At 74.0% G+C, this 55,314-nt stretch carries 54 protein-coding genes and 1 pseudogene (1 of these 55 running past the window's edge); 28 read left to right on the forward strand and 27 right to left on the reverse strand.

Annotated features, from left to right (window positions below):
* The 4 genes and pseudogenes from ACFY23_RS28105 to ACFY23_RS28120 all read right to left on the reverse strand — a co-directional run.
* Window positions 1-416 (reverse strand): annotated as a pseudogene (locus ACFY23_RS28105) (hypothetical protein); the annotation flags it as partial.
* A 960-nt stretch (window positions 417-1,376) separates the two neighbouring features.
* Entirely contained in the window at window positions 1,377-1,760 is a 384-nt protein-coding gene (locus tag ACFY23_RS28110) for a hypothetical protein (RefSeq protein ID WP_350678210.1), read from the reverse strand.
* Between the two features lie 205 nt (window positions 1,761-1,965).
* The gene (locus ACFY23_RS28115) at window positions 1,966-3,018 is read right to left on the reverse strand and encodes a hypothetical protein (protein ID WP_387039033.1); all 1,053 of its coding nucleotides are present in this window, start codon (window positions 3,016-3,018) and stop codon (window positions 1,966-1,968) included.
* 10 nt (window positions 3,019-3,028) lie between these two features.
* Complete coding sequence (locus ACFY23_RS28120) at window positions 3,029-3,622, reverse strand: hypothetical protein (RefSeq protein WP_350678212.1); 594 nt, start codon at window positions 3,620-3,622, stop codon at window positions 3,029-3,031.
* 290 nt (window positions 3,623-3,912) lie between these two features.
* On the opposite strand from ACFY23_RS28120, the gene ACFY23_RS28125 reads away from it, so the two are divergent.
* The 8 genes from ACFY23_RS28125 (at window position 3,913) to ACFY23_RS28160 (ending at window position 14,592) form a co-directional block, all read left to right on the forward strand.
* Window positions 3,913-5,415 carry a catalase gene (locus tag ACFY23_RS28125; RefSeq protein WP_350678214.1) on the forward strand — a complete coding sequence of 501 codons (1,503 nt, stop codon included), beginning with the start codon at window positions 3,913-3,915 and terminating at the stop codon, window positions 5,413-5,415.
* Window positions 5,416-5,644: 229 nt separating this feature from the next.
* Complete coding sequence (locus ACFY23_RS28130) at window positions 5,645-8,446, forward strand: nitrate- and nitrite sensing domain-containing protein (RefSeq protein WP_387039036.1); 2,802 nt, start codon at window positions 5,645-5,647, stop codon at window positions 8,444-8,446.
* Window positions 8,443-8,868 (forward strand): roadblock/LC7 domain-containing protein, encoded by a 426-nt coding sequence (locus ACFY23_RS28135; protein WP_350678303.1) that lies wholly within the window; start codon window positions 8,443-8,445, stop codon window positions 8,866-8,868. The genes ACFY23_RS28130 and ACFY23_RS28135 overlap by 4 nt, the downstream gene beginning before the upstream one ends.
* A complete protein-coding gene (locus ACFY23_RS28140; RefSeq protein WP_350678217.1) occupies window positions 8,858-9,247 on the forward strand; it encodes a DUF742 domain-containing protein in 390 nt (129 codons plus the stop codon). The genes ACFY23_RS28135 and ACFY23_RS28140 overlap by 11 nt, the downstream gene beginning before the upstream one ends.
* Entirely contained in the window at window positions 9,228-9,830 is a 603-nt protein-coding gene (locus ACFY23_RS28145; protein ID WP_350678219.1) for an ATP/GTP-binding protein, read from the forward strand. Before ACFY23_RS28140 ends, ACFY23_RS28145 begins: the two co-directional genes overlap by 20 nt.
* A 123-nt stretch (window positions 9,831-9,953) precedes the next feature.
* Entirely contained in the window at window positions 9,954-10,991 is a 1,038-nt protein-coding gene (locus tag ACFY23_RS28150; protein WP_350678222.1) for a lactonase family protein, read from the forward strand.
* A 132-nt stretch (window positions 10,992-11,123) separates the two neighbouring features.
* Window positions 11,124-12,893: a substrate-binding domain-containing protein gene (locus ACFY23_RS28155; protein ID WP_350678224.1), complete on the forward strand. Its 1,770-nt coding sequence runs from the start codon at window positions 11,124-11,126 to the stop codon at window positions 12,891-12,893.
* Window positions 12,894-13,107: 214 nt separating this feature from the next.
* Entirely contained in the window at window positions 13,108-14,592 is a 1,485-nt protein-coding gene (locus ACFY23_RS28160; protein ID WP_350678227.1) for a sugar transferase, read from the forward strand.
* Window positions 14,593-14,606: 14 nt separating this feature from the next.
* Here ACFY23_RS28160 and ACFY23_RS28165 read toward each other — a convergent pair whose 3' ends face one another.
* Window positions 14,607-15,737, reverse strand: a complete 1,131-nt coding sequence (locus ACFY23_RS28165; protein WP_350678229.1) for a PP2C family protein-serine/threonine phosphatase — start codon at window positions 15,735-15,737, stop codon at window positions 14,607-14,609.
* Window positions 15,738-15,834: 97 nt separating this feature from the next.
* Between ACFY23_RS28165 and ACFY23_RS28170 the strand changes: the two genes are divergently transcribed.
* Complete coding sequence (locus tag ACFY23_RS28170; protein ID WP_350678231.1) at window positions 15,835-16,374, forward strand: MarR family transcriptional regulator; 540 nt, start codon at window positions 15,835-15,837, stop codon at window positions 16,372-16,374.
* 56 nt (window positions 16,375-16,430) lie between these two features.
* Here the strand turns inward: ACFY23_RS28170 and ACFY23_RS28175 are convergent, their stop codons facing one another.
* The 3 genes from ACFY23_RS28175 to ACFY23_RS28185 all read right to left on the reverse strand — a co-directional run bounded on the left by ACFY23_RS28175 (window position 16,431) and on the right by ACFY23_RS28185 (window position 19,554).
* Window positions 16,431-17,024: a PP2C family protein-serine/threonine phosphatase gene (locus tag ACFY23_RS28175; RefSeq protein WP_350678233.1), complete on the reverse strand. Its 594-nt coding sequence runs from the start codon at window positions 17,022-17,024 to the stop codon at window positions 16,431-16,433.
* On the reverse strand, window positions 16,973-18,106 hold the full coding sequence (locus ACFY23_RS28180) for a GAF domain-containing protein (RefSeq protein ID WP_350678235.1): 1,134 nt from the start codon (window positions 18,104-18,106) through the stop codon (window positions 16,973-16,975). Before ACFY23_RS28180 ends, ACFY23_RS28175 begins: the two co-directional genes overlap by 52 nt.
* Before the next feature lie 131 nt (window positions 18,107-18,237).
* Window positions 18,238-19,554, reverse strand: coding sequence for an ROK family protein (locus ACFY23_RS28185; RefSeq protein WP_387039044.1), 1,317 nt, complete (start codon window positions 19,552-19,554; stop codon window positions 18,238-18,240).
* Here ACFY23_RS28185 and xylA point away from each other — a divergent pair.
* From xylA to ACFY23_RS28205, 4 genes are all read left to right on the forward strand, one after another.
* The gene (xylA, locus tag ACFY23_RS28190; protein WP_350678239.1) at window positions 19,553-20,740 is read left to right on the forward strand and encodes a xylose isomerase; all 1,188 of its coding nucleotides are present in this window, start codon (window positions 19,553-19,555) and stop codon (window positions 20,738-20,740) included. The genes ACFY23_RS28185 and xylA overlap by 2 nt on opposite strands.
* Window positions 20,741-20,751: 11 nt before the next feature.
* On the forward strand, window positions 20,752-22,245 hold the full coding sequence (xylB, locus tag ACFY23_RS28195; RefSeq protein WP_350678241.1) for a xylulokinase: 1,494 nt from the start codon (window positions 20,752-20,754) through the stop codon (window positions 22,243-22,245).
* 40 nt (window positions 22,246-22,285) lie between these two features.
* Window positions 22,286-23,398 (forward strand): DUF5925 domain-containing protein, encoded by a 1,113-nt coding sequence (locus ACFY23_RS28200; protein WP_350678243.1) that lies wholly within the window; start codon window positions 22,286-22,288, stop codon window positions 23,396-23,398.
* Between the two features lie 62 nt (window positions 23,399-23,460).
* Complete coding sequence (locus tag ACFY23_RS28205; RefSeq protein ID WP_350678246.1) at window positions 23,461-24,885, forward strand: MFS transporter; 1,425 nt, start codon at window positions 23,461-23,463, stop codon at window positions 24,883-24,885.
* Between the two features lie 52 nt (window positions 24,886-24,937).
* Here ACFY23_RS28205 and ACFY23_RS28210 read toward each other — a convergent pair whose 3' ends face one another.
* The 5 genes from ACFY23_RS28210 to ACFY23_RS28230 all read right to left on the reverse strand — a co-directional run bounded on the left by ACFY23_RS28210 (window position 24,938) and on the right by ACFY23_RS28230 (window position 31,244).
* Window positions 24,938-26,614, reverse strand: a complete 1,677-nt coding sequence (locus ACFY23_RS28210; protein WP_350678305.1) for an alpha-amylase family glycosyl hydrolase — start codon at window positions 26,612-26,614, stop codon at window positions 24,938-24,940.
* A 63-nt stretch (window positions 26,615-26,677) separates the two neighbouring features.
* Window positions 26,678-27,757, reverse strand: a complete 1,080-nt coding sequence (locus ACFY23_RS28215; protein WP_350678249.1) for a LacI family DNA-binding transcriptional regulator — start codon at window positions 27,755-27,757, stop codon at window positions 26,678-26,680.
* A gap of 60 nt (window positions 27,758-27,817) precedes the next feature.
* Window positions 27,818-28,786: a carbohydrate ABC transporter permease gene (locus tag ACFY23_RS28220; RefSeq protein WP_350678252.1), complete on the reverse strand. Its 969-nt coding sequence runs from the start codon at window positions 28,784-28,786 to the stop codon at window positions 27,818-27,820.
* A 1-nt stretch (window position 28,787) separates the two neighbouring features.
* On the reverse strand, window positions 28,788-29,837 hold the full coding sequence (locus tag ACFY23_RS28225; RefSeq protein WP_350678255.1) for a sugar ABC transporter permease: 1,050 nt from the start codon (window positions 29,835-29,837) through the stop codon (window positions 28,788-28,790).
* 66 nt (window positions 29,838-29,903) lie between these two features.
* On the reverse strand, window positions 29,904-31,244 hold the full coding sequence (locus tag ACFY23_RS28230; RefSeq protein ID WP_350678257.1) for an ABC transporter substrate-binding protein: 1,341 nt from the start codon (window positions 31,242-31,244) through the stop codon (window positions 29,904-29,906).
* A gap of 248 nt (window positions 31,245-31,492) precedes the next feature.
* On the opposite strand from ACFY23_RS28230, the gene ACFY23_RS28235 reads away from it, so the two are divergent.
* The gene (locus ACFY23_RS28235) at window positions 31,493-32,266 is read left to right on the forward strand and encodes a peptidoglycan DD-metalloendopeptidase family protein (RefSeq protein WP_350678260.1); all 774 of its coding nucleotides are present in this window, start codon (window positions 31,493-31,495) and stop codon (window positions 32,264-32,266) included.
* A gap of 66 nt (window positions 32,267-32,332) precedes the next feature.
* Here ACFY23_RS28235 and ACFY23_RS28240 read toward each other — a convergent pair whose 3' ends face one another.
* The 5 genes from ACFY23_RS28240 to ACFY23_RS28260 all read right to left on the reverse strand — a co-directional run bounded on the left by ACFY23_RS28240 (window position 32,333) and on the right by ACFY23_RS28260 (window position 34,831).
* Window positions 32,333-32,821, reverse strand: coding sequence for a TspO/MBR family protein (locus ACFY23_RS28240; protein ID WP_350678308.1), 489 nt, complete (start codon window positions 32,819-32,821; stop codon window positions 32,333-32,335).
* Window positions 32,822-33,000: 179 nt separating this feature from the next.
* Entirely contained in the window at window positions 33,001-33,144 is a 144-nt protein-coding gene (locus ACFY23_RS28245) for a GPGG-motif small membrane protein (protein WP_018786997.1), read from the reverse strand.
* Entirely contained in the window at window positions 33,135-33,911 is a 777-nt protein-coding gene (locus ACFY23_RS28250; protein ID WP_350678263.1) for a metallophosphoesterase, read from the reverse strand. The genes ACFY23_RS28245 and ACFY23_RS28250 overlap by 10 nt, the downstream gene beginning before the upstream one ends.
* A 9-nt stretch (window positions 33,912-33,920) precedes the next feature.
* Complete coding sequence (locus tag ACFY23_RS28255) at window positions 33,921-34,196, reverse strand: hypothetical protein (RefSeq protein WP_350678265.1); 276 nt, start codon at window positions 34,194-34,196, stop codon at window positions 33,921-33,923.
* Complete coding sequence (locus tag ACFY23_RS28260) at window positions 34,193-34,831, reverse strand: nucleotidyltransferase (protein WP_350678267.1); 639 nt, start codon at window positions 34,829-34,831, stop codon at window positions 34,193-34,195. The genes ACFY23_RS28255 and ACFY23_RS28260 overlap by 4 nt, the downstream gene beginning before the upstream one ends.
* A gap of 92 nt (window positions 34,832-34,923) precedes the next feature.
* On the opposite strand from ACFY23_RS28260, the gene ACFY23_RS28265 reads away from it, so the two are divergent.
* Window positions 34,924-35,664, forward strand: a complete 741-nt coding sequence (locus tag ACFY23_RS28265; RefSeq protein WP_387038837.1) for a dTMP kinase — start codon at window positions 34,924-34,926, stop codon at window positions 35,662-35,664.
* A gap of 201 nt (window positions 35,665-35,865) precedes the next feature.
* Here the strand turns inward: ACFY23_RS28265 and ACFY23_RS28270 are convergent, their stop codons facing one another.
* Complete coding sequence (locus ACFY23_RS28270) at window positions 35,866-36,558, reverse strand: SDR family oxidoreductase (RefSeq protein WP_350678272.1); 693 nt, start codon at window positions 36,556-36,558, stop codon at window positions 35,866-35,868.
* Window positions 36,559-36,863: 305 nt separating this feature from the next.
* Here ACFY23_RS28270 and ACFY23_RS28275 point away from each other — a divergent pair, with 305 nt between their 5' ends.
* The 3 genes from ACFY23_RS28275 to ACFY23_RS28285 all read left to right on the forward strand — a co-directional run bounded on the left by ACFY23_RS28275 (window position 36,864) and on the right by ACFY23_RS28285 (window position 40,418).
* Window positions 36,864-37,778 (forward strand): MurR/RpiR family transcriptional regulator, encoded by a 915-nt coding sequence (locus ACFY23_RS28275; protein WP_350678274.1) that lies wholly within the window; start codon window positions 36,864-36,866, stop codon window positions 37,776-37,778.
* Window positions 37,775-38,731, forward strand: coding sequence for an N-acetylmuramic acid 6-phosphate etherase (gene murQ / locus ACFY23_RS28280; protein WP_350678276.1), 957 nt, complete (start codon window positions 37,775-37,777; stop codon window positions 38,729-38,731). The genes ACFY23_RS28275 and murQ overlap by 4 nt, the downstream gene beginning before the upstream one ends.
* Window positions 38,732-39,428: 697 nt before the next feature.
* The gene (locus tag ACFY23_RS28285) at window positions 39,429-40,418 is read left to right on the forward strand and encodes an RNA polymerase sigma factor RpoD/SigA (protein WP_176737563.1); all 990 of its coding nucleotides are present in this window, start codon (window positions 39,429-39,431) and stop codon (window positions 40,416-40,418) included.
* A gap of 72 nt (window positions 40,419-40,490) precedes the next feature.
* On the opposite strand, the gene ACFY23_RS28290 is transcribed toward ACFY23_RS28285, so the two are convergent.
* Window positions 40,491-41,465 (reverse strand): NlpC/P60 family protein, encoded by a 975-nt coding sequence (locus ACFY23_RS28290; RefSeq protein WP_350678278.1) that lies wholly within the window; start codon window positions 41,463-41,465, stop codon window positions 40,491-40,493.
* 593 nt (window positions 41,466-42,058) lie between these two features.
* Between ACFY23_RS28290 and ACFY23_RS28295 the strand changes: the two genes are divergently transcribed.
* Window positions 42,059-42,493 carry a DUF6232 family protein gene (locus ACFY23_RS28295; RefSeq protein ID WP_350678279.1) on the forward strand — a complete coding sequence of 145 codons (435 nt, stop codon included), beginning with the start codon at window positions 42,059-42,061 and terminating at the stop codon, window positions 42,491-42,493.
* 6 nt (window positions 42,494-42,499) lie between these two features.
* Here ACFY23_RS28295 and ACFY23_RS28300 read toward each other — a convergent pair whose 3' ends face one another.
* Entirely contained in the window at window positions 42,500-42,829 is a 330-nt protein-coding gene (locus tag ACFY23_RS28300; protein WP_350678281.1) for a DUF3817 domain-containing protein, read from the reverse strand.
* 26 nt (window positions 42,830-42,855) lie between these two features.
* Window positions 42,856-43,272 carry a hypothetical protein gene (locus tag ACFY23_RS28305; protein WP_350678282.1) on the reverse strand — a complete coding sequence of 139 codons (417 nt, stop codon included), beginning with the start codon at window positions 43,270-43,272 and terminating at the stop codon, window positions 42,856-42,858.
* A gap of 121 nt (window positions 43,273-43,393) precedes the next feature.
* Between ACFY23_RS28305 and ACFY23_RS28310 the strand changes: the two genes are divergently transcribed.
* From ACFY23_RS28310 to ACFY23_RS28320, 3 genes are read left to right on the forward strand one after another with little or no spacing between them, the layout of a single operon-like run.
* Complete coding sequence (locus ACFY23_RS28310; protein WP_350678283.1) at window positions 43,394-43,717, forward strand: DUF6158 family protein; 324 nt, start codon at window positions 43,394-43,396, stop codon at window positions 43,715-43,717.
* The gene (locus ACFY23_RS28315) at window positions 43,717-44,037 is read left to right on the forward strand and encodes a hypothetical protein (RefSeq protein ID WP_350678286.1); all 321 of its coding nucleotides are present in this window, start codon (window positions 43,717-43,719) and stop codon (window positions 44,035-44,037) included. Before ACFY23_RS28310 ends, ACFY23_RS28315 begins: the two co-directional genes overlap by 1 nt.
* Before the next feature lie 24 nt (window positions 44,038-44,061).
* Complete coding sequence (locus ACFY23_RS28320) at window positions 44,062-44,598, forward strand: DUF1360 domain-containing protein (RefSeq protein ID WP_350678289.1); 537 nt, start codon at window positions 44,062-44,064, stop codon at window positions 44,596-44,598.
* 101 nt (window positions 44,599-44,699) lie between these two features.
* Here the strand turns inward: ACFY23_RS28320 and ACFY23_RS28325 are convergent, their stop codons facing one another.
* From ACFY23_RS28325 to ACFY23_RS28340, 4 genes are all read right to left on the reverse strand, one after another.
* A complete protein-coding gene (locus tag ACFY23_RS28325) occupies window positions 44,700-44,909 on the reverse strand; it encodes a hypothetical protein (protein ID WP_350678291.1) in 210 nt (69 codons plus the stop codon).
* A gap of 95 nt (window positions 44,910-45,004) precedes the next feature.
* Entirely contained in the window at window positions 45,005-45,253 is a 249-nt protein-coding gene (locus tag ACFY23_RS28330) for a hypothetical protein (RefSeq protein ID WP_350678293.1), read from the reverse strand.
* A gap of 495 nt (window positions 45,254-45,748) precedes the next feature.
* A complete protein-coding gene (locus ACFY23_RS28335; RefSeq protein WP_350678295.1) occupies window positions 45,749-46,846 on the reverse strand; it encodes a 3-deoxy-7-phosphoheptulonate synthase in 1,098 nt (365 codons plus the stop codon).
* Window positions 46,847-47,208: 362 nt separating this feature from the next.
* Complete coding sequence (locus tag ACFY23_RS28340) at window positions 47,209-48,177, reverse strand: hypothetical protein (protein ID WP_350819609.1); 969 nt, start codon at window positions 48,175-48,177, stop codon at window positions 47,209-47,211.
* A 91-nt stretch (window positions 48,178-48,268) separates the two neighbouring features.
* On the opposite strand from ACFY23_RS28340, the gene ACFY23_RS28345 reads away from it, so the two are divergent.
* The 4 genes from ACFY23_RS28345 to ACFY23_RS28360 all read left to right on the forward strand — a co-directional run bounded on the left by ACFY23_RS28345 (window position 48,269) and on the right by ACFY23_RS28360 (window position 52,863).
* Entirely contained in the window at window positions 48,269-49,561 is a 1,293-nt protein-coding gene (locus tag ACFY23_RS28345) for a pitrilysin family protein (protein WP_350686860.1), read from the forward strand.
* Window positions 49,561-50,907, forward strand: coding sequence for an insulinase family protein (locus ACFY23_RS28350; RefSeq protein WP_350686858.1), 1,347 nt, complete (start codon window positions 49,561-49,563; stop codon window positions 50,905-50,907). Before ACFY23_RS28345 ends, ACFY23_RS28350 begins: the two co-directional genes overlap by 1 nt.
* 280 nt (window positions 50,908-51,187) lie before the next feature.
* Window positions 51,188-52,213, forward strand: coding sequence for an aspartate-semialdehyde dehydrogenase (locus ACFY23_RS28355; protein WP_350686856.1), 1,026 nt, complete (start codon window positions 51,188-51,190; stop codon window positions 52,211-52,213).
* 233 nt (window positions 52,214-52,446) lie between these two features.
* Window positions 52,447-52,863, forward strand: a complete 417-nt coding sequence (locus ACFY23_RS28360; protein WP_350686854.1) for a CBS domain-containing protein — start codon at window positions 52,447-52,449, stop codon at window positions 52,861-52,863.
* 228 nt (window positions 52,864-53,091) lie between these two features.
* Here the strand turns inward: ACFY23_RS28360 and ACFY23_RS28365 are convergent, their stop codons facing one another.
* Window positions 53,092-54,198, reverse strand: coding sequence for a DNA glycosylase AlkZ-like family protein (locus tag ACFY23_RS28365; protein WP_350819611.1), 1,107 nt, complete (start codon window positions 54,196-54,198; stop codon window positions 53,092-53,094).
* A gap of 151 nt (window positions 54,199-54,349) precedes the next feature.
* Between ACFY23_RS28365 and ACFY23_RS28370 the strand changes: the two genes are divergently transcribed.
* A complete protein-coding gene (locus ACFY23_RS28370; protein ID WP_350687383.1) occupies window positions 54,350-54,730 on the forward strand; it encodes an SCP2 sterol-binding domain-containing protein in 381 nt (126 codons plus the stop codon).
* Window positions 54,730-55,314 carry the start of a glycogen debranching N-terminal domain-containing protein gene (locus ACFY23_RS28375; RefSeq protein ID WP_350687381.1) on the forward strand. The gene runs 1,476 nt beyond the window's last position, so only the first 585 of its 2,061 coding nucleotides appear in the window; the start codon lies at window positions 54,730-54,732; its stop codon lies off the right edge, out of view. The genes ACFY23_RS28370 and ACFY23_RS28375 overlap by 1 nt, the downstream gene beginning before the upstream one ends.

Raw genomic sequence — 55,314 nt, forward strand, 5'->3', positions numbered from 1 at the left:
TCCTTGCCGTCGTGGTCCTTGCCCTTGTCGTGGTCCTTGCCGTCGTGGTCCTTGCCCTTGTCGTGGTCCTTGCCGTCGTGGTCCTTGCCCTTGTCGTGGTCCTTGCCGTCGTGGTCCTTGCCCTTGTCGCGCTCGCCGGACCCCTCCTCCCCGCGCCAGTCGCCGCGGTGCTCGGCCGGCTTGAGCTTGACCTTGCCGGTGACCTTGGACCACACGTAGGCGTGCTCCTGGCGCTCCGAGCAGACCTCGAGCAGCTTGACCGAGTCGCCCGCCTTGACGACGTGGGGCTTGGCGAAGACCTTGCCCTCGGCGTCGTGGTGGCCGTCGGCGAACGCGATCCCCGGCGTGAACACGAGCAGGGAGGCACCGCCGAGGGCAGCGCCAGCAACGACCTTCCCGAGCATCTTGTTTGCCATGACCTGCGTCACTCCATCCCTGTTGTCCTGGGCTCGGTGGCAACCGAGCTACGGACGACGTTAGACCGTTTCACGAGTTATGCAGGGAAAGATTCGTGTTTTGGCCTATATCGGGTATGAGGGCGGTAGGAGTGATAAGCCCGGTTTGGCGGCCTATGGCAGCTTCCCGTGCCGTTCCCGCCCGGCGGTGCCGGGATGATCGCGGCGTGCCGGTCGGGGCCCCTCGGCGGGGATCGTCCCGTCCGGGCGCTCCCGCCGGCCCTGCCCGCCTCGCAGGCCCGCCGCCGCATCGAGACACCGGAATGGAAGCGCTCCCGTAGTGGGGCGACACCTCTCCCGGACGCGAGTCTCCAGGAGCCGCACCACGGGGGTCAGCGACGGGTCGTACGCGACCAGCGGCTGGCCGGGCGGGTTCACCGCCACGTCGACATCAGGACCGTCGGTGACGCTTTCGACGGCTGGGATGCTGGGTTCCGCCTTCCCCGACGGCAACCAGCGGGTGCAGCAGGGCTGGCCGGGCCGGCCGGTCCGCTGGACGCGGTCCGGTCGGGGCGTGAGCGCGCAGACCGAGCCCCGGGACGGGGTCGGTGGACGCCGGGCCACGGTGGAGCATCGGCTTCGACGGCGCCTTGAGTGGCGGCCCAAACGTTACGACCAGTGTGGACCCCCGATGACGGCGGCCGGGTGGACCGGCGGGCCCACAAGGGCTTCGACCGGATGTGCGGACCGACCCGCATCGGCAAACGCCCGCGACGGCAACAACCACAGTGGGGTCTGCCGGAAGCCCGATCCAGGGAACCTGGTTCCCCGCTCAGTTCCACACAGTGGACGCGGAACGCGTACCCGCCGCTCTTCCGACACCGGCGCCCACCGGCCGCTGAGAGTCGGTGAGGCGCCCCGGCGGCGGGCCCCCGGGCCCGACCGCTCGACGGTCGGGCCGGGGCCGCTCGCGTACGGCGGTCAGGGGACCGTCTTCTCGATGGCCGCCCGGCCCAGCTCGGCCAGGTCCCGGCGGGCCCGCTCGATGTTCTCCGGCGTCAGGTCCTGGCCCCGGGCCGCCACCAGGTCCTCCGGCTCCCAGGGCTGCTCCGCGCCGGTGCGGATGTTGTCCGGCGCCGCCCCCGTGCCGGTGCCGGTGGCCCCGGTGCCGGCGGCGTACGGGTCCCCGATCAGCTCTTCGGTGGGCGCGCCGCCCCGCGGCCGGTCACCGGGCTCCGTGAACGACGGATTGTCCCGATCGGCGCCGCCGCCGGTCATCAGCTGGGGGATGCCGGTGTCGTCCTCGACCGCCGCCGCCACCTCGGGGCTCTCTTCCAACGGTCGGTCACGGTCACGATCCGTCATGTCGCTGCCCTCCTGCCGCCAGGTGGTTTCCTGATCCTTTTGGCGTACCCCGACTGGCGGCGCCCATGCCCGGATGCGACCGGGCGGTTCAGCGCGTCTCGTCAGGGGTCTCCGGCGGCTCGGCCGGGAAGACGATGTCGAGGTCGGCACGAGCGCACCGGCGGGCGCCCCGGGCCGGTCCGGCCCGGGGCGCCCGTGGGAACGGTCAGCGTCCGAGCACGCGGTCGAGGAAGTCGCGGTAGTGGCGGACCGCCATCCGCAACTGCTCGGTGTCGGCCGAGCCGGCCTCCTGCCAGCCGCCCAGCTTGTTCTTCTGCGCGGACAGCGCCGAGGCCAGCGCCTGGATGGCCTCGTCGACCAGCGACTGCGCCTCCCCGGCGGCCGCGCGCGGGTCGTCCACGAACCGCAGTTGGACGTCCCGCCAGCGGTCCCGGAAACCCTGCGCCGCCGCGGGGTCGAAGAGCGTGGCCGGCTCGGCGGCGACGGTCGACCCCGCCGGCCGGGACGTCCCGGCGGACTCCAGCGAGCCGGGGGCGGCGCCGCCCGTGCGCCCGGCCGACGCGTACTCGGCGTCGGGGTCGACCATGGCGGGGGTGGCGCTGCCGTACCCGGGCCCGCCGGCTGCGGCGGTCCCCGGGGCGCCCGTCGAGCCGGTCAGGCCGGTCCGGCGCTCGGGGCCGCCGTCGGTGGCGTCCTGTGGCAGCACGGCTGTGCCGCCCCGTGACCCGCCGCGCTCGTCGGGCCGGCCCTCGCCGCGCTCACCGGCACCGCGGAACTCGGCGGTCGGGTCGGCCCGGCGTTCCTCCCGGGCGCCGTCCACGGCCCCGTCGCCCGGCCGCGCGGTCGACTCCGTACGCGGGTCGACCTCGTCCTCGGGACGGGGGCTGGCCAGGGCGGACGCTGCCACCGCGTCGCCGACGGTGGTGGCGCCGAAGGCGGTCGGCAGCGGAGCCGGCTCGTGGAACTCCGGCCGCCCGCCGTCGGCGTCCCGGCCGCCGGAGCGCGCCGCGCCGGCACCCCGGTCGCGGGACCGTCCCGCGTCGGCGTCCCGCTCGCCGGGCCGCTCGTCGTCGGCCGTCCCACGGCGCGGGGCGCGCTCGCCGGCGACCGCCGGATCGTCGAACGTGCCCCGGTCGTCGAGGGCGTCCTCGGGCACCTCGGACCGGCCGGCCCGGTCGCCCGGCGGCGGCACCGGCACCGGCGCGGAGCGGACGGCCTCGGGGTGTTCGTTGCCCACCCGCTGCTCTTCCTGTCGCATCGCGGTCTCCTCAGCGGCTCGTGACGTCGTGCTGGCTGTCCGGACTGCGCTGCTCGGGCGGCCGGTGCCCCACCGGCTCCTCGCCGAGCAGGTCGGCGAAGAGGGCGCGGTAGTGGACCACGGCCTGCCGGAGCTCCTCGGTGCTGGCCTCGCCGCGCGAGTTGCGCAGGTGGATCTCGTGGGCGTCGCGGTAGTGGCCCAGCGTCCGGGCGTGTTCCACCGAGAGGTGGGCGATCTGGTCGGAGAAGTCGCCGGTCGGGTAGCCGCGTTCGGCGATGAGCCGGGTGACCAGTTCGTCCGCGTCGCCCACGGTCTCCGCCGGGGAGTCCACGAAGCGGACCTGGATCTCCTCCCAGGCGGCGGCGTACCGGGCGCGGGACTCGGGGGCGAGGGGGGTGAGGGCGAGTTCGGCGTGGCGGCGCTCCCGCTGGCGCAGCTCCCGCTCGGCGGCGGTACGGCTGTCCTGTTCGGCGACGGCGCGGTCGTACTCGGGGCCGAACCGCGACCGAAGTGCCTGGCGGCGGGCGTACGACCGGGCGGCCACGGCCAGCGCCGCGATCACCAGCACGACGAGAACTATGACGATTACCTGCGTGGGCGACATGGCTCCTCCTTCGGCCAGTGGTATTCCCTCCGCTCCGTGATCGCCAATCCCGTTCCGCGGCACTTTCCTGACGAACCCGACCCGGTGGCCCTCCCCGTGCCGCCATGACGAGTCACACACGGTGATCGCCCATGAAAACTTGACTCATTCCAGAAAAGGCGGTTGGGTGGGTGATGCCGGTCGAGACCGACGTCGAAACGCCTCCGGGGCCGCCGGGCTTCGGGTCCCGTGCCCCACGTGCCACAGCACCACCGGTGACGCCAGCCGTCACACCGATCAGGAGGAGCGCCATGAGCGACCCGCAGGCCAGCAAGCCGATCCTCACCACCCGCCAGGGTCACCCCGTGCACAACAACCAGCAGCAGCGGACGGTCGGTTCGCGTGGCCCGGCGACGCTGGAGAACTACCACTTCCTCGAGAAGATCAGCCACTTCGACCGGGAACGCATCCCGGAGCGGGTGGTGCACGCGCGCGGCTTCGTCGCGCACGGCGAGTTCGAGGCGTACGGGACGATCGGAACCGGTGATCAGGCTGTGCCGGCGTCCACCTTCACGAGAGCCAAGCTGTTCCAGACCAGGGGCAAGAAGACTCCGGTCACGATCCGCTTCTCCACCGTGATCGGCGGCCGGGACTCCTCCGAGGCGGCCCGCGACCCGCGCGGCTTCGCGGTGAAGTTCCGCACCGAGGACGGCAACTGGGACATGGTGGGCAACAACCTCCAGGTCTTCTTCATCCGCGACGCGATCAAGTTCCCCGACGTGATCCACGCGCTGAAGCCGGACCCGGTGACCTTCCGCCAGGAGCCGAACCAGATCTTCGACTTCATGTCGAACACCCCCGAGTCGATGCACATGCTGACCTGGCTCTTCTCCCCGTACGGCATCCCGAAGAACTACCGGACCATGCGCGGCTCCGGGGTGAACACGTACCGCCTGGTCAACGCCGAGGGCGAGGGCGTGCTGGTCAAGTTCCACTGGCTGTCGCAGCAGGGCGAGCACAACCTCACCCAGGCCGAGGCGGACGCCATCCAGGCCACCGACCTGGGCCACGCGTCGAAGGACCTCTACGAGGCGATCGAGCGTGGCGAGTACCCGAAGTGGGAGCTCAACGTCCAGATCATGAGCGACGACGAGCACCCGGAGCTGGACTTCGACCCGCTCGACGACACCAAGATCTGGCCGGCGGAGGACTTCCCCTACCTGCCGGTCGGCATGATGACGCTCAACAGCAACATCACCGACCACCACAACGAGAACGAGCAGATCGCCTTCGGCACCGGCGTGCTGGTCGACGGGATCGACTTCTCCGACGACAAGATGCTGGTCGGCCGCACGTTCTCCTACTCGGACACCCAGCGTTACCGGGTCGGCCCGAACTACCTCCAGTTGCCGGTCAACCGGCCGCGGGAGGACGTGGTCGTCAGCACCAACCAGGGCGGCGGCCAGATGTCGTACGGGGTGGACAACCGGGGCGGCAACCCGCACATCAACTTCGAGCCGTCCTCGGTCGCCGGGCTCCGGGAGGCCGACGAGTCCTACCGGGAGTACCGCCCGTTCGTCTCGGGTCAGGTCATGAAGGCCCCGATCGAGCGGCAGAACAACTACTCCCAGGCGGGCCGCCGCTACCGCGAGATGGCCGGCTGGGAGCGGGACGATCTGATCCTCAACCTGACCACCCTGCTGGCGCGGTGTGACAAGGACATCCAGGAGAAGATGGTCTGGCACTTCAGCCAGTGCGACGAGGACTACGGCCGCCGGGTCGCCGAGGGTCTCGGCATCTCCGCCAGCGCCTGACCCGCACCACCCACCGAACGCCCCGCCGGCCCCGGCGGGGCGTTCGTCCGCTGTGGACATCCGTCCGGTAGGCCTGACGCGACGGACGGTAGTGCGGCGGGCGGGATTTACGTATCCTGCCCAAGGCGTCCGCCGGACGGGCCGGCACCGTGGGCCGCGACCGTCCGACCCGGACGCTGCCCGGCCGGCGCCGGCGCCCCCGCAGCCACACCTTCCGGGCGAGGTCTGATTGAACACCCGCGACTGGCCGATCCGCTCCAAGCTGACCGCGCTGGTCGTCGTCCCGGTGACCGCGCTGCTGGCGCTCTGGATCTTCGCCACGACGCTGACCTTCGGACCGGCCCTCGACCTGCTCGCCGCCCGGACCCTCCTCTACGACCTCGGCCGCCCCGGCGAGACGGTGGTGGCCGAGCTGCAACGGGAGCGTCGGCTCTCGGTCGTGCAACTGGCCGGCGGGGGCGTCGCGCCCGGGCTCGCCGAGCAGCGCCAGCGGACCGACCGCGCGGTCGCCGAGCTGCGCCGCCGGGTCGGCGGGGAGGAGCTGCGCGACGCCGCCGACGACCACCTCGACATCCGGGTCGACCGCCTCGTCAGCGCGCTGGACGCGCTGCCCGCCGGGCGGGGGTTCATCGACCGGCGCGAGGTCGACCGGGCCGGCGCGGTCGGGCTCTACAGCGGGATGATCTCCTCGGCCTTCCAGGCGTTCTCGGCCATGGCGAACCTGCCCGACCGGGACCTGAACCGCCAGGCGCTCGCCGTCACCACGCTCGGCCGCTCCCGGGAGCTGCTCGGCCAGACCGACGCCCTGCTGGCCGGAGCGTTCACCGCCGGCCAGTTCGCCGCGGGCGAGCACACCCAGGTCGTGCAGGCCGTCGCCAACCAGCGGTTTCTCGCCGAGACGGCGGTCGCGGACCTGCCCGACGCGGAGCGCGCCGCGTTCCAGCGGCTGACCGAGGGGGAGGCCTTCGGCCGGCTGCGGGCGATGCAGGACGCCCTGGTCGGCGCCCGGTCGTCGATTCGGCCGGCGGTGGACCCGGCGCAGTGGCGGGCCAGCTACGAGGCCGTGCAGCAGGCGCTGCGCGAGTTCGAGCTGGCCCAGGCCGACGGGCTCGCCGACCGGTCGGTGCCGACGGCCGTCGGCATCCTGGTCCGGCTCGCCGCCGCCGGGGTGCTCGGCCTGGCCGCCGTCGTGGTCTCGGTCCTGGTGGCGCTGCGGGTCGGTCGTTCCCTCGCGCAGCGGCTCACCGGCGTACGCACGGCCGCGCTGGACATGGCCGAACGCCGGCTGCCCGACGTGGTGGCCCGCCTGCGCCGGGGCGAGCAGGTCGACGTCGCCCGGGAGGCGCCCTCGCTGGAGTACGGCGACGACGAGATCGGCCAGGTGGCGCGGGCCTTCACCGAGGTGCAGCGGACGGCGGTCCGCTCGGCCATCGACGAGGTCACCCTGCGCCGGGGGCTCAACGAGGTGTTCCTCAACATCGCCCGCCGCAGCCAGGGGCTGGTGCACCGGCAGCTCGCCCTGCTCGACCGGATGGAGCGGCACACCGAGGACCCGGACGAGCTGGCCGAGCTGTTCCGCGTCGACCACCTCGCCACCCGGCTGCGGCGGCACGCGGAGGACCTGGTCATCCTGGCCGGCGCCGCCCCGGGGCGGGGCTGGCGCAACCCGGTCGCGATGGTCGACCTGATCCGGGGCGCCATCTCCGAGGTGGAGTCGTACGACCGCGTCGACATCGCCACCGTGCAGCCCGGCGGCACGCTGGGGCGGGCCGTCGGCGACGTGATCCACCTGCTCGCCGAGCTGATCGAGAACGCCACGGCGTTCTCCCCGCCGCACACCCGGGTGGAGGTCTCCGGGCAGCACGTGGCGAACGGCTACGCCCTGGAGGTCACCGACCGCGGCCTGGGCATGACCGCCGCCGCACTGGAGGACGCGAACCGGCGGCTGGCCCGGTCCCCCGCCTTCGAGCCCGCCGAGACGGCCCGGCTCGGCCACTTCGTGGTGGCCCGGCTGGCGGCCCGGCACGGGGTCCGGGTGCGGCTGCGCCCGTCCGGCGGCGGCGGGTTGACCGCCGTCGTGCTCATCCCCGCCGACCTGGTCACCGACGAGCCGTCCCTGTTGCCCGCGGGCGTCGCCCCGCCGGAGCGCCCGCCCGGGGCCACGCCGGAGGAGCGGCGGCTGGCCCGGGCGAGCCGGCTGGGCACGCTGCCCCGGCCCCGATCGACCCGAGTCGCCGGATCCGGCGCGGCGCCGTCCTCCACCGCCCCACCCTCCACCGCCCCGCCCTCCGGAGCCACCGCCTCCGCCGCGCCGAACCAGCCCGGTCGCGCGGCGGCCCCGGCCGCGTCCGCCGACGGAGGCCCGGCCTCCGCCGGCCCCGCCCGGGCCGCCGCCGCGCCCGGACACGGGGCCCTCGCCGACGCGGTGTCCGAAGGCCCGGCCCCCGCCGATCGGGGGTTTGGAAGTCCGGCCCTCGCCGACCGCGTGTCCGGAGGCCCCGGCCCCGCCGAGAGCGCCGGCGAGATCGACGGGCTGCCGCGTCGGGTGCGGCGTCGCGGGCCGGCGGCCCGGCAGCGGCGGCCCACGCCGGACGCCCCCGGGGCCCGTCCGGCGGTCGGGCACCCCGCGGCGGCCCGGCACCCGGCCGTCGACGGCCCGACGCCGCGACCGGCGGTGATCGAGAGCCCGACCCCCCGTACCCCGGAGGAGGCGCGGCGCGCGATGTCCGCCCTGCAGGCGGGTACCGCCCGCGGCCGCGCCGCGGCCGGCGGCGCGACGCCGGACGGGGCCGTGGCCCGTGGTGTCCCGGCGTCCGGCGGCGACCCGCCGGGGCAGGCCGTGGACCCGCCCCCGACCCCGTCGACCCCGGCACCGGCCCCGCCGCCGACCTCGGGGCCGGCACCGACCATGACGCCGACCCCGAACCCGGCGCCGAACCCGAACCCGAACCCGCCGCCGACTCCGAACCCGGCGCCGGCCGAGCCGCCGGCGGAGCCGGACTCCCTGACCGCGACTGAGAGGGACGCCTGATGCTGCATCCGACGAGGCAGAGCGCCGATCTCGACTGGTTGCTCGACGACCTGGTGGAACGGGTGCCGCCCGCCCGCCAGGCCGTGGCGCTGTCAGCCGACGGGCTGCTGCTCGGCTCCTCCACCAATCTGGAGCGTGCCGACGCCGAGCACCTGTGCGCGCTGGCGTCCGGCTTCTCCAGCCTCGCCCGGGGCGCGAGCCGGCAGGTGGCCGGCGGGGCGGTCCGGCAGACCGTGGTGGAGATGGAGTCGGCGTACCTCTTCGTCACCGCCGCCGGGCAGGGGGCCTGCCTGGCGGTGGTCAGCGACGCGGACGCGGACATCGGCCTGGTGGCGTACGAGATGGCGATGCTGGTCACCCGGGTGGGGGAGTACCTGAGCGCTCCGACCCGGTCGACGGCGGGGGCCGCCGATGCGGGCTGAGTCCCCCGGGCCGCAGCACGAGTGGCTCGACGACGACGCCGGACCCGTCGTGCGTCCCTACACCCTCACCGGTGGCCGGGTGCGGTCGTCCGTGGACGGATTCGACCTGGTCGCGTACGTGCTGGCCGAGCCGGCCGCCGACCCGGCCGCCCACCCGGAGCTGCACCCCGAGCACCGCCGCCTGGTGTCCCTGGCCACCCGGCCGGTGCCCGTCGCCGAGTTGGCGGCCGAGCTGGACCTCGCGGTGGGCGTGGTCCGCGTCCTGCTCGGCGACCTGCTGGCCCGGGGACTGGTCGCGGTACACCAGCCGACGGCCGCCGCCCACCTGCCCGACAACGACATCCTCAAGGCGGTGGTCAGTGGACTCCGTGCGCTGTGACGAGGCGGGATCCGCTCGCCGGATCCCGCTCGCGCTGAAGATCCTCATCGCCGGGGGCTTCGGCGCCGGCAAGACGACGCTGGTGAGCGCGCTCAGCGAGGTCCGGCCGCTGCAGACCGAGGAGATCCTGACCGGGGCCGGGGTCGACACCGACGACCTGTCGGGCGTCGAGGCGAAGTCGACCACGACGGTGGCGATGGACTTCGGCCGGATCACGATCAACGACGACCTCCAGGTCTACCTGTTCGGCACCCCGGGCCAGGACCGCTTCTGGTTCCTCTGGGACGAGCTGGCCTTCGGGGCGCTCGGTGCGGTGGTGCTCGCCGACACCCGCCGCCTGGCGGACTGCTTCCCGTCGGTCGACTACTTCGAGCAGCGGGGCATCCCGTTCGTGGTGGGGGTGAACTGTTTCGACGCCGCCCGCCGGTTCAGCCTGGAGACCGTACGCCAGGCGCTGGACCTCGACCCCGACGTGCCGCTGGTGCTCTGCGACGCGCGGGACCGGCAGTCCGGCAAGGAGGTGCTGATCGCCCTGGTCGAGCACGTGGCCCGGCAGCGCGGCGAGCCGGTGCCGGCGGCCTGAGCCCGTCGCCGCGGCCGGTCCGCCGACCGGCCGCGATTCGGCGTGGCTTTCGGGGCTAAGGAGCCGGCACAGGGGGAAGCCTCTGGTTGGATCGACGGAGGAACCAGCGGAGGGGTGGGACCGGTGACGGAGCAGGGTGCGATCGTCCACATCGGCGGCTACACGGCACACGGCGGGGGCCGGGGCACCGGCATCGTCGCGGCCCGGCGGGACCCGGCCTCCGGCGAGCTGTCCCCGATCGGCACCGTCGCGGTCACCCCGGCGCCCTCCTTCCTCGCCCGGCACCCGCGGCTGCCGGTGCTGTACGCGGTCAACGAGCTGCCCGACGGGGAGGTCAGCGCCTTCCGGGTCGCCCCCGACGGCGACCTCACCCCGCTCGGTACCCGGTCCACCGGGGGCGCGGAGCCCTGCCATCTGGCGGTCGTCCCGGACGGCGGCCACCTCGTCGTGGCGAACTACGGCGGCGGCAGCGTGGCCGTGTTCCCGCTCGACAGCGACGGGGTGCCCGGCGAGCGCAGCGACCTGGTGGAGCACGAGGGGCACGGGCCGGACCCGGAGCGGCAGGACCGCGCCCACGCCCACATGGTCAATCCCGACCCGGGCCGGGGCGCGCTGCTCGCGGTCGACCTCGGCACCGACTCGATCTACCGCTACGACCTGGACGCCGCCTCCGGTCGGCTGGTGCCCCGGGCGCCCCGGGTGCGGGCGGCCGCCGGCTCCGGCCCCCGGCACCTGGCCCGGCACCCCGACGGCCATCGGTGCTGGGTGGCGGGGGAGCTGGACGCGTCGGTGACCGCGTACGAGCTGACCGCCGAGGGGGCGCTGCACCAGCGGGGCCGGGTCGACGCCAGCGACCGGCCCGGGCACGTCCAGCCGTCGGAGATCGCGGTCGGCCCGGACGGGCGCTTCCTCTACGTGGCCAACCGCGGGGTGGGCACGGTCGCGGTCTTCGCCCTGGCCGGCGAGCTGCCGGAGCTGGTCGCCGAGGTGGACACGGGCGGGGAGTGGCCGCGGCACTTCGCCCGGGCGGGGGAGCACCTCTACGTGGCCGACGAGCGGGCCGACATGGTCCGGGTCTTCCGGGTGGACGCGGCCACCGGTGTGCCGGGCCCGGTCGGGGAGCCGGTGCCGGTACCCAGCCCCACCTGCGTCCTGCCCTGACCAGCCTGGATCAACGCGTCGAGGCAGGGCGGTCACTCATCGTCGACAATTCGGTGATCAACTGTTGCTTCTGCGTAACTTTCGTCCGAACGGTTGTGGCAGCCGTTGCGGCAGGTACGCACTATGGTCAGCGTGTCAGCAGGCCGCCACCGCAGGCGTACCAACGTTCACGCAGCTACCGCCGCTGCTGCCGTCGGCGTGCTCGCCGTGACGGCCGGCGGCTGGTTCGGCTACCAGCAGCTGACGCGACCGGACTGCTCCGGCAGGATCGAGCTCTCCGTCGCCGTCGCCGCCGAACTCGCCCCCGCCGTCAACGCGGCGGCCACGGAGTGGGTCAAGGGCGGGGCCGCGGTCAGCGGGACCTGCGTCACGGTGAACATCTCGGCGTCCGACCCGGTCGACGTGGCCGCGACGGTCGCCGCCAAGCACGGTGTCACGCTGGCCGGCGTCGGGCAGGCCAGTGGCACGGCGGTCAGCCCGGACGTCTGGGTGCCCGACTCCTCCACCTGGCTGCTGCGGCTCAAAGCCGGTGGCGCCACCGCCTTCGACCCCGGCAACGGCGCGTCCATCGCCCGCAGCCCCGTGGTCGTGGCGATGCCGCAGCCGGTCGCGTCGCGGCTGGGCTGGCCCCAGAAGAAGTTCAGCTGGACCCACCTCCTCCAGCAGGTCCAGAGCGACAAGCCGTTGCGCACCGGCATCGTCGAGCCGACCCGGGACGCCGCCGGCCTGTCCGGTCTGCTCTCGCTGACCACCGCCGCCAGCGCCAGCGGCGGCCCGGACGCCGAGCGGGACAAGGTCGCCGCGCTGCGGGCGCTGGCCACCGACCGCTCGGCGCTGCGGCCGGACCTGCTCGCCCGGTTTCCCACCGCCTCGGACGCGACGACGATCGCCAGCAGCCTCGGCGCGGCGGCGCTGTCGGAAGAGGACGTGATCCAGTACAACAGCAGGAAACCGCCGGTGCCGCTGGCGGCGCTCTACCTGGAGCCGGCGCCCGCGCCGCTCGACTACCCGTACGCGGTGCTGCCCGGCATCGAGCCGGCCAAGGCGTCCGCGGCGCGGATGCTCTACGAGGTGCTCACCACCGCCGACTTCCGCGACAAGCTGGCGGCCCAGGCGCTGCGGGCGCCGGACGGCAACTGGGGTGAGGGCTTCGACGTCCCGCAGGGTGCACCCAGCCCGGCCGGCGGCGCGCCGGCGACCGGCGGCACCGCGGCGACCGGCGGCACCGCGGCGACCGGTGGGCTCGACCCGCAGAACGTGGAACGCGCGATCTCCAGCTGGTCGATCGCCACCCAGTCCGGCCGGATGCTCGCCGTCATCGACGTCTCCGGCTCCATGAAGGAGAAGGTTGCCAACGCTGGCAACGCGACCCGGCAGCAGGTCACCGTGGAGGCGGCCCGGCGCGGGCTGAACCTCTTCGACGACTCCTGGTCCATCGGCCTCTGGACGTTCTCCACGGAGTTGGTCGGCGCCCGCGACCACCAGGAGTTGGTCGCCATCGGGCCGCTGTCCCGGCAGCGCGGCAAGCTGGAGCAGGCGCTCGGCTCGATCCGGTCCTCCAGCGGCAGCACCGGCCTCTACGACACGATGCTGGCGGCGTACCAGAAGGTCCAGGACAACTGGGAGCCCGGGCGGGTCAACTCGATCGTGCTCTTCACCGACGGCAAGAACGAGGACGCCGACGGCATCACCCAGCAGCAACTGCTGGCCGAGCTCAACAAGATCAAGGATCCGGAGCGGCCGGTGCAGGTCGTGATCATCGGTATCGGCGGCGACGTCAGCAAGGCCGAGCTGAAGTCGATCACCGACGTGACCGGCGGCGGCGCCTTCGTCACCGAGGACCCGACCATGATCGGCGACATCTTCCTCAAGGCGGTCGCGCTGCGCAAGGCCCCGGCCTGAGTAGCGACGCAGGACGCGCAGACCCCCTTCGTACCGCCGGATTTGGTACCGCGGGCCCTTGCCCGCCGTCGGATCCGTCGGAAAGTGACGGCAATACGTCGCAAGCAATCGGTCGCCGTAGTTGTCGGGGCAGGATGTCGTAGTGCTCCGCGGCCGGCCCGCGACGGGGCCGGTCGACGACCGGGGCCGTCGGCATGCGAAGTGGGGAGGGCCGGTGACCTCGGCGACGCTGTTGACCCCCGCCCGAGCGGCGTCGAGGCCGGACGGCCCGTGGTCGGGGCAGGCGGCCCGCACGGACGAGCGCGCCTACGTCCGTTCCCTGGTGGTGCTGGACACGACCATCCTGACCGTGGCCGTGCTCATCGGGTACGTGGCCCGCTTCGGCGACGACACCCCGGGCGGTTCGAAGATCCCGTACGTCGTGGTGGCCCCCGGGCTGGTCCTCGCCTGGCTGATCTCGCTGCGGGTGCTGCGCTGCTACGACGACCGGGTCCTCGGGTACGGCGCGGACGAGTACCGGCGGGTCAGCGCCGCCAGCTTGCGCCTCGCCGGCGGCATCGCGATCGTCGGCTACATCGCCGACGTTGGCGTCTCCCGGGGCTTCCTGGGCATCTCGTTCGCGGTCGGCGCCGTCGGCCTGGAGGTGGCCCGGTTCGCCGCGCGCAAGCGGCTGCACCGGGCGCGGTCGCGGGGCGCGGGTTGGTCGCGCAAGGTGCTGGTGGTCGGCGACACCGCGCACGTGCTGGAACTGGTGCACACCCTGCGCCGCGAGCCGTACGCGGGCTACCAGGTGGTCGGCGCGTGCATCCCCGACGCGCTGCTCGCCCCGGTCGCCCAGCGGCTGGGCGACGTGCCGGTGGTCGGCTCGTTCCGGGGCATCCCCGAGGCGGCCACCGCCATCGGCGCGGACACGGTCGCGGTGACCGCCTCCGGCGAGCTGACCGCCACCCGGCTGCGACGGCTGGGCTGGCAACTGGAGGGCACCGGTGTCGACCTGGTGGTGGCGCCGGCGCTGACCGACGTCGCCGGCCCGCGCATCCACACCCGGCCGGTCGCCGGCCTGCCGCTGATCCACGTCGAGGCGCCGGAGTTCCGCGGCGCCCGCAAGCTGGTCAAGGGCTTCGTCGACCGGGCGGCCTCCTCACTGGCCCTGACACTGCTGCTGCCGCTGCTGGCCGTCATCGCGCTGGCGGTCAAGCTCGACAGCCGGGGACCGGTGCTGTTCCGCCAGACCCGCGTCGGGCAGGGCGGCCGGGAGTTCGGCGTCTACAAGTTCCGCACCATGGTGGTGAACGCCGATGCCCTGCTGGCGGAGTTGACCTCCCGCAACGAGACCGACGGCCTGATGTTCAAGATGCGCGACGACCCGCGGGTGACCCGGATCGGCCGGCTGCTGCGCAAGTGGTCGCTGGACGAGCTGCCGCAACTGGTCAACGTCCTGTTCGGGCAGATGAGCCTGGTCGGCCCCCGGCCTCCGCTGCCCTCCGAGGTGGCCCGCTACGACGGGGACGTCGCCCGCCGGCTGCTGGTCAAGCCCGGCATGACGGGGCTCTGGCAGGTCAGCGGCCGGTCCGACCTCAGCTGGGAGGACGGCATCCGGCTCGACCTCTACTACGTGGAGAACTGGTCGCTCGCGGCCGACCTGACGATCCTCTGGAAGACCTTCGGCGCCGTGGTCAACAGCCGCGGGGCGTACTGACCGCCCTCGGCGGGTCAGTCTCGCGGACCGGTCCAGTCCAGGCACACCACGACCGCGTCGTCGATCAGGTCACCGGCGACGAACGCGCGCAGGTCGCCGATCAGCGAGCGCACCGCGTCCAGCGGCTCCATCGGCCCGGTCCGGCGCAGGAACCGGTCCAGCGCGGTCTCGCCGTACCGGACGTCCTGCCCCGTGGCGTCGACGACGCCGTCGCTGACCACGAAGAGCCGGTCGCCCCGGCACAGCTCGAACCGCTGCACGCGGTAGTCGGTGGCCTCGAACATGCCGAGCGGGAACTGCGCCTCCAGCGGCAGTTCGTGGACCTCCCCGTCGCGCAGCAGCACGAGGCGGGGCGACCCGGCGTCGACCACGGTCAGCACCCCCGAGCGCAGGTCGAGGTCCATCAGCAGCGCCGCGAGGTGCTGGTCGCCGCGGTGCAGGTCGTAGATCGCCTGGTCGGCGAGGGCCGCCTGGTCGGCGAGGCCGAGCCCGGCCCGGCGGGCGTTGCGCAGGGCGTACGTGGCGAGCGAGGTGAGCATCGCGGCGGCCACCCCCTCGCCCGCGCCGTTGATGGTGGACAGCCAGAGCCGCTCGCCGTCGTCGGACCAGTCGAAGCTGTCGCCGCGCACCGCGTACGCCGGTTCGAGCTGCCCGGCGAGGCTGAACGAGGGCCGGATCCGGCTGCGCCCGGGCAGCATGTCCCACTGCATCTCGGCGGCGAGGGTGAGCCTCCTGCTGCGCCGCGCGGCCCGGTAGACGTCCGTGCCGGGGCTGACCGCGGCGATCTCGTGCGCCAGCGCGGTGGCGGTCTCCGCCAGCTCGTGGAGCGACCCCGGGTCGCCCGGGGCCGGCGCCACCCGCAGCACCCCCCGGCGTTCCCCGCGCATCGACACCGGCAGGTACGCGGTGCCGTCGGCCACGATCGGGGTCTGGTGGTCGAAGCAGCGCCAGGCGGGGTGCCCAGGGCCGGTGACCGGCTCCCCGTCGCCGAGCGGCAGCAGCGCCGCCAGCCGGTAGTCGACCTGGAGGAGCTGCACCCGGGTGATCCCGTAGGCCGCGGCCAGGATGTCGGCGATCCGGTCCAGCAGGAGATCGGCGGGCGCCTCGTTGAGGGCACGCCGTACCCGGTTGACCGGTTCGCTCATCCTTCGCTCCTTGGTCTCGAACCCGCACCAGCGGTTTCGGAGTAGTCTCGGGCCCACCATGGCGGAAGTGCACGGTCCCCAGGGGCCCCAGACGAGTATGGCTGCCGAGCTCGACGCGGTGGCCGATGCCCTGCTGACGGTCTGGGAGGCGGCGCGGGAGCGTACGACCAGCCGCGTCTCCGGTGCCCAGCTGCGCGCGATCATGCTGGTCGAGCAGCACGACGGGATCAACCTCCGCCGCCTGGCCACCGGGCTCGACATGCTGCTCTCCTCCGCCAGCCGGCTCTGTGACCGGTTGGTCGCCGCCGGCATGCTGGAACGCGAGCCCGGCCGCCTCGACCGGCGGGAGATCTCGCTGCATCTCACCCCGGAGGCACACCGGCTCCTCGCCGAGCTGCGCGACGACCGGCGCCAGCAGCTCGCGGCGATCCTCGGCGACATGACCCCGGAGGGGCGGCAGGCCCTGCTGCGGGGCATGCGGGAGTTCGACGAGGCGGCGCGCCGCCGCCACGCGTCCGTCCAGTCCGTCGAGCCGGCCGGCCCCTGGTCCGACGCGAGTGGCCCGGCGGAGCGTCCGGTCGGCCTACCGAAGCAGGACTGGCCCGGGGACGAGCCGACGGTGGCCAGGACGGCCTGACCCGCCGGCGCCCCGCTCCGGTCCGGCCGCGCCGGTGCCCGGCGGGCGGGCGGCTGTCACGCGTCGGGCGCCGCGGCCACCGCGAGCATCGCGATGTCGTCCTGGCCCTGCCCGTCCAGCCACTCGTCGACCAGGTGCAGGAGCCGGTCGACGAGCGCGGCGGGGGGTAGCCCGGCCGCCGAGGCCAGCGCCCCGCGCAGCCGCTGTTCGCCGAACACCTCGTCGGCCCGGGGGCCGCCGCGCGCCTCGGTCACCCCGTTCGTGTACGCGAGCAGCAGCTCGCCGGGGGCGAGCCGGACCTCCGCCTCGGCGAACCGGGCGGCGGCCAGCGCGCCCACCGGCATCCCCCCGACCGGTACCGGGGCGACCGTGCCGTCGGCGCGGACGACCAGCGGGGACGGGTGGCCGCCGCCGGCCACCCGGACCGCCAGCCCGCCGCCCGGCGCGCCGCCCAGCGTGCCGAGCAGCAGGGTGGTGAACTGGCTGCGCCGGGCCGCGTCGGGGGCGTCGGAGAGCGCGCGGTCGAGCAGCCGCATCAGCTCCAGCGGCCGCTGCTCGACCAGCCGGAGGGTCTGCAGGGACTGCCGGACCCGCCCGGTCAGGACGGCGGCGCCGACGCCCTTGCCGCACACGTCGCCGAGGGCGAACATGGCTCCGCCGTCGATCGGGAACACGTCGTAGAAGTCGCCGCCGATGCGCAGCGGTCGCCCGCCGCCCGGTATCCGCCGGCGAGGACGGCGCCCGGTACGGCCGGCAGGTCCGGCGGGAGCAGGCTGTTCTGCAGCACCCGGGCGAGGTGCACCTGCTCGCCGTAGAGTTCGGCGGCGCCGAGGGTGGCGCCGGCCCGGGCGGCGAACTCCCGGGCCAGCTCGACGTCGCGCTGGTCGAAGCCGGGGCGTTCGGCGCGGCGGAGCAGCACCAGGGCGCCGGCCGGGCGTCCAGGGCCGCGCATCGGGCTGACCAGCACCGTGCCGGGCCGGCCGAAGTCGGGCGGCAGCGCGGCGGTCAGCTCGGCGGGCCCCACGTCGGGCCAGGGGCCCGGGTCGCCGGCGTGGCCGCCGAGCGCCTCGGCGAGACCGGGCAGCGCGTCGGCCAGTGTCCATGGGGCCAGCCCGCTCCTCGGCGCCGGATCGCCCTCGGCGTACCGGACCCAGTGCGGCCGGTTCTCGGCGGGCGGGGGCGGCAGGTGGACGACCAGGGCCAGGTCGGCGAGGTAGGGAACGGGAAGCTTCGCCGCGGTCCGCACCGTCTGGCCCGGGTCGAGGGACAGCCCGAGGCGGCTGCCCGTCTGGGCGAGGAACGCCGTCCGGGAGCGCTCGGCGCGCAGCGCCTCGGCGCGCGCGTGCTCCTCGGTGACGTCGCGTACGTACCAGGCATGCCGTCCGGCACCCAGGTCACGCCGTACGCCGCGCAGCCGGCGGCCCCGGTGCTCGGCGTCGAAGGCGTCCTCGCCACCGCCGGCCGCGTGGGCGAACGCCGCCACGGCACACGTCGGCAGCTCCGTGCCGGGCGTGATCTCGGGGAGAAGGCGGCCCGCGAGCGCGTTGACCAGTGTCACCCGTCCCGCCCCGTCGGTCGTCACGACCGCCTCGGTGAGCCCGTCGAGCAGTTCGCGGGTGAGCCTGGAGTCGGCCGGCAGCGCGGTGCCGGGGGAGTGCCGGTTGCGGGATCGGGCGGACTGCCCACCGTCGCCCCTCGGGCCGGGGGCACCGCCGCGGCGGGTGGTGGTCACCGCCGCTCGCCGGGCGCCCCGGTCTGTCGACCTGTGCGCATGCTGGTCGTGCACTCCTCGGGGGTGGGGGTCGTTGCCTCGGGGCAAGCGTACCGAGGCGGCTGCCCGACGCGCATCGGAGGAAGGCGGGCTCAGGGCTGCCGGGTCAGCCAGCCGGCGGGTCGGGCGAGAATCCGGCGGACCACCGAACCGGCCCCGCCGACGGCTGCGGCCGCGCCGCCGAGCGCCGCGGGGCGGACGGTGACCGGCGACCAGGCCGCGGTGAGCACCCGGCGGGAGACCTCGGCGAGCACCGGCGGGCGGAGCCAGGGCGCCAGCGGGGCGTATCCGCCGCCGAGCACCACGGTGTCCAGGTCCAGCAGGTTGACCACGCCGGCCACGGCGACCCCGAGCGCGGTCCCGGCGTCGGCCAGGGCCCGCAGCGCCGCCGGGTCGTCGGCTCCGGCCAGCTCCGCGAGCCGGGTCGTCGCGGTGTCCGCCGGGAGTTCCGCGTTGGACAGGCCGGCCGCCGCGAGGATGGCCTCCTGACCGGCGTACGTCTCCAGGCAGCCCCGCGCCCCGCACCGGCACGGCCGGCCGTCGGGGCGGACCGGGACGTGACCGATCTCGCCGCTCCAGCCGCGGGCGCCCCGGAACAGGGACCCGTCCAGGACGATCCCGGCGCCGATGCCGACCTCGCCGGAGACGTGCAGGAAGCTGGCCGGGCCGGCCGGTCCGGCGTGCAGCTCGCCCAGCGCGGCGAGGTTGGCCTCGTTGTCGACCACCAGTGGTGGCACGCCGTCCACGTGCGCGGTCAGCGGCGGATGACCGGCGAGGAGGGCGGGAACGGGCACGTCGCGCCAGCCCAGGTTCGGGGCGAGGCGGACCAGCCCGGCGTCGTCGACCAGGCCGGGCACCGCGAGGGCCGCGCCGGCCAGGGTGAGCCCCTCGCGGGCCGCCCCGGCGCGGGCGTGGGCGGCCAGGTCGGCGAGTCGGGCGACGGCCTCGGCGGGGGAGACCGGCCGGAGGTCGGCGCGGAGCACCGTGTGGTGGCGGACCCGGCCGGCGAGGTCGACCACACAGGCGGCCAGGTAGTCGACGTTGACCTCCAGGCCCAGCCCGGCCGGGCCGTCGGCGGCGAGCACCAGGCCCCGGGACGGCCGTCCCGCGCCGGTCCGCGGCGTCGGCTCCGCCTCGCTCACCAGTTTGCCGGCGAGCAGGTCCTCCACCACGGCCGAGACGGTGGCCCGGGTCAGGCCGGTCCGGGCGGCCAGCTCGGCCCGGGACGGTGGGCGGTCGGCGGCGGCGATCCGGTCGAGCACCACGGCGAGGTTCCACTCGCGCAGGCTGCCCTGCCGGACCGCCCCGGGCGGGGCGTCGGGTCGGGTCACCCCTTGACGCTGCCACAGGCCGATCAAATAATTCAACCACTGAACAAATAGCGGACGACACCCCCGGAGGTCTGCCATGGCATCGCGTCCCACCCCCGCCGACAAGTTCTCCTTCGGGCTCTGGACGGTGGGCTGGCAGGCCCGCGACCCGTTCGGCGACGCCACCCGGCCCGAGCTGGACCCGGTCGAGGCGGTGCACCGGCTCGCCGGGCTAGGGGCGTACGGGATCACGTTCCACGACGACGACCTGGTGCCCTTCGGCGCGGACGCCGCCACCCGAGACCGGCACGTCGCCCGGTTCCGCAAGGCGCTCGACGAGACCGGCCTGGTGGTGCCCATGGTGACCACCAACCTGTTCACCCACCCCGTGTTCAAGGACGGCGGATTCACCAGCAACGACCGCGACGTCCGGCGCTACGCGCTGCGCAAGGTGCTGCGCAACGTCGACCTCGCCGCCGACCTCGGTGCCCGCACCTTCGTGATGTGGGGCGGCCGGGAGGGCGCCGAGTACGATCTCGCCAAGGACGTGCGGGCCGCCCTGGACCGCTACCGGGAGGCCGTCGACCTGCTCTGCCAGTACGTCGTCGACTCCGGCTACGACCTGCGCTTCGCCCTGGAGCCCAAGCCGAACGAGCCGCGCGGCGACATCCTCCTGCCCACCGTCGGGCACGCCCTCGCCTTCATCTCCACCCTGGCCCACCCCGAGCTGGTCGGGCTCAACCCCGAGGTGGGGCACGAGCAGATGGCCGGCCTGAACTTCGCCCACGGCATCGCCCAGGCGCTCTGGCAGGGCAAGCTGTTCCACATCGACCTCAACGGCCAGCGCGGCGTCAAGTACGACCAGGACCTGGTCTTCGGCCACGGCGACCTGCTCAACGCGTTCGCCCTGGTCGACCTGCTGGAGCACGGCGGCCCCGGCGGCGCGCCCGCCTACGACGGCCCCCGGCACTTCGACTACAAGCCCTCGCGCACCGAGGACACGACCGGCGTCTGGGCGTCGGCGGAGGCGAACATGCGGACGTACCTCCTGCTCAAGGAGCGGGCGGCGGCCTTCCGGGCGGACCCGGAGGTGGCCGAGGCGCTGGCGGCCAGCCGGGTCGCCGACCTCGGCACGCCGACCCTGGCGCCCGGGGAGGGCCACGCCGAGCTGCTCGCCGACCGTTCCGCGTTCGAGGAGTTCGACGTCGACGGGGCCGCCGCGAAGGGCTTCGGCTTCGTCCGGCTCAACCAGCTCGCCGTCGAGCACCTGCTCGGCGCGCGCTGAGGGCGCCGGAGATGCCGCTCGTCGCCGGGGTCGACTCCTCGACCCAGTCCTGCAAGGTCGTCGTCCGCGACGCGGAGACCGGCGCCCCGCTCCGGCAGGGCCGGGCGCCGCACCCGGACGGCACCGAGGTCGACCCGTCGGCGTGGTGGTCGGCGCTGGCGGCGGCGGTCGACGCCGCCGGCGGGCTGGCCGACGTCGCGGCGGTCTCCGTCGCCGGCCAGCAGCACGGCATGGTCTGCCTCGACGAGGCGGGCACCGTCGTCCGGCCCGCGCTGCTGTGGAACGACACCCGCTCCGCCGGGGCCGCCGCCGAGCTGGTCGAGGAGGCCGGCGGCGGGGCGGCCGGCCGCCGGTTCTGGGCGGACGCGGTCGGCAGCGTGCCGGTCGCCAGCTTCACCGCCACCAAGCTGCGCTGGCTGGCCCGGCACGAGCCGGCGCACGCGGCCCGGGTGGCGGCCGTCTGCCTGCCGCACGACTGGCTGACCTGGCGGCTGGCCGGCGCGCCCGGCCTGGCGGCGCTGCGCACCGACCGGGGCGACGCCAGCGGCACCGGCTACTGGTCCCCGGCCACCGGCGACTACCGGCTCGACCTGCTGGAGCGCGTCTTCGGCCGGCGCCCGCACGTGCCGGCCGTGCTCGGCCCGGCGGAACCGGCCGGCGCGCTGCGCCCCGACGCCTTCCGCGCCGGCGGCGGCGCATCCGGCCGGGCCGCCGGCGGCCTGCTGCCCGACGGCGCCGTGCTCGGCCCCGGCACCGGGGACAACGCCGCCGCCGCGCTCGGGGTCGGCGCGGGCCCGGGCGACGTGGTGCTCTCCATCGGCACCTCCGGCACCGTGTTCAGCGTCGCCGACACCCCCGCCGCCGACCCGACCGGCACGGTCGCCGGGTTCGCCGACGCCACCGGCCGATTCCTGCCGCTGGTCTGCACGCTCAACGCCGCCCGCGTGCTCGACGCCGTCGCGGCCATGCTCCGGGTCGACCTGGACGAGCTGGCCGCGCTGGCGCTCGCCGCCCCCGCCGGCGCGGACGGCCTGGTCATGGTGCCCTACCTGGAGGGTGAGCGGACCCCCGACCGGCCGCTGGCCACCGGCGCGGTGCACGGGTTGACCCTGCGCACCTCGACCCCGGCCCACCTGGCCCGGGCCGCCGTCGAGGGACTGCTCTGCGCCCTCGCCGACGGCCTCGACGCGCTCACCGCCCAGGGCGCCACGGTGCGTCGGGTGATCCTCGTCGGCGGGGGAGCCCGCTCGGTGGCGGTACGCCGGATCGCGCCCGAGGTCCTCGGGGTGCCGGTGGTCGTCCCGCCACCCGGGGAGTACGTCGCCGACGGCGCCGCCCGCCAGGCCGCCTGGGTCGCCCTGGGCGGCGCGGCGCCCCCCACCTGGCCGGTCCGGGGCACCGAGGAGTACGCCGCCGCGCCCGTCCCCGCCGTCCGCGAGCGGTACGCCGCCGCCCGCGACCGCTTCCTCGACCGGCTCGACCGCGCCCCGGCCGGCGAGGAGTAAACGACTGTACGGGCGGGCCCCGCCTCGCGATCATCGACGGATGCGAACCACCCCCCAAGCGGACGAGGCGCCGGTGACCGTCGGGGCCGGCATCCCCTCGATGCTCCAGTACGACGACGCGGACACCCCCTGCGACGTCATCGACGCGCTGGTCCTGGCGGACTTCGTCACCGGCCGGCACCCGTGGTCGCACACGGTCCGGCTCTCCCGGGTGCGCCCCGACGCGCCCCTGACCGCCCCCGACGGGCGGCTGCTGCGTACGGCGGTGGAGAACCGGCAGCGGTCCCGCCTGCTGTCCGGCGACGGCTGGACGGCTCGGGTGGTCACCTGGAAGGGGCGGGGCGCCGAGGTGACCGTCACGGCGGTGACCGAGGAGGTCGGCCGGGCGGCCCTCGACCGGATCGTCGACGGCGCCGCCGAACCGGAGGACCCGGGCGCCGGCCGGATCGGCTTTTGGCACCAGAACCCCCGCCGCGGCAGCCAGCGGGACGTGCGGTCGATCGCCGCGCCGGAGTGGGCGCAGATCTGGCCGAACTACGCCGCCGAGGCGCGCGCCGCGCTCGACGCGCTGATGGCGACCACCCCGGAGCAGCTCGCGGGCCGGTTGGTGCTCCTGCACGGGGCGCCCGGGACGGGGAAGACCACCGCGCTGCGCGCCCTCGCCCGGGAGTGGCGCGAGTGGTGCCAGGTCGACGCCGTGCTCGACCCGGACGTGCTCTTCGCCGACCCGGCGTACCTGTCGGAGGTGGCGGTCGGGGACGAGGACGGCGAGCCGGGCACGGGCCGCCGGTGGCGGCTGCTCATCCTGGAGGACTGCGACGAGCTGATCCGGGGCGAGGCGAAGCAGGCCGCCGGCCAGGCGCTGTCCCGGCTGCTCAACCTGACCGACGGGCTGCTCGGGCAGGGGCGCGACGTGCTCGTCGCCATCACCACGAACGAGGACCTGTCCCGGCTGCACCCCGCCGTGGTCCGCCCGGGGCGCTGCCTGGCCCGGATCGAGGTGGGCCCGCTGTCGTACGAGGAGGCGACGGGTTGGCTGGGCACGTCGGCGGGGGTGCCGCCCCAGGGGGCCACCCTCGCCGAGCTGTACGCGCTGCGAGCGGGCACGCCGGCCACCCCCGCGGCCCCGCCCGCGATCGGCGGCTACCTCTGAGCCGACCGACCCACCCGCGCGCCGTCACCCGCTCGTGACCTGACCCTGGTTGGCTGCCGCACATGACCTTGATGAGGGGCGGGGCGGCGCGGGCCTGGGGCGGCTCGGCTGCGCACCGGTTCTACAGCGTCGTGGTCTTCGTGCTGCTCGCCTCGCTGGACAACGTGGCGATCGGCCTGGTGCCCCCGCTGTACGGGCCGATCGCCGACGCCTTCGACGTGCCGCAGCGGCTGCTCGGCCTGGTCACCGCCGTGAGCTTCCTGGCCAGCGCGGTGGCGTCGGTGGGCTGGGCGTACGTCGGCGACCGTGCGAACCGCAAGCCGCTGCTGATGGTCGGCACCATGATCTGGGCGCTGGGCACCGGGGGCAGCGCGGTCGCGGCGAACTACCCCGCGTTCCTGGCCGCGCAACTGCTGGCGGCGGTCGGGCTGGGCGCCGTCGGGTCGGTCGGGTTCTCGGTCGTCACCGACCTGATCTCGCCCCGCCGGCGGGGACTGGTGATGAGCTTCTGGGGGCTGTCCCAGGGGGTCGGCACGCTGGCCGGCACGCTGGTCGGCGGGCTGCTCGGGGCGGCCGACTGGCGGCGGCCCTTCCTGGCGCTGACCGTGGTCGGCCTGGCGGCGACCGCCGCCTACCTGTTCACCTACGACATCCGCCGTGGCCAGAGCGAGCCGGAACTCGCCGACGCGCTCGCCACCGGCGCCGAATACGACTACCGGATCAGCCGGGCGGACCTGCCGAGGATCCTCGGCCGGCGGACCAACCGGTGGCTGATCCTGCAGGGCCTCACCGCGCAGGCTGCCTTCGGGTCGCTGGTCTGGCTGCCTGTGCTCTTCGCCGAGCGGGCCGAGGACCAGGGCTACTCCGCCGCCACCGCCGTCGTGGTGGGCAGCGTCTTCGCCACCCTGTTCCAGCTCGGCGGCGTGTTCTCCATCATCGGCGGGCTGGTCGGCGACGCCCTGCAACGCCGTACGCCGAGGGGGCGGGCCCTGGTCGCGGCGGTCGGCATCCTCGCGGCGCTGCCGTTCTACCTGGTGCTCTTCTTCGTGCCGATCCGCATCGACGTGCCCGACGGCGCCGGCGCCGGGACGGTGGCCCGGGCGGTGCTGGCCAGCGTGGTCACCGAGCCGACGGTCGGGCTGAGCCTGCTCACCGCCGTGGTGGCGCTGGCGCTGACCTCCGCGAACTCGCCGAACTGGTTCGCCCTGATCGCCGACGTCAACCCGCCCGAGCACCGGGGCACCGTCTACAGCCTCGGCAACCTGGTGAACGGCGTCGGCCGGGCGGCCGGCAACGGGCTGGTCGGGGTCGCCTTCCACGGGCTGCGGGCGGCCTTCCCGCCGCCGCTGAACTACGCCGTCGGGCTGGCCGCCTTCCAGCTCTTCTTCATCCCGACCGGGATCATGTACTGGCTGGCGTCGCGGACCTCGCCGACGGACATCGCCGACGTCCACGACCTCCTGCACACCCGCGCCGAGCGGTTGTGAGGAAGGGCCCCTTGTTGACGCTATGCGTCAACAAGGGGCCCTTCCTCACAGCTCAGGCCGGGCGGACCCAGACCGTCACGTCGGTGGGGACCGCGCCGTCGGTGTCGAGCGGGGCGCTGGCGTGCACCAGTTCGGTGCCGACCGGCAGCGGCACGGCGGCGTCGCCGAAGTTGGTCAGCACGGTAAGCCCGCCGTTGCGGAAGGAGAGCACCTCGTCGCCGCTGGCGAGCCACTCCAGCGTGCCTGCGCCGAGGCCGTGCTCGCGGCGCAGCCGCAGCGCCGTCCGGTACAGCTCGTACGTCGAGCCGGGCACGCCCCGCTGCCGGTCCAGGGCGTGCTCCGCCCAGACCGGCGGCTGCGGCAGCCAGCTCGCGTCGGTCGGCCCGAAGCCGTACGACGGGGCGTCGGCCTCCCACGGGATCGGCACCCGGCAGCCGTCCCGGCCCCGCTCGGTGTGCCCGCTGCGCGCCCAGGTCGGGTCCTGCCGGGCCTCGTCGGGCATCGTGGTGTGCTCCGGCAGGCCCAGTTCCTCGCCCTGGTAGAGGTAGGCCGAGCCGGGCAGGGCGAGCATCAGCAGGGTGGCCGCCCGGGCCCGGCGCAGGCCGAGCGCGGCGTCGGGCTGCGGGTCGCCGATGCCGATGCCGTTGGGCCGCTTGCCGCCGACGGGCAACCCCAACCGGGAGGCGTGCCGGACCACGTCGTGGTTGGACAGCACCCACGTGGTCGGGGCGCCGACCGAGTCGGTGGCCTCCAGCGAGCGGGTGATCACCGCGTACTGGGCGGGCGCGGTCCACGCGGCGAGCAGGTACTCGAAGTTGAACGCCTGGTGCATCTCGTCGGGGCGCACGTACCGGGCCAGCCGCTCGGCCGGCTCGACCCACGCCTCGGCGACCAGGATCCGCTCGCCCGGGTAGCCGTCCAGCACCCGGCGCCACTCCCGGTAGATGTCGTGCACGCCGTCCTGGTCCCACATCGGCGGGCGCGGCTTGTCGACCTCCTGCCCGGAGAGGATCTCCTGCGGCTCCTGCCAGTCGGCCAGGTCGGCCTGCTTGATCAGGCCGTGCGCCACGTCGACCCGGAAGCCGTCCACGCCCCGGTCCAGCCAGAACCGCAGCACGTCGAGGAACTCCGCCCGCACCTCGGGGTTGTCCCAGTTGAGGTCGGGCTGCCCGGGGTCGAACAGGTGCAGGTACCACTGGCCGGGCCGGCCGTCGGGGTCGGTGACCCGGGTCCAGGCCGGCCCGCCGAAGACGCTCTGCCAGTCGTTCGGCGGGCGGTCGCCGTCCGGTCCCAGGCCGTCCCGGAAGACGTACCGGTTGCGCTCCGGGCTGCCGGGGGCGGCGGACAGCGCCTCGGCGAACCAGCGGTGCGCCGAGGACGTGTGGTTGGGCACCAGGTCGACGATCACCCGCAGCCCGCGCGAGTGCGCCTCGGCGATCATCCGGTCCGCGTCGGCGAGACCGCCGAAGAGCGGGTCGACGTCGCGGTAGTCGGCCACGTCGTAGCCGGCGTCGGCCTGCGGCGACGGATAGAACGGCGACAGCCAGACCGCGTCGACGCCCAGCTCGACGAGGTGGTCGAGGCGGGCGGTGACGCCCGGCAGGTCGCCGATCCCGTCGCCGTCGGAGTCGGCGAAGGAGCGCGGATAGACCTGGTAGATGACGGCGTTGGTCCACCAACCGGTGGCCGCGTCGGCGGGCGTGTCCTGGTGTGTCGGGTTGCTGTTCAGGGCTTCTCCCGTGTGTCGAGCCGTACGGTCGGGTGCGTGGTGCCGGGGGATCGGCGGTCCCCGTCAGTGTGCCCGGGGCGGCGCGGTCGATTCACGCACGATCAGGCGAGTGGGCAGGATCACGGGCGTCTCGGGCGTGTCGCCGGCTGCCCGGCTGGGCCGGGTGGCGCCCGCTCCGGCGTCGGGGTCGGGCGGCTCCGGCCGCCGGGCGACGAGCGGGTCGAGCAGCATCCGCGCGGCCAGCCGCCCCTGCTCCGCGGCCGGTTGGGCGATCGTGCTCAGCCCGACGACGCGGGCCAGGTCGTGGTCGTCGACGCCGATCACGCTGACGTCCTGCGGCACCCGCAGGCCGGCGTCGCGCAGCGCGGTCATCGCCCCCATCGCCATCTCGTCGCAGGCCGCGAAGATCGCCGTCGGCGGCTCGCCGCGTCGGAGCAGCTCCTCGGCGGCCCGGGTGCCCCCGTCGATGGTGAACTGCGACTCCACGTCCAGCAGCGGGTCCGGGGCGAGGCCGGCGTCGCGCAGCGCGTCCCGGTATCCCTGCCGTCGATCGAGATGGGTGGTGAAGGCCAATTCGTCCTGCGGGTCGCCGGAGATGTGCGCGATGCGGCGGTGACCCAGGTCGAGCAGGTGCCGGGTGGCGGTCCGCGCGGCGTCCACGTCGTCGATGCGGATGCAGGGCCAGCCGGGGACGACCGTGCCGGAGCTGACGGTCACCCCGGGCAGCTCCAGCTTTCCGAGGGCGATCAGGTCGGCGGGGCGCAGCGGCGTGGCGACCAGCATCATCGCGTCCACCCGCTTGTGCAGGTTGGCGGCGCGCAGCACCCGCTGGCGGGCCTGCTCGCGCCCGCCGAGGTTGTGCAGCAGCAGGTCGTAGCCGGACTGGTGGAGGAACTCCTCGACGGCCTCCACGACGGTGGCGAAGAACCACCGGGTGATCCGCGGGACCACGACCGCGATCGTGCCGGTCCGGCCGCCCGCCAGCCGCGAGGCGCTGGGCGAGACGGCGTACTCCAGTTGCTCGGCCGCCGCGAGCACGCGGCGCCGGGTCGCGGCCGAGACCGTCGGGAGCCCGCGCAGCGCCCGGGAGACGGTGGCCGTGGAGACCCCGGCCAGGCGTGCGACATCATCGATCTTCGTCACGGTACCCCCGCTTCGCGCCGGCCCCGCCGCCGCCGGTCTCCCGGCGGCGGCGGAGAGGCGTCAGCCCTTGACGCTGCCGGCGAGCAGGCCCCGCACGAAGTAGCGCTGGAGGGACAGGAAGACGATCAGCGGTACGACGATCGAGACGAACGCGCCGGCGGTGAGCCGCTGCCACTCGTTGCCCCGGGTGCCGGCCATCTCGGCCAGCCGGACGGTGAGCGGGGCGGTCTCGTCGTTGCCCCCGGCGAAGATCAGCGCGACGAGCAGGTCGTTCCAGACCCAGAGGAACTGGAAGATGCCGAACGCGGCCAGCGCCGGGGTGATCAGCGGCAGGACGATGGTGCGGAAGATCTTCGGGTGGGTGGCCCCGTCGACCCGGGCCGCCTCCATCAGGTCACCCGGGAGCTGCGAGATGAAGTTGTGCAGCAGGAAGACCGCGAACGGCAGCGCGAAGCAGGTGTGCGCGAACCACACCTGCGCGAACTTCTGTTCGTCGACCAGGTCCCAGGCGGGCAGCACGGTGATCCCGCCGACGGTGACCCCGGTGGAGAAGAACTTCAGCAGCGGCACCAGCGCCATCTGCAGCGGCACGATCTGCAGCGCGAAGATCGCGATGTACATCCAGTCCCGCCCCCGGAAGTTGATCCAGGCCAGCGCGTACGCGGCCAGGGCCGCGAAGGCGAGCGGGAAGAGCACCGACGGGATGGTGATCGCCAGCGAGTTGATGAAGTAGCTGGCGAGCTGCGGGGACGACGAGGAGCTCCCGAACAGCACCTCCTGGTAGTTCTCGAAGGTGAACTGCGGGTCGGTGAAGAAGGTCCACCACCCGCTGGTCTTGATCTGGTCCTCCGGCCGGAACGACGAGATGAACAGGCCGAAGGTCGGGATGGTCCAGAGCACCGCGATGACGACCGACACGAGGGTCGCGGTGCGGCTGTTCAGCCGCTTGCGCACCCGTGCGGCGCGGGACGTGGTGCGGCCGTCGGTCTTCTGGGCGCCGGCGGCGACGGTGGGCGTTGCGGTGGTCATCTCAGCCCTTCCGCTGCTGTCGGATGTTGCGGATCTGGTAGATCACGATCGGCACCACCAGGACGAACAGGAAGACCGCCAGCGCCGAGCCCTGCCCGTTCTGGCCGTACCGGAACGCCTGGTTGTACATCTCGTTGGCGATCACGCTGGTCTCGTAGTTGCCGTTGGTGGCCGTCCGGACGATGTCGAAGACCTTGAGGGTGGCGATCGACAGCGTCACCACGACCACGATCAGCGCCGGCCGGATGCTCGGCATGGTGATCTGCCAGAACATCTGCCACGGGGTGACCCCGTCGAGGCGGGCCGCCTCCACGATGTCGGCGGGGATGGCCTTGATGGCGGCGGAGAGCACCACCATGGCGAAGCCGGCCTGGATCCACACCATGATCACGATCAGCAGCAGCGTGTTCAGCGGCGACTCGAGCAGCCACTGCTTCGGTTCGCCGCCGAGGCTCACCACGATCTGGTTGAGCAGGCCGATCTGTTCCTGCCCGTCCCCCCGGTACGCGTAGACGAACTTCCAGATGATGCTGGCGCCGACGAAGGAGATCGCCATCGGCAGGAAGATCAGCGATTTGGCGACCGCCTCGAACCGGGCCTTGTCCACCATGACCGCGTAGATCAGGCCGAACGCGGTGGCGACCAGCGGGACGAGCAGCACCCAGACCAGGGTGTTGACCAGGACCCGGACGATCGAGTCCTCCGAGAACATCCAGCCGTAGTTGCGCAGCCCCACCCAGTCGTTGCTGCCCGCGTCCATGAACGACAGCATCGTGGTGCGGACGGCCGGGACCACCAGCCCGATGGTGAGCAGCAGCAGCGTCGGCAGCAGGAAGAAGAGCGCGAACAACCCCTCCCGCGGCTTACGCCGGCGGGGGAGCGGGGCGCCGCTCGCGGAGGCGGCGACGAGCTGCGCCTCCCGGCGGCGGGCGAACCAGGCTGGCACCACGTCGAGGAGCAGGAGCAGACCGCCCACCACCGCGACGAAAGCGATCAGCCCGTACATCAGCATGAGGAACTTCGGCTGTTCCTCCGCGAAGTCGAACTCCATCGACCCTCCCAGGTCAGGACCTGCCGGTGGGCCGGCCCGCGCACGCGGGCCGGCCCACCGTCGAGATCACTTCCAGCTGCTCTCGATGCCGTTCAGCACCGACGCGGTGTCCTTGCCGTTGATCCAGTCGACCATGCCCTTCCAGAACGTCCCCGCGCCGACCGTGGCCGGCATCAGGTCGGAGCCGTCGAAGCGGAAGACCGAGCTCTTGTCCTGGAGGATCTGGACGGAGAGCTTGTCGATGGGGTTGGCGACGTTGGCCAGGTCGAGCTTGTTGTTCGCCGACACCCAGTCACCGATCTTGGCGCGGCTGTTGGCGTGCTCGCCGGAGGCGAGGTAGGTCTGCACCGCCTGGACCTCGGGGCGGTCGGCGAAGGCCGCGACGAACTCGCCGCCGCCCAGCACCGGCTTGCCCTTGGCGGGGTCGATCGCCGGGAAGTAGAAGGCGAAGACGTCGCCGTCCTCGGCCACCTTGGTGCCCTCCGGCCACTGGTTGGCGTAGAAGGACGCCTGCCGGTGCAGCGCGCACTTGCCGGTGGTGATCGGCAGGCCGCCCTCGCCGAACGCGGTGGTGGAGATGCTCTTCACGCCACCGTAGCCGCCGTTCATGTACTTCTCGTTCTTGAGGATGGTGCCGGCCTTGTCGACGGCCTCGGCGACCTTCGGGTCGTTGAACGGGATGCCGTGGGTCGTCCACTGGTCGTAGACCTCGGGGGTCTGCGTCCGCAGCATCACGTCCTCGATCCAGTCGGTGGCCGGCCAGCCGGTGGCGTCACCGGACTCGATGCCGGCGCACCACGGCTTGGTGCCGCTCGCCGCGATCTTGTCGCTCAGGGCGATCATCTCGTCCCAGGTGGTCGGGACGGTCCAGCCCTTCTCCTTGAAGGTCTTCGGCGAGTACCACACGAACGACTTCACGTTCGAGCCGAGCGGGGCGCCGTAGAACTGGCCGTTGACGGTGCTGTACTTCAGCCAGTCGGCCGGGTAGTTCTCCTCGGCCATCTTCTTGGTGTCGGCGCCGACCGGCTTGAGCTTGCCCGCGTCGGCGAAGCGCTTGAGCAGGCCCGGCTGCGGGATGAACGCGAGGTCGGGTGCGTTGCCGCCGTCGACCCGGACGGGCAGCTGGGCCTCGAACTCGGCGCTGCCCTCGTGGTCGACCTCGATGCCGGTGCAGTCCTCGAACTGCTTCCAGGACTCCGCCAGGCGGTCGGCCTCGATGTCCCGGATCGACGAGTAGATCGTCACCTTCTTGCCGTCGTGGCCCTTGTACTTCTCGTATGCGGCGCACTCCGCGGAGCCCGCGGCGTCACTCTTCTTGTCGTCACCGGTGCCGCAGGCGGTGGCGCTCAGCGCCAGCCCCAGTACGCCGGCGATCGCGAGAGCCTGGCGTGATCTGGCAAACGCCATGCCGTTCTCCTTCCTTGCCGGCGCGTGGGGGAATCGAACGCGCGCCGGTCCGAATTGGCATCAACACATGTAAGCGCTTGCATCGGACTCGGTCCACCCCTGACCGGACACGACCGAGTAACAATCCGGAAACCCTGTCGTTGCCGTTTGGGCGCGCTCCCACGACGGGTGTCCGCATCTTTTCAGGAGTGGCGGTTTCTGTCACGCTGGAGGTAGGTATAGAAAGATTTAAACATTGGAGGTCATGCATGCGTAAGCGATGGCTCAGCCTGCTCGCGACCGGCCTGCTGGCCGTGGGCGCGCTGCTCCCGGCGGCCCCGGCGATGGCCGCGCCGACGTTCAAGGTGCCGTTCCCCTGCGGGCAGTCCTGGTCCGGCCAGACGCGCACCAACCACAGCCCGGCGTACGCGATCGACTTCAACCGCACCGACGACCTCGGCGACCCGGTGGTGGCCAGCGCGCCGGGCACCGTGGACCGGGTCACGGATCTCGGCGGGACCAGCTACGGCAAGTACGTCCGGATCAACCACGGCAACGGCTACAGCACCTACTACGCCCACCTCAACGGCTTCAACGTCTCCGTCGGGCAGACCGTCGGCTACGGCAAGGTCATCGGCTGGGTCGGCAGCACCGGCGGCTCGTCCGGCCCGCACCTGCACTACGAGCAGCGGCTCAACGGCAACGACATCCAGGTCCGCTTCAACGGCGCCCTCGCCCTCTACTGGGGGACGAAGACGTACACCAGCGACAACGGCTGCGGCTCCACCACCGGCTCCGGCACGGTCAACACCAGCGGGACCCCGCTGACCGTCCGCTCCGGCCCCGGCACCGGCTACGAGGCCGTCGGCACCGTCGCGGACGGCACCCGGGTGACCATCTACTGCCAGACCAGTGGCACCACCGTCACCGGCACCTACGGCACCAGCTCGATCTGGGACCGGATCGGCAGCGGACGCTACATCGCCGACGCGTACGTCTACACCGGCCACGACGGCTACATCCCCAACGTGCCTCGCTGCTGAGCGCGGGACGGGGCCCCGGGACCTGTCCCGGGGCCCCGTCGTCCGGCACGGACGCTCACGCGTCGCTCAGGTGTTCAGGCGCCAGATGGCGAAGTTCAGCGCGGCGGCGAAGGTGACCCACGCCCAGTAGGGGAGCATCAGCAGGGTCGCCGGGCGGGACACCCTCCGGAAGAGGAGGACGGTCCCCCCGATCGCCGCCCAGATCAACAGGATCTCGGCGAACGCCAGCCCGTACCGGCCGGCGCCGAAGAAGAGCGGCGTCCAGATCGCGTTGAGCACCAGTTGCGCGATCCACGCCCCGAGGGCCGGGCCGAACCCGACGCGGCGCCAGACCAGCCAGCCGGCGACCGCGATCATCGCGTAGAGCGCCGTCCAGACCGGCCCGAAGAGCCAGGACGGCGGGGCCCAGGGCGGCCGGGCGAGGGCCGCGTACTCCGCCGAGGTGCCCCGTACGCCCAGCCCGCCGATCGCGGCCGCGACGACGACCGCCGCCCCGAAGCCGAGCAGTGCCCACCACTGCCGTGCGCCTGCCGTCCGCCGTTCGCGCCGAGACATCTCCACGGTCGAGACATCTCCGCCGGGGCGCCGGGTAAACCTCGCCGGCACGGCGGGAACGGCCCACCCGCGGACAACATGGCGCCGGGGTCGTCGAGGCCGGATGCTCCCGTCGGGAGGACGGAGTTCCGGTCACGACGACCCCGGCGGGTCCCGGTCGGCGGCGGACGGCCGCCACGTCAACTGAAGATGCTCACACCACCCGGCCCGACGAGCAGGCCCACCACGATGAGGACGATGCCCCACAGGATCTGCCGGCGGAACAGCGCGAGGATGCCGGCGACCACCAGTACGACTGCGAGAATCCAGAGAATCAGCTCCATGATTGCTGGATACCCGAGGCGCCGACGCGGGAAACCTCCGGTTGATCGAGGTGGTCGCCCAGGTGGAAGATGCTGTAGGCCTGCTTGATCACGGGGTGGGCGACGTTGCGGACGCGTACCCCGCCCGGCGTGGTGCCCCGCTCGGTGCCGGCGTGCGCGTGCCCGTGCAGCGCCAGCGCGGTCGGCGCCGAGTCGATCGCCTGACCGAGCTGGTACGACCCCAGGAACGGGTAGATCTCCAGCGGCTCGCCGGCGAGCGTGTCCGGCACCGGCGAGTAGTGGGTGAGCGCCACCAGCACGTCGCAGTCCAGCCCCCGCAGCGCCGAGGCCAGCGCGTCCGCGCTGTCGGTGGTGGTCCGGACGAACGCCTTCATCTCCGGCTCGCCGAAGTCGCTGGCGCAGCGCCCGGCGAACCCGCCGCCGAACCCCTTCACCCCGGCGACGCCCAGCCGGCCGCCGGCGCACTCCAGCACGACGCCGTCGCCCTCCAGGACCCTGATCCCGGCATCCTCCAGCACCTTGACCACCTGCGGCACCTGGTCGCACTGGTGGTCGTGGTTGCCGAGCACGGTCACCACCGGCACGCCCAGCCCGCCGAACTCGGTGGCCACGCACCGGGCCTCCGACTCCGTCCCGTGCCGGGTCAGGTCACCGGCGAGCAGCAGCACGTCGGCGTGCTCGGGCAGCTCCTCCAGCGCCGGCCGGAACCGGCCGACCACGTCCTCGTCCAGATGCACGTCACCCACGGCGGCGATCCGGATCACCATGGAACCTCCTCAGGGCAGTTGCTCGATCTCCGTGGGTGCCTGCGCGCGGATCACCCCGATGTCGCTGGTGATCGGCACGTCCGGGAAGCGTTCGGCCACCCGGCGCAGGATCTCCTCCCGCCGGTGCGGGCTCTCCACCTCGCCGTAGAGCACGAGGCCGCGTTCCCGGCGGACCACGGTGATCCCCTGCTCGGCCACGTCCGGGTCCTCGGTGAGCAGCCGGTGTACCTCCGCCTCGACGTACTCGTCGGGCGGCCCGGTGGCGACGTCGCGGTGCTCGGTCACGGTGTCCCCTCTCCCTGCGGGGTGCCGGAGTACGGCACCACGTCCAGCCGGTCCAGCAGCACCAGGAACGCCTCCGCGTACGGCGAGTGCTGCGTCTCCTTACGTACCCGTTCCCAGTCGATCTGCTCCCGCAACGAGCGGGCGAGTGGCAGGCCCCGGGCGAAGTCGCAGTAGTGCTGCGAGAAGCTGAGCAGCTTGTGCACCATCAACTGGGTGGCCGAGAGCACCGGCATGTGGATGGCGTCGACCGGCCGGATCATCGTGTCGGCGAACGTCTCCTCGGTCACCGGCGTCTCGATGGGCCGGTGGATGAGGTCGACCATCCGTCCGTCGTCGAAGACCTTGACCAGCCAGTCCTCGGGCGGGCGCTCGGCCGTGAAGCCCGCCGCGACCAGGGCCTCCAACGCGCGTTCCACGTCGACCTCCCGGATGAGGAAGTCGACGTCGTGCTCGCTGGAGTGGCCGCCGTGGGCGTACACGGCGAAGCTGCCGCCGAGCGCGAAGGGAATCTCTTCCTGCTTGAGCACGGCGGCGACCTTCTTCAGCGTGTGCACCAGGCTCTCGTCCCCGCGCTCGGCCATTGGCGTCTCCCGTCGATGGTGGTGGGCGGCTGATCCAACTCCGGTACCCGGCATCCCGCTGGGCCACACCTGGCAGGGGGCGCGGGTGGGGCCAACCAGGAGCAGACGGTACAAATCTCCGGCGACGCGAGCGCGGGTCGGATAGCCTGTGCAGGGTGTCCAGATCACCGGAGGCACGGCGCGGCAGGGCCCGATTGCGCGCCGTCGCCCTGATCGGCATCGACGGCTCGGGCAAGACCACCCAGGCGCACCGGCTCGCCGATGCGCTCACCGCGGCGGGGCACCCCGCCACCTACCACCGCAACGCCGGCGGGCGCCGCTGGCTCGGCCGCCTCGCGTACCGCCTCGGCCGCCCGGACGCCCAGCGTCTCGTCGGGCGCGGCGGCATGCTGGCCGTGGAGTCCGTGCTGCGCTGGCTCGCCATCGCCGCCGCCCTGCTCGGCTGCCTCGCCACCGGCCGGATCGCGGTCATGGACCGCTACTCCGCCTGCCAGTACGCGAGCATCCGTGCCCACGGGGGCCAGCGCTGGGAGCGGCTCGCCCGGGTGGGCTACCGGATCTTCCCGCGACCGCAGGTGACCTTCCTGCTGGCCGTCGACCCGGCCGAGGCGTACCGGCGGATCGAGCAGCGTGGCACCGACCACGAGAGCATGCGGTACCTGACCGCCGCGGACGCCGCGTACCGGGCGCTGCCGGAGCACCCGACCTTCGTGGTGGTCGACGCCGGACGGCCGCCGGAGGAGGTGTCCCGGCAGATCGAGGCCCACCTCGCCGGCTGGTTCGCCGCCGCCGACGGGCGCGACGGTCGGCCCCGCGCGGTGGCCACCCCCGCAGTGGTGGCCGCGCCGGCCGTGGAGCCGGTCGCGGCGGGTCGCCTGGCCGGCTGACCCGACCGCCCGCCCGACCGGACCAGTTGGCCGACCGGGCCGGGCTGACCGTGCCTGGCCGGGCCGGCTGGTCGCGCCGGGCAGGGCCGGCTGGTCGAGCCTGGTCGGGCCGGCTGGTCGCGCGTGGGTGGGCCAGTGCCGCGCCCGTGGGCGGGCCGGCTGCCCGTGCCTTGCCGGCTGCCCGTGCCTTGACCGGGCAGGTCAGGCGCGACCGTAGACCGGGATGCTCGCGCCGCTGGTGGGCGCCGACTCGTCGGAGGCGAGGAAGCGGACCACCGGCGCGATCTCGGCCGGCGTGACCCAGCGCGAGTGGTCGGCGGTGGGCTGGGCCGCGCGGTTCGCCGGGGTGTCGATGACGCTCGGCAACACCGTGTTGCAGCGCACCCCGGCCGCCCGGTACTCCACGGCCACCGCGTTCGCGAAGGCGAGCACCGCCGCCTTGGCGGTCACGTAGCCGGCGGCGCCGGGGAAGGGGGCGACAGCCGCACGGGAGGACACGCAGACCACCGCGCCGCCGCCGGCCGCGACCAGGCGCGGCAGCGCCGCCCGGGTCACCAGCCAGGTCGGTCGCAGGTTCACCGTCAGCATCCGGTCGAACTCCTCGACCGGGGTCTCGTGCACCAGCCCGCCCCCGGCGTACCCCCCGACGAGGTTGACCACCGCCCGCAGCGGCGCCGCGGGGTCGTCGGCGGCCGCCGCGACCGCCCGCTCCGCGCCGACCGGGTCGGTGAGGTCCGCGACCAGCCGGACCGGTCCGCCCGCCGCCGGCTCCGTCGTCGGCGGCCGATCCCGCCCGGGTACGACCACCCGCCACCCCGCGTCCAGGAAGGCGGCGGTGACCGCCCCGCCCAGGCCGCCCGTTCCCCCGGTGACCAGCACACTGCGACCCGCCATGCACACACGTTAGTGCCGGCCCGGCCCCGGCGCCGCCCGGTGGTGGTCGTCCCGGAGGCGGGGGGCGGCCCGCCCGGGTCGTCGCCGGGGTGACGGGGCGTCGCGGAAGGCGGAAAAGGTGGCACGTTTTCCGAGCCGGTGGCCGACGGCGACCGTCCGGCAGGGGGCGGGCCGCCCTCCCGGGGGAGGCGGCGGCACCGGGGGAGTGGCACCCTGAGCAGAGCCGGCGGTTCCGGCGGGCGGTGTTTTCCCCAACACGTGGAGTCATGGTTGACGCTCACGCCTCATGAAAGTAAGTTTCATCCGTGGCGAAGAGTCCGAAGATTTCTGCGAGTCACGAGCCGGGTGGACTGATCGTCCACATCAGCGGCCTGCTCCCGTCGTTGTCGCCGGCCGAGCAGCGGGTCGCCCGGCTGGTCGTCGCCGACCCGGCCGACGCCGCGCGTCGGACCATCACCGACCTCGCCACCGCCGCCGAGACATCCGAGGCGACCGTCATCCGGTTCTGCCGGTCGGTCGGCATGGACGGCTATCCACAGCTGCGGATCCGGCTCGCCGCCGAGGCCGCCCGCCGGGTCGAGCCGCCGGACGCCCGGGTCGTCGGCGGCGACATCCCGCCCGGCGCCGACCTCGCCCAGATCATCGCCACCATCGCGTTCAACGACGCGCGCGCCGTCGAGGAGACGGCCGAGCAGCTCGACCCGGCGATCTGCGAGCAGGTCGTCGAGGCCATCGCCGGCGCGGGCCGGATCGACGTCTACGGCGCCGGCGCCAGCGGGTTCGTCGCCTCGGACTTCCAGCAGAAGCTGCACCGGATCGGCCGCACGGCCTTCTACTTCCCGGACGTGCACACCGCGCTGACGTCGGCCGCGCTGCTCAGCCGGGGCGACGTCGCGGTCGGCATCTCGCACACCGGCACCACCTCCGACGTCATCGAGGTGCTGGAGCAGGCCCGGGACCGGGGCGCCGCCACGGTGGCGCTGACCAACTTCCCCCGCTCGCCGATCACCGAGGTCGCCGACTTCGTCCTCACCACGGCGGCCCGCGAGACCACCTACCGGTCCGGCGCGATGGCGAGCCGGCTGGCCCAGCTCACCGTCGTCGACTGCCTCTTCGTCGGGGTGGCGGCGCGCAACCGGTCGCGGGCCCGCAAGGCCCTCGAGGCGACCGCCGAGGCGGTCCAGTCGCACCGCGTCGGCTCGGGACGGAGGCGGGCATGACGGCCGGCGCGGTGGAACCGCAGGACGTGACCTCCCCGGTGGCGGCCCGGCCGGTGATCCGGGTCGGCGCGCCGACGGAGCGGCGCAACCCGCACAGCGCGGACCTCGACCTGATGTCGACGCGGGACGTGCTCGCGGTGATCAACGAGGCGGACCGGCGGGTGCCCGGCGCGGTCGCGGACGTCCTGGACGAGATCGCCGCGACGGTGGACCTGGCGGTCGCCGCGCTGCGCGGCGGGCACCGGGTGCACTACTTCGGCGCCGGCACCTCCGGCCGGCTCGGCGTGATCGACGCCGCCGAGCTCGCCCCCACCTTCAACTCGCCCCGGCACTGGTTCTGCGCGCACATCGCGGGCGGGCCGGAGGCCATGTGGCGGGCGGTCGAGGACGCCGAAGACGACGACCGGGGCGGCGCCGCCGAGGCCGCCGACTGCGTACGCGCCGGCGACCTCGTGGTCGGGCTCGCCGCGAGCGGGCGTACGCCGTACGTCCTGGGGGCGCTCGCCGCGTCCCGGGCCAAGGGCGCCTCGACCGTGCTGCTCTGTGCCAACCCGGAGGCGGAGGCCGCCCGGTCGGTGGACGTCTTCATCGGGGTGGACACCGGACCCGAGGTCGTCACCGGGTCGACCCGGATGAAGGCGGGCACCGCGCAGAAGCTGGTGCTCAACACCTTCTCCACGGCCGTCATGGTGCGGCTCGGCCGGGTCTACTCGAACCTCATGATCGACATGGTGGCCACCAACGCGAAGCTCCGCGGCCGGATGATCTCGATCCTGATGGAGGCCACCGGCTGTTCCGAGGAGATCTGCCGGCGGGCGCTCGCCGAGGCCGACGGCGACATGAAGGCCGCGCTGGTCTCGCTCGTCTCCGGGGCCGAGGTGTCGGCCGCGCGGGCCGCCCTCGCCCGCTCCGCCGACCAGGTCCGGGGCGCCCTGGCCCTGCTGGCCTCCTGACCGGAGCGCCCGCCCCCGCCTCAAGCCCATTTCACGCCCGCATCCTGTCCCCGCGTCACCCCGCACCCGGCGCCCGGTCACCCCTGGCCCTCCCACGCCCGCATCCCGTCCCCGCGCCCCGGTCACCCCTGGCCTCACCCGGCCGCCCGTATCAGGCACCGTTGCCCGGGTCACCCCTCACCCTCGCCCGCCGTCACCCCACCCCGCCTCCCGTCGCCGAACGCGTCCGCGGCGACGCCTCGCCACCTCCCGCCGAAGCCGCGCCGCCGTCCGCCGTTCGCCCCTTCCTGCGAGCCGCGTCACGTGCCGGGCATAGATCGGGGGCGCGGATTGTTCATCGGGGGGTGGGGTATTACCACGGGCGTGGATGAACCGACCGGTCCGCGGGTGCGTATCTGGCAGTGACCAGGATCGCAGCGCCGCGGTGAGCCGGGTCGCTGTGCCACCGGGGCGGGCGGTGTTGCCATGGACCGGGGCAACGGCGACGCGTGGATCCGCCGACCCTGCGTGGTGCCCACCTGAGAGCCGCCACACGGGGTGCTGACAGCAAACGTGGATCGTGTTCTCAGCGGATTATCAGGCATTCGTGACACTTTCGACTCACGACATGGAATCCCCGACGCGTCTCATCTGTTGTGTAGGTGTCAGCACCGGTGGGCACAGCGGAAGTTACGGGGGAGGGCTGATGGACGTGGGGATGGCAAGGAACCGGGCAACCGGCGCGAGCGAGGGGACCGTGGGCAACGTGGACAAGAACATCGGCATGCGAACCGACGAGGTTGCCGAGGAGCGCGACCTGGTCGGCGTCTACCTTCACGAGATCTCCCGGACGCCACTGCTGGACGCCGCCAAGGAGGTCGATCTCTCCAAGGCCATCGAGGCCGGCCTCTACGCCGAGCACCTGCTCGGCGAGGACCGCGTCCCCGCCGGTGTCGACCGGGAAGACCTGGAGCGGCTGGTCGCCGAGGGTGAGCGGGCCAAGGACCTGTTCATCCGGGCCAACCTGCGGCTGGTCGTGTCGATCGCCCGCCGCTACGTCCGCTCGGGCATGCCCATGCTGGACCTGATCCAGGAGGGCAACACCGGCCTGGTGCGGGCGGTCGAGAAGTTCGACTACGAGCGCGGCTACAAGTTCTCCACCTACGCGACCTGGTGGATCCGCCAGGCCATCAGCCGGGCGATCGCCCAGCAGGAGCGTACGGTGCGCCTGCCGGTGCACCTGGTCGAGGACGTCAACCGGATGCGCAACGTGGCCCGGCAGCTCACCCGCGAGCTGGGCAGCGACCCGGAGCCGGAGCAGATCGCGGCGGCCCTCGGGGTCACCGTCGAGCGGGTCAACGAGCTGGTCCGCTGGTCGCAGGACACGGTGTCGCTGGACACCCCGGTCGGCGACGACGGCGACACCAACCTCGGCGACCTGGTGGCCGACAGCGACGCCCCGTCGCCGGAGGAGATCGTCCTCACCGGTCTGGAGCGGCAGCGGATCGAGGGCCTGCTCAACCACCTCGACGACCGGTCCGCCGGCATCATGCGGGCCCGCTACGGGCTGGAGGACGGCCGTGAGCACTCGCTCACCGAGGTGGCCTCGCGGTTCTCGCTCTCCCGGGAGCGGATCCGGCAGCTGGAGATCCAGGCGCTCGGACGGCTCCGCGAGCTGGCCCGCGCCGAGGGGCTGCAGGCAGCCTGAGCTGGTAGGAATGACGGCGAACGGCCGGCGTCCGATAGGGGGACGCCGGCCGTTCGCCGTTTCCGGGTGCGGTCAGCGGACCCGGCCGTAGCCCTGGATGGGCATCAGGTTCATGCCCCGCTTGAGCACGTTGCGCCCCGCGCTCGGCGCGTCGATCACCTGGCCGCCGCCCACGTAGAGGGCGACGTGCCCGAGCCCGCGGTAGAAGACCAGGTCACCGGGGCGTAGCTCGCCCTTGCCGATGTGGGCGACCGCGCCCCACTGCATCCGGGCGTTGTGCGGCAGCGACTTCCCGGCCGCCCGCCAGGCCGCCGAGGTCAGGCCCGAGCAGTCGTAGCCGTTCGGTCCGTCGGCGCCCCAGACGTACGGCTTGCCGAGCGCGCCGTAGGCGTACCGGACGGCGACGCCGGCCCGGCCGGAGACCGCGGGCGCGTCGTCCGCGCTGTCGGGGCGGGCGGCCGGCTTCTCGGTGGCCCGGCCGTACGCCTGGCGGCGCAGCTCGTAGAGCTTGGCCAGGTCGCGCTCGATCCGCTTCTTCGCGGCGGTCAGCTCGCGGGCCTGGGCGGCCTGCCGACCGAGCGTGACGTCCAGCCGGGTCTTCTCGGCGAGCAGGCGGCGCTGGTCGTTGGTGAAGGTCGCGATGGTCTCCTGCCGCTGCCGCGTGATCCGGTCGATCATGTGCAGCCGGTCCAGCAGGGTGTCGGAGCCGCCGGGACGCAGCAGCGCCTCGGCGGTGGACAGGTGGCTGCCGGTCTTGTACGCGGTCACCGCCAGCTCGCCGACGTCCGCCCGGCTCCGCTCGGCCTGCTGCTCCAGCGGCCCGATCCGGGCCTGCACCCGGGTCACGGCGGTCTGGTTCGCCTTCATCTCCTCCCGGAGCTTGTTGTACGCCTCGACGACGCGCTCCAGCTCGGTGGAGGACTTCTCGATCCGCCGGGTCAGCTCGGCGGGGGAGGGTTCCGCCCGGGCCGGCACCGCGGGCGCGACCAGCGTGGCCGTCACCGCGGCGACCACCAGGGCGCGCAGCGTGTTCCTCAGGGACGACAAGAGCGGAAGGCTCCTCTCCCAGCACGCCGTCGTGGGCTGCTGAGGCCCCCGGCGACACCGGGCCGGTGCAGTCCTGGTGGACGGCGGTCGACCGGCCGGCCCGGACAACGTAACCCGGGGCAGGAGTCGTCCGCAGTTGAAGCAGGGGCGAATGTTGGCAAAGTGGCGGGAAGTGCGGCCGGGGCGGAGGCCGTACGCGTCGGTGATCGGCGTGCGATCGCCGAGGGCGGCGCTGATTGTCGTCGATCTGGTGATACGCGGTTTTCGTCGTTCTGGGCGCATGCCGGCGGAGCCTGGGGGGCTATGACCGACAAGACGGACATGGATGCCGCTACCCGGCGGCTTCGTCGCCGTCCGCCCGCCCGTGGTGGCCGGAAGCGCCGTACCGGCTGGCACGTGCGCCACACAATGAACCGCGGAGCCGGGAATCCCGTTGACCGGCATTGATGCGATTCGTCGACGGGAGCCGACCCCGGCACGCAGCCGCGGGAGGTAGCGCAGTGAACCCTCAAGGCGCCACGACACGACAGACGCGGTCAGCGGGGGCGACCGCCGGCAGGAACACGTTGCTCTACGCCCGACCGGGGATCATCGTGACGGTCGACCGGTTCACCGTCGGCCGCAACAGTTGGCGGGTGACGGAACTGACCCACCTGGAGACCACCCGAGGGCCGCACGACCGCGTCGCCGTCCGCGCCGTGGTGGTCACCGGCGCGATGCTCGGCGGCGTCGGGCTCCTGCTCGGCTTCACCGGCGGGCTGCAACGGCTCACCGCCGGGGCGTACCTCATCCTGGGCGCCGTCTTCCTGCTGCCGGTGCTGGTCGCGGTGGTGGGGGACCGGTGGCGGCCGCCGGCGTACGAGCTGTGGGGCCGGCGGCGCGGCGAGCAGGTGCTGCTGTTCAGCAGCGACAACGAGCGGCAGTTCGGCCAGGTCACCCGGGCCCTGCGCCGGGCCCGGGAGATGAACCGGTACGGCGGCTGGGAGGAACCGCTCGCCTCCGTGGACCCGTGGCGGCCCCGGCGGTAGGCGGGCTCAGCCGGCCACCGGCTCCGGCGTGCGCCCGGTCCGCTCGGCGGTCACCCAGTTGCTGACCCGGCGCTCGGCGTAGAAGGAGACGAACGGCACCGTGCCGGCCAGCATGACCAGGACCATCCGCTTCAGCGGCCAGCCGGCCCGGCGGGACAGGTCGAACGCGGCGACCAGGTAGAGCATGTAGAGGAAGCCGTGCGCCTGGCCCACGGTCTCCACCATGATCGGGTTGTCGAAGCCGTACTTCATCGGCATGCCGATCACGACCAGCAGGATCAGCGCCACGCCGACGATCCAGGCGATCACGCGGTACCGGGTCAGGGCTGCGCCCACCTTCGTCCGTCCTTCCGCGCCCGGCCTCAGCCGGGGTAGTCACCGGGCTTGGCGCCCGGGTTGTCGTTCAACCATTTCAGGTAGTGGTTGTAGGCGGTGAGGTCCGCGTCCTCGCCGCCGGCGGTCGCCGCGGGCACGCGGGTGACCCGCACGGGCCGGCGTACGACCGGACGCGCCGGGGCGTCGGCCGGCCGCGCCCCGTCGGCGGCCGGCGGCTCGACGGCCCTGGCCTGCGGGCCGCGCAGCGTGTGTCGGACCTCACGCCACCAGACGAACACCACGAAGCCGGCGAAGATCGGCCACTCGACCGCGTAGCCCCAGCTGATCGCGTTGCCGGCGGCGGCCCGGCTGACCTGCCACCAGCCCAGCCCCAGGAACCCGACGACCAGCACGACCATGGCCACGTGGCGTGCGATCCACGCCGGGGTCCAGAGCCGCTTCATGGCATCGAGAGTACCGGGGTGGCCCGGGCTCTCCGACGCGGTGTCGTAGTGCGGCGGATGGTTTGGTGCCACCCGGTGTGGGCATCCGTTTAGACGCCAGCCCAAAACGACCAGGGGGGCGATGATGACCGGATCGATACGGCAGGACGAGTTCGGGAGCCCGGAGCAGCGGATGCCCGAGTGGGACGGCGACCACGTCCACGACATGGCCTCCGGCGAGGCGGACGTCGACGGCGAGTTGCTCGGCGTCGACCCGGCCGAACTGGGAGACGAGGACCTGATCCGCGAGATGCACAGCCTGCACCGCACCCGGCTGGACACCTTGCGGCACGCGGCCGACTCCGCGCTCGCCAACCACCTGCGGCGCACGGCCGAACTGGAGACCGAGTACCTCGCCCGGCACCCCGGGCGGGAGGTGGACCCCAGCCGCCTGCGGGAAGCGTGATGGCGCACGCCGAGCGCGGGATGTCCGCGCCCCCGGAGGTGGTTTTCAACACCGCTACCGACCCCGACCGGGCGTCGGCCTGGCTGCCCGAGCCGCTGCGCGGCGACGGCAGCCCGGCGGAGGAGGTCAGCGCGGAGGAGCTGCGGGCCCGGTGGAGCGCCGCCGGGGACTGGTGCGCCGAGATCCGGGTGGACCCGGCCCTGGCGGGCGGCGCCCGGACGCGGCTCGACCTGACCGGCGGGCCGGACGCCGACCGGCTGGCCGAGGAGGCGCTGGACAGCCTCGCCCGCGAGGTGGCCGACAACCTGCAGGCCGGCTGAGCCTGAGGAAAAGAGGGAGACCGGGTGACCGACGTGAGGGAGAAGGTGGCGCGGTTACGCCGGGCGTACGCGCCGCATGAGTACCGGCCGCTCGGCGGCTACCTGGCGGCGATGGGCACCTACGCCGCGGTGACCGGGGCGTTCGCCGGGCTGGTGAGGGTGACCGGCCGGCACGTGCCGGAGCGTCCCGCCACGGCCGACGTGGTGCTGCTCGGCATCGCGACGCACAAGCTCAGCCGGCTGCTGGCCAAGGACGCGGTCACCAGCCCGCTGCGGGCGCCGTTCACCCGCTACGACCGGCCCAGCGGCAGCGGCGAGGTGATGGAGCAGGTCCGTGACCAGGGCAGCAGCGCCCGGCACGCCATCGGCGAGCTGCTGAGCTGCCCGTTCTGTCTCGCCGTCTGGGTCGCCACCGGGTTCACCGGCGGGCTGGTGCTCTCGCCCCGGCTGACCCGGCTGGTCGCGACCGCGCTGACCGCCGTGGCCGCCTCGGACTTCCTCCAGATGGCGTACGCGATGGCGCAGCGGGCCGCCGAGGGCCCCGGCGGGCACGACGACTGAACGCGCGCAGACACGGAACGTGCGCCCGAAGGGGGCCGGCGGTGTGCCGGCCCCCTTCGCGATGTCCTGCCCGCATCCGGTCGGGTCGGATCGTGCCCCGGTCAGGTCGGGGTCGTGCCGTGGTCCTCGCCGGCCCAGCCGCGGGACGCCTCCGGCTCCCGCTCGTCCTCGTCCGCGCCGGTGATGACCTCCCGGTCCACGGCGGTCTTGTCGTGTTCGTTGGCGAAGTCGGGTTCCGGCAGGGTGTCCGTGCCCTCGGCGGGTTGACCGAGCGCCGGCAGCTTCTCGTGCTGCTTCTCGTGGTGGGACATCTCGCTCTCCTCACTCCTCGTCGGCCGCCCGTGCCCGGAGGCTGCCGGCCCGCCGGTGACGCCACGAGCCGGCCGTACGGGGTTGCCGGGGGCCGTCAGGTGACCGATCCGCCGAGCAGGTCGGCCGCCTCGTCGACCGCGTACTCGCCCTCGGGCAGCGCGGCGATCCGGGTGAGGAGCTGTGCGGGAAGCTCCGCGGAGACGGCGCGGCGGTAGATGTCCGCCTGGCTGATCCGTTCCTGGCCGCGGTAGAGGTCGTCGAGCAGGTCGTCGAGGCGCCGGATGTCCGGCTCCTCCGTCGTCTCGGTCGCCGGCGCTTCGGTCACGGGTGCGTCGTCGGTCACGTCGGGTCAGCTACCCGCGACCGAATCGGTCAAACGTCACCCTGCCCGGCCGGCCCCGGCGCGCCGGACCTGCCGGACACCCTGTCGGCAGCCCGGCCCCGGTGAGCGCCTCGGTCCGGTCGCGCCGCAGCCCCGTGGCGACCCGCCGGTTCAACCTTCCGGCACTGGACACCGGCGTGTGACGGCCGTCATGGCCAAGGCCGGAACACCGGGAGGGGATCGCCGGTTGGGTGAGGTGTCGGTGTGTCCAGTGTCCCCGGGCCTCACCCATATTGCCCTCGCGGAATTCCGTCCGGCTGGAGCCGCGTCGCGCCACTCGCCGAGAGGCGACCTGCACACCGACACCAGCGCCGCCCCCGAGCCCACAAGGCCCGGGGGCGGCGCTGTCTCTCCACCCCACCCAACTTCTGTCGATCAAGAGGTTTGCGGCCTCTTCGATCTCCGTTCCGGACGCAAACCTCTTGATCGACGCGACAGGGGTGGGGCTGGGGTGGGTCAGGCGGGGGTGGGGGCGGGGGTGCGGCGGCGGGTGCGGACGGCGGCGGCCAGGTGGGTGAGGACCTCCTCCGTGGTCTCCCAGCCGATGCACGCGTCGGTGACCGACTGGCCGTAGGTCAGCTCGCGGGTCGGGTCGAGGTCCTGGCGGCCGGGGAGCAGGAAGCTCTCCAGCATGATCCCGACGATGCCGCGCTGCCCGGCGCCGAGCTGGGCGGCCACGTCGGCCGCCACCCGGGGCTGGTTGCGGTGGTCCTTGCCGCTGTTGGCGTGGCTCGCGTCGACGACCAGGCGCTCGGGCAGCCCGGCCGCCCGCAGCAGCTCCAGCGCCCCGGCGACCGACTCCGCGTCGTAGTTGGGCCGACCACCCCCGCCGCGCAGCACGAGGTGCCCGTCGGCGTTGCCCCGGGTGTGCAGGATCGCCGGGGTGCCCGAGACGTCGATGCCGGGGAAGACGTGCGGCACGCCGGCGGCGCGGATCGCGTCCACGGCCGTGCCGATGCTGCCGTCCGGGCGGTTCTTCATGCCGATCGGCATCGACAGGCCGGAGGCGAGCTGCCGGTGCACCTGGCTCTCCACCGTCCGTGCGCCGATCGCGCCCCACGCCACCGTGTCCGCGATGTACTGCGGGGTGATCGGGTCGAGGAACTCGCAGCCCACCGGCAGGCCGAGGCGCAGCACGTCGAGCAGGAGCGCCCGGGCCGTACGCAGGCCGGTGTTGACGTCACCGGAGCCGTCCAGCCCCGGGTCGTTGATCAGGCCCTTCCAGCCCACCGTGGAGCGCGGCTTCTCGAAGTAGACCCGCATCACCACCAGCAGGTCGTCGGCGACCCGATCGGCGGCGGCGCGTAGCCGGTGGGCGTATTCGATCGCGGCGGCCGGGTCGTGCACCGAGCACGGGCCGACCACCACCAGCAGGCGGTCGTCGGCGCGGTCCAGCACCCGACCGACGGCGCGTCGGCCGGCCAGCACGGCCGAGGCGAGCGTGTCGTCCAGGGGCAGCTCGTGGTGCAGCAGGGCCGGGGTGGTCAGCGGCACGACACGGTCGATCCGCTGATCGCTGACCCGATCGGTCTCCGGGGTCGTCACGGTGGGCATCCTTCCGCCGACCGTGCCCCGGGGCCGGTGCCCGGGTACGAGCCGGCTGCTCGTACGCAAAAGGGCAGGAACGAAAGCTCCTGCCCGGCCGGCTCGATGGCGGTGACGTCAGATCATGGTGAAGTCACCGGCGTGCGAGCCGGCTGCCTAAACCATCGATACGAACGCGTCACGCCGTCCAGCGTACCCGATGGTCCGGGAAGGTCCACCCGGTCGTCGGGAAACCCTCGCCGCACGTTTACCTCCATCGATGCGACCGGCGGTAGCTCCATCGACACCGGGCCGGCGTTCTCGCCGGACGGCACCCGCCTCTACTTCTCGTCGCAGCGCGGCACCTCCGGCTCCTCCTCCGGCGGCATCACCTACGAGGTGCGCGGCCCGTTCCGCTTCTGAAGGGCGGCCGGTTTCCGTTCCCGCGCGGCCCGCCCGCCGCCGCGCGACGGCCGCGCCCGCCCGGTGGTGACCCCGCGACGGGGGGAGGTCACCGCCGGGCGGCGCGCCGGGTGGGCGTGCCCGTCCACCCGGCGGGGTATGTGGGCGGGATGAGTCACGAGCAGAGCGACCAGGAACGGGTCGAGTCCCGCGCGCACCTGCTGCCCGAGGAAACGGCCGTCGGCAGCGAGGACCCGCAGGCGCAGGCCGAGGTCATCATCGAGGAGTCGGACATCCGGGAGGAGGACCGCAACGCCGCGCCGGACACCGTGCTGGAGCGGCGCACCTCCGATCAGACGGTGACCCCCGTCGAGCCCCCCGACTGAGGCACGGCGCCGCGCCGCCCGCTGCGAGGCCGGGTAGGTGTGCTCCCGGAGCCAGGCGACGGGGCCCGCCGCCCGCAGCCCCGGCGGCAGGTTGCCGACCGGGTCGAAGGCCAGCGCGGCGTCCTCCCGGGCGCCGAGCTGCTCGCCGAGGGCGACCTGCCCGAACGGCCGCCACGGCCCGACCGCGGACGCGACCGCCAGCACCAGGCGCGGCGCGTCCGCCCGGGCCGCGGCGGCCACCTCGGCCAGGCTGCGGCCCAGGTCGGGCGACTCCGGGTCGGCCAGCGCGGCCAGGAGAAGCCGCCGCCGGCCCGTCCGGAACGACACGACCGTGCTGTACGTCCCGGCGAAGCGCCGCCGCGGCAGCGGCAGGTGCCGCAGCACCGGCGCGGCCCCGCTGGAGCTGACCAGCAGGTCGAACGGCCGCCCCGGCGTACCCCAGACGGTCACCTCGCCGGCGAAGCAGCGGCCTGCCGGGTGCAGCAGGCGGCCCCGGCGGAGCCGGGTCAGGGCGGCGGTCGCGTGGTCGACCGCGACGGCGGCCCGGTCGGTCACGGAGGCGACAGCCGGCATCCTCCCCTGGTACCCGGCCGCCGGTGGTCGATACCCCGCCCCCCCGAGCGGCGGTCCCCTTCCGGCCCGCCCGATCGGATAGCGTCGTGCCATGCCCGACAGCGGTTACCCCTGGCCCATCGAGACGACCCGACTGGACAACGGCCTGCGCGTGGTGGTGAGCGAGGACCGCACCGCGCCCGCCGTCGCCGTGAACCTCTGGTACGACGTCGGTTCCCGCCACGAGCCCACGGGGCAGACGGGCTTCGCCCACCTCTTCGAGCACTTGATGTTCGAAGGCTCGGTCAACGTGGCGAAGACCGAGCACATGAGGCTGGTGCAGGGCTCGGGCGGCTCCCTCAACGCCACCACCAACCCGGACCGCACCAACTACTTCGAGACGGTCCCGGCCGAGCACCTCGAACTGGCGCTCTGGCTGGAGGCGGACCGGATGGGCGGCCTGGTCCCGGCGCTGACCCAGGAGACGCTGGACAACCAGCGTGACGTGGTGAAGAACGAGCGGCGCCAGCGCTACGAGAACGTGCCGTACGGCGACGCCTGGCTGCGGCTGCTGCCGCTGCTCTACCCGCCCGGGCACCCGTACCACCACGCCACGATCGGGTCGATGGCCGACCTGAACGCCGCCGACCTGGCCACCTTCCAGGCGTTCCACCGCACGTACTACGCGCCCAACAACGCCGTGCTGACCGTGGTGGGCGACGCCCCGGCCGCCGAGGTCTTCGCGCTGGCCGACAAGTACTTCGGCGCGATCCCGCCCCGCGAGGACATCCCGTCCGCGCCCGACGGCCGGACGGTCCCGGCCACCGGGCGGCCCGCCGTGGAGACGGTCACCGGGGACGTCCCGGCGCCGCGCGTCTACATCGCGCACCGCACCCACCCCTTCGGCAGCACCGGCTACGACGTGGTGACCGTGCTCGCCACGGTGTTGGGCAGCGGCCGGGGCAGCCGCCTCTACCAGCGCCTCGCCGACGGGGAGCGGATCGCCCAGCCGGACCTCGTCGGGGCGTACGGCGTGGACCTCGCGCACGCCCCCGCGCCGATGATCGCCACCGCCACGGCCCGCCCGGGGGTGAGCGGCGAGCGGCTGGCCGCCGGGCTGGCCGAGGTCGTCGACGAGCTGGCCACCGTGCCGGTCACCGCCAGCGAGCTGGACCGGGCCAAGTCCCTGCTCACCACCATGTGGTGGCGGCAGATGTCCACGGTGGAGGGCCGGGCGGACACGCTCGGGCGCTACGCCACCCAGTTCGGCGACCCGGCGAAGGCCGCCGAGCGGCTGCCGGCCTGGCTCGCGGTGACCGCCGAGCAGATCGCCGAGGCCGCCGCCGAGGTGCTCGCCGCCGCCGACCGGGTGACCCTGACCTACCTGCCCGAGGAGAAGCCCTGATGACGCTGATCACCGACCGTCCCGGGCCGGGCGTCGCCCGCCCCTACCGGTTCCCGCAGGTGGTCCGCCGCACGGTGGCCGGCGGCCAGGTCGTCGCCGCGCACCTGCCCGGGCAGAACCTGGCCGTGGCGCTGCTGCTGCTCGACGCGGGCGCCGGGCGCGAGCCGACCGGCAAGGAGGGGCTCGGCGGGGTGCTCGCCAAGGCCCTGGAGGAGGGGACCGCGCAGCGCGACGCGACCGCGTACGCCCTGGCGATCGAGGCGCTCGGCACCGAGCTGGTGACCGGGCTGGACTGGGACTCCTTCCAGGTCAGCGTGCAGGTGCCGGTGGGGCGGCTGAGCGCCGCCGTGGAGCTGCTCGCCGAGGCGGTCCGCACCCCGAAGCTGGACCCGGACGACGTCCGGCGCGTCCGCGACGACGAGGCGACCGCGCTGCGGATGGACTGGGCCAACCCCGGCCCCCGCGCCGACGCGGCGCTGCGCGCCGACCTGTTCGGCGTCCAGAACCGCTGGGGCCGCCCCATGTACGGCGACCCCGACTCGGTCGCCGGGCTGGACGTGGAGGACGTCACCGTCTTCCACTCCGAGTGGTTCATCCGCCCCGGCACCCTGGTCGTCGCCGGCGACCTGGACCGGCTCGACCTGGATGCCCTGGGCGCGGCGGCGTTCGCCGGCACGGCCGGCGGTCCGGTCGACCGGGGCGGCCCGATCGAGGTGGCGACCCGCCCCGCCCGGCGGATCATCCTGGTGGACCGCCCCGGCTCGGTGCAGTCCACGCTGCGGCTGGGCCACCCGTCGCCGCACCGCGCCCACCCCGACCACGTGCCGATGGCCCTCGCCGGCACGGTGCTCGGCGGGGCGTTCACCTCCCGGCTCAACCACCTGATCCGCGAGGTGCGCGGCTACACGTACGGCATCCGGGGCGACTTCGCCTCGTCCCGCCGGTTCGGCCGGTTCGCGGTCAGCTCCGGGGTGCAGACGGCCGTCACCGCGCCGGCGCTGGTCGAGGCGGTCGGCGAGATCACCCGTACGCAGGAGACCGGGGTGACCGAGGAGGAGCTGGTGGTGGCGCGCTTCTGGCGGGCCGGTCAGCTCTCGGTCGAGCTGCAGAGCCCCCGGGCCATCGCCTCCGCGCTGACCACCCTGGTCGTGCACGACCTGCCGGACGATTACCACGCCCGGCTGCGGGAGTCGCTGCTTGCCGCCGACGTGGCGCAGGTCTCCGCGGCGGCCGCCGCCCACCTGCGCCCGGAGGCGCTCACCCTGGTGGTGGAGGGCGACGCCGCGGTGATCCGCGACGAGCTGGTGGCCACCGGCCTGGGCGAGGTCGTCGACGCCGCCCCCTGACCGCCGCCCCGCCCGCCCCGGCGGTGACCTGGAATGTGATGTCGGTCGCGGTCGGGGCGGGGCGGGTGCTCCGGCACGGGCGGACCGGCCCGCGGCAATGCTCCGGCGGGGCGTGGCCGGGACCCCGGATCTTCTCGCCGCGAGCGCGATCGGGCGGTGACGTTCCGGGCGGGGTGGCCGCCCCGGCGCGCCTCGGCGGCCGCCCGGCCCGGCGTGACGTCCGCCCGCGCGGTGGGAAAGCGTTCCCGGCTCCGGGCCCGGGCTGGGTAGCCTCGCGGGCATGAGGATCGGCATTGTGGGGGCCACCGGCCAGGTCGGTGGCGTGATGCGGCAGGTGCTGGCGGAGCGGGAGTTCCCGGCGGAGCAGGTGCGGTTGTTCGCCTCGGCGCGGTCGGCCGGGCGCACCCTGCCCTTCCGGGGCGGCGAGGTGACGGTGGAGGACGCCGCCACCGCCGACTACTCCGGGCTCGACATCGTGCTCTTCTCGGCCGGCAAGGGCACCGCCAAGGAGCTGGCGCCCCGGGTCGCCGCGGCCGGCGCCGTCGTCATCGACAACTCCTCGGCGTTCCGGATGGACCCGGAGGTGCCGCTGGTCGTCGCCGAGGTCAACCCGCACGCCGCCGCCGTACGCCCCAAGGGGATCATCGCCAACCCCAACTGCACCACGATGGCCGCGATGCCGGTGCTGCGCCCGCTGCACGCCGAGGCGGAGCTGGTCGGCCTGGTCGTCTCGACCTACCAGGCGGTCTCCGGCGCCGGCCTCGCCGGCGTGGCCGAGCTGGACGAGCAGGTCCGCAAGGTCGCCGAACACGCCACCGGGCTCGCCTTCGACGGCGCGGCGGTCGAGTTCCCCGCCCCCCGATCGTTCTCGCGGCCGATCGCGTTCAACGTGCTCCCGCTCGCCGGCTCGATCGTCGACGACGGCTCCTTCGAGACCGACGAGGAGCAGAAGCTGCGCAACGAGAGCCGCAAGATCCTCGAGATTCCGGGGCTGAAGGTCTCCGGCACCTGCGTCCGGGTGCCCGTCTTCACCGGCCACTCGCTCCAGATCAACGCCCGGTTCGCCCGCCCGATCACCCCGCAGCGGGCCCGCGAGCTGCTCGACGGCGCGCCCGGCGTGGCGCTGAGCGACGTGCCGACCCCGCTTGAGGCGGCCGGCCAGGACCCGACCTACGTCGGCCGGATCCGCGCCGACGAGACCGTCGAGCACGGCCTCGCCCTGTTCTGCTCCAACGACAACCTGCGCAAGGGCGCCGCGCTCAACGCGGTGCAGATCGCCGAGCTGGTCGCCGCCGAGAGCCGCTGACCGACGCGCGTACGACGGGCCCCCGCCGATTTTCGGCAGGGGCCCGTCGTGTTGGAGCGCGTCGACCCGGCGCCCTGGCCGGGTCGGCCCCGGGCGGGCGGGCCTCCGGTCGGGCCGCTGGCCGACAGCCGGGCGGGCGCCACCGTGACGCCCGGCCAGGCCCGGCCGCCCGCAGCGTTACCCCGCTCGGCCGGCGGGTAGACGGCCCGTGCCGACACCGAGAGGGGAGCACCATGACAACGGTCGGAGAGTTCATGACGACCCGGTTGGTGACGATGGACGGCAACGACACGCTGACCGCCGCGGCGCAGGAGATGCGCGACAGCGCCATCGGCGACGTGGTGGTGACCGATGGTGACGACGTCGTCGGCATCGTGACGGACCGGGACATCACGGTCCGGGGTGTGGCGGAGAACATGGACCCGAACACGACCCCGCTCAACCGGATCACCAGCAAGGACGTGATCACGGTGAGCCAGTACGACGACGCGGTGGCCGCCGCCGATTTGATGCGGACCTACGCCGTGCGCCGGTTGCCGGTCATCGACAACGGGCGGCTGGTCGGCCTGGTCTCGATGGGTGACCTCGCCGTGGAGCGGGAACCGCAGTCGGTGCTCGCCGACATCAGCGCCGACGAACCGAACAACTGACTGTCCGCCGCGGCGCGCCGGCTCCCGTCCCGGGAGCTGGCGTCGCGTTCCGCGCGCGCCGTCGGGCGCGTCCGCAACCGGGTGCACCGTCGGGCGCGTCCGACCGGGGTCCGCCGTCGCGCGCGTCCGTACCGGGTGCGCCCAGGGCGCGTCCGCGCCGCGGCGCCGCCCGCCGGTCCTGACAGGGCCGGTTCGGCGGCCCCGGCTCGTGCCGGCCCGCCCCGGCGGTCAGGCGCCCTCGACCGTGACCCGGATGTCGGTGGCGCCACGCGCGGCGGCGACTGTCGCGGCCTCGGCGTCGACCTCCCGGCGCGCCCGGGCCGACAGCGCGCCCCACGGCGTGACGGTCACCTCCAGCACGCCCCGGCCGGCCTGCTTCGCGCGCCAGGTGCCGGCCACGTCGCCGTCCACGAGCAGCGCCCCGGGGTTGCCGATGATCCGCCAGAGCTGCGACTGGCGGGCCTTGTCGGGCACCAGCACGGGCCGGTCGCGGGCTTGGAGGAACGGGTCGCCGGGCGGCAGCAACCGGACGCCCGGCAGGGGCCGTGCGCCGCGCAGCGCGTCGAGCTGCTCCGGCGGCAGCCAGGCCCGCCGGCCGTCAACCCGCACCTCGGCGAGGCCCTCCGGCCACACGGGGCGCAGCGCGGTGGCGCTGGTGCCGAGGAAGCCCGCGATGTCGGCCGGCGTCGCCGGCCCGAGCAGCCGCAGGCAGGTGAGCACCAGGGAGGTGGTGCCCGCCGCCCGCCCGGGAGGCCCGGGCCAGCCCGGCAGCGGCGCGAGCGTGGTCGCCCGCCCCGACACCTCCAGGCGTACGCCTCCGGCGAGGCCGGCCTGCTGGAAGAGCGACCCGGAGACGTGCCGGGCGTCGCACGGGCCGCAGTCGAACGTCAGCTCGGCCGGCACCCGGTCGCTGACCGCGCGGCTCGCCTCGCCGCGGGCCGTCGGCGCCGTCACGACCTCGGCGAACGCGCGCGCCGCGGCCTCGAACGCGGCCAGCCCCAGCTTGGCGCCGTCGCGGATCTGGCCCGCGATCCGGCGGGCGGCGTCGGCGTCGCTCAGCGGCCACATCGCGGCGGCGAGCGCCGGCAGCCCGGCGCGGCGGTGCAGGTGCGGCGCGCCCCGCATCGACCAGACCAGCTCCAGCCGGTCGTCGTCGACATCGGTCACGCCACGGGCCGCGAGCGCCAGCCGGGCGGAGCCGTGCGGCGTGTCCTGCACGCCCAGCTCCGTCACGGCCAGGTCGGCCGGCCGCCGCGTCGGGCGGTGCAACTCCTGCGCCGCCGCCCGGTAGGCGAGGACCCGCTCCCGACCGACCTCCGGACCGCTGCCTCCCATGCCGACCTCCGCTCCCGACTCACCCTGACGGGAGGCTACTGCGCGGGTACGACCCCGCCGGTCGACCCGCCTCACCCGATCCGGGCGAGGTTGATCCGGCACGGGACGGGGACCCCGTTCGGGACATGACCGACGGGGAGGAGAGGACCCGATGGTGGACGCGACGACGAGGTTCTTCGAGGACCTCGACCGGCGGGAGTACGAGCCCCTGCTGGAGAAGTCCTCCGGGACCCTGCGCCTGGACCTGCACGAGGGGGCGCAGACGACGCACTGGCTGCTGCGGATGGACCGGGGCCGGGTCCAGGTGAGCCAGGAGGACCAGGACGCTGACACGGTGGTCGGCACCACGCCCGCGCTCTTCGAGGACCTCGCCACCGGGCGGGAGGACGGGATAGCGGCGCTGCTGCGGGGGGACCTGACGGTGTCGGGGCAACTCCGGCTGCTGGTGCAGTTGGAGCGGCTCTTCCCCGGCCACCCGGACGCCCGCGGCCCCCGCCGCCGCTTCCAGGGTCAGCGTGGGGAGGTGCGGTGATGACGCAGACCAACACGATCCGGATCCTGGACGGCAGCACCTTCGTCGTGTCGGAGGACACCGGGGACATCGAGGCCACGCCGAGTGAGCCGACCGGCTTCTTCTCCCTGGACACCCGGTTCCTGTCCAAATGGGTGCTGACGGTGAACGGGGAGCGGCTCACGCCGCTGTCGTACGACGACCTCCAGTACTACGAGGCGCGGTTCTTCCTGGTGCCGGGGATGGCGACGCACTACATCGACGCCAAGCTGTCGATCATCCGGGAGCGGTCGGTGGGGGGCAGCTTCCAGGAACAGCTCACCATCCTCAACCACGACGAGAAGCCGGTCGACCTGGAGATCAGGATGGAAGCGGCGTCCGACTTCGCCGACCTGTTCCAGGTCAAGGACGAGATCCTCAACAAGAAGGGCGAGATCTACACGGAGGTCGAGACCGACCGGCTGCGCCTGGGCTACCGGCGGGGCAACTTCAAGCGGGAGACGACCATCTCCTCGTCCCCGCCGGCCCGGTACGACCGTAACGGCTTCGCCTACACGATCCACCTCGAACCCAACCAGAGTTGGGAAGCCCAGATCGAGGTCGAC

It is taken from the genome of Micromonospora sp. NPDC000121, assembly GCF_042899165.1.
Classification (GTDB): domain Bacteria; phylum Actinomycetota; class Actinomycetes; order Mycobacteriales; family Micromonosporaceae; genus Micromonospora.

Excerpts from the sequence above, each read along its gene's own strand:
- ACFY23_RS28115 (WP_387039033.1), bottom strand. The coding sequence starts at position 3,018 with ATGCGACAGGAAGAGCAGCGGGTGGGCAACGAACACCCCGAGGCCGTC.
- ACFY23_RS28220 (WP_350678252.1), bottom strand. The coding sequence starts at position 28,786 with ATGACCACCGCAACGCCCACCGTCGCCGCCGGCGCCCAGAAGACCGAC.
- ACFY23_RS28285 (WP_176737563.1), top strand. The coding sequence starts at position 39,429 with ATGGCAAGGAACCGGGCAACCGGCGCGAGCGAGGGGACCGTGGGCAAC.
- ACFY23_RS28205 (WP_350678246.1), top strand. The coding sequence starts at position 23,461 with ATGACCTTGATGAGGGGCGGGGCGGCGCGGGCCTGGGGCGGCTCGGCT.
- murQ (WP_350678276.1), top strand. The coding sequence starts at position 37,775 with ATGACGGCCGGCGCGGTGGAACCGCAGGACGTGACCTCCCCGGTGGCG.
- ACFY23_RS28230 (WP_350678257.1), bottom strand. The coding sequence starts at position 31,244 with ATGGCGTTTGCCAGATCACGCCAGGCTCTCGCGATCGCCGGCGTACTG.
- ACFY23_RS28250 (WP_350678263.1), bottom strand. The coding sequence starts at position 33,911 with ATGGTGATCCGGATCGCCGCCGTGGGTGACGTGCATCTGGACGAGGAC.
- ACFY23_RS28355 (WP_350686856.1), top strand. The coding sequence starts at position 51,188 with ATGAGGATCGGCATTGTGGGGGCCACCGGCCAGGTCGGTGGCGTGATG.
- ACFY23_RS28165 (WP_350678229.1), bottom strand. The coding sequence starts at position 15,737 with ATGAGCGAACCGGTCAACCGGGTACGGCGTGCCCTCAACGAGGCGCCC.
- ACFY23_RS28125 (WP_350678214.1), top strand. The coding sequence starts at position 3,913 with ATGAGCGACCCGCAGGCCAGCAAGCCGATCCTCACCACCCGCCAGGGT.
- ACFY23_RS28305 (WP_350678282.1), bottom strand. The coding sequence starts at position 43,272 with ATGAAGCGGCTCTGGACCCCGGCGTGGATCGCACGCCACGTGGCCATG.
- ACFY23_RS28345 (WP_350686860.1), top strand. The coding sequence starts at position 48,269 with ATGCCCGACAGCGGTTACCCCTGGCCCATCGAGACGACCCGACTGGAC.
- ACFY23_RS28120 (WP_350678212.1), bottom strand. The coding sequence starts at position 3,622 with ATGTCGCCCACGCAGGTAATCGTCATAGTTCTCGTCGTGCTGGTGATC.
- ACFY23_RS28340 (WP_350819609.1), bottom strand. The coding sequence starts at position 48,177 with ATGCCGGCTGTCGCCTCCGTGACCGACCGGGCCGCCGTCGCGGTCGAC.
- ACFY23_RS28260 (WP_350678267.1), bottom strand. The coding sequence starts at position 34,831 with ATGCCGGGTACCGGAGTTGGATCAGCCGCCCACCACCATCGACGGGAG.
- xylB (WP_350678241.1), top strand. The coding sequence starts at position 20,752 with ATGCCGCTCGTCGCCGGGGTCGACTCCTCGACCCAGTCCTGCAAGGTC.
- ACFY23_RS28365 (WP_350819611.1), bottom strand. The coding sequence starts at position 54,198 with ATGGGAGGCAGCGGTCCGGAGGTCGGTCGGGAGCGGGTCCTCGCCTAC.
- ACFY23_RS28240 (WP_350678308.1), bottom strand. The coding sequence starts at position 32,821 with ATGTCTCGGCGCGAACGGCGGACGGCAGGCGCACGGCAGTGGTGGGCA.
- ACFY23_RS28175 (WP_350678233.1), bottom strand. The coding sequence starts at position 17,024 with ATGTTCGCCCTCGGCGACGTGTGCGGCAAGGGCGTCGGCGCCGCCGTC.
- ACFY23_RS28225 (WP_350678255.1), bottom strand. The coding sequence starts at position 29,837 with ATGGAGTTCGACTTCGCGGAGGAACAGCCGAAGTTCCTCATGCTGATG.
- ACFY23_RS28140 (WP_350678217.1), top strand. The coding sequence starts at position 8,858 with ATGCGGGCTGAGTCCCCCGGGCCGCAGCACGAGTGGCTCGACGACGAC.
- ACFY23_RS28325 (WP_350678291.1), bottom strand. The coding sequence starts at position 44,909 with ATGTCCCACCACGAGAAGCAGCACGAGAAGCTGCCGGCGCTCGGTCAA.
- ACFY23_RS28170 (WP_350678231.1), top strand. The coding sequence starts at position 15,835 with ATGGCTGCCGAGCTCGACGCGGTGGCCGATGCCCTGCTGACGGTCTGG.
- ACFY23_RS28310 (WP_350678283.1), top strand. The coding sequence starts at position 43,394 with ATGATGACCGGATCGATACGGCAGGACGAGTTCGGGAGCCCGGAGCAG.
- ACFY23_RS28350 (WP_350686858.1), top strand. The coding sequence starts at position 49,561 with ATGACGCTGATCACCGACCGTCCCGGGCCGGGCGTCGCCCGCCCCTAC.
- ACFY23_RS28185 (WP_387039044.1), bottom strand. The coding sequence starts at position 19,554 with ATGGCAGACCTCCGGGGGTGTCGTCCGCTATTTGTTCAGTGGTTGAAT.
- ACFY23_RS28370 (WP_350687383.1), top strand. The coding sequence starts at position 54,350 with ATGGTGGACGCGACGACGAGGTTCTTCGAGGACCTCGACCGGCGGGAG.
- ACFY23_RS28110 (WP_350678210.1), bottom strand. The coding sequence starts at position 1,760 with ATGACGGATCGTGACCGTGACCGACCGTTGGAAGAGAGCCCCGAGGTG.
- ACFY23_RS28200 (WP_350678243.1), top strand. The coding sequence starts at position 22,286 with ATGCGAACCACCCCCCAAGCGGACGAGGCGCCGGTGACCGTCGGGGCC.
- ACFY23_RS28235 (WP_350678260.1), top strand. The coding sequence starts at position 31,493 with ATGCGTAAGCGATGGCTCAGCCTGCTCGCGACCGGCCTGCTGGCCGTG.
- ACFY23_RS28360 (WP_350686854.1), top strand. The coding sequence starts at position 52,447 with ATGACAACGGTCGGAGAGTTCATGACGACCCGGTTGGTGACGATGGAC.
- ACFY23_RS28315 (WP_350678286.1), top strand. The coding sequence starts at position 43,717 with ATGGCGCACGCCGAGCGCGGGATGTCCGCGCCCCCGGAGGTGGTTTTC.
- xylA (WP_350678239.1), top strand. The coding sequence starts at position 19,553 with ATGGCATCGCGTCCCACCCCCGCCGACAAGTTCTCCTTCGGGCTCTGG.
- ACFY23_RS28335 (WP_350678295.1), bottom strand. The coding sequence starts at position 46,846 with ATGCCCACCGTGACGACCCCGGAGACCGATCGGGTCAGCGATCAGCGG.
- ACFY23_RS28270 (WP_350678272.1), bottom strand. The coding sequence starts at position 36,558 with ATGGCGGGTCGCAGTGTGCTGGTCACCGGGGGAACGGGCGGCCTGGGC.
- ACFY23_RS28245 (WP_018786997.1), bottom strand. The coding sequence starts at position 33,144 with ATGGAGCTGATTCTCTGGATTCTCGCAGTCGTACTGGTGGTCGCCGGC.